The sequence below is a fragment of the Gammaproteobacteria bacterium genome, from assembly GCA_016200485.1.
GTDB lineage: Bacteria > Pseudomonadota > Gammaproteobacteria > Tenderiales > Tenderiaceae > JACQEP01.
Genome location: JACQEP010000016.1, coordinates 1 through 57,671 on the forward strand (window position 1 = coordinate 1; position 57,671 = coordinate 57,671).

Annotated in this window: 51 protein-coding genes (1 of these 51 running past the window's edge); 29 read left to right on the forward strand and 22 right to left on the reverse strand. The window is 54.3% G+C overall.

All coding sequences use genetic code 11. The features are described 5' to 3' along the window. Positions 1-299 precede the first annotated feature (299 nt). Complete coding sequence (locus tag HY272_10085; GenBank protein MBI3773031.1) at positions 300-854, forward strand: DJ-1/PfpI family protein; 555 nt, start codon at positions 300-302, stop codon at positions 852-854. A 27-nt stretch (positions 855-881) separates the two neighbouring features. Here the strand turns inward: HY272_10085 and HY272_10090 are convergent, their stop codons facing one another. Continuing rightward, positions 882-1,247 (reverse strand): hypothetical protein, encoded by a 366-nt coding sequence (locus HY272_10090; GenBank protein ID MBI3773032.1) that lies wholly within the window; start codon positions 1,245-1,247, stop codon positions 882-884. 77 nt (positions 1,248-1,324) lie between these two features. Between HY272_10090 and HY272_10095 the strand changes: the two genes are divergently transcribed. Next, complete coding sequence (locus HY272_10095) at positions 1,325-1,588, forward strand: helix-turn-helix domain-containing protein (GenBank protein MBI3773033.1); 264 nt, start codon at positions 1,325-1,327, stop codon at positions 1,586-1,588. A gap of 13 nt (positions 1,589-1,601) precedes the next feature. Further along, positions 1,602-1,826 carry a hypothetical protein gene (locus tag HY272_10100; protein ID MBI3773034.1) on the forward strand — a complete coding sequence of 75 codons (225 nt, stop codon included), beginning with the start codon at positions 1,602-1,604 and terminating at the stop codon, positions 1,824-1,826. 47 nt (positions 1,827-1,873) lie between these two features. On the opposite strand, the gene HY272_10105 is transcribed toward HY272_10100, so the two are convergent. From HY272_10105 to HY272_10150, 10 genes are all read right to left on the reverse strand, one after another. Then, positions 1,874-3,085, reverse strand: a complete 1,212-nt coding sequence (locus HY272_10105; protein ID MBI3773035.1) for an efflux RND transporter periplasmic adaptor subunit — start codon at positions 3,083-3,085, stop codon at positions 1,874-1,876. A gap of 4 nt (positions 3,086-3,089) precedes the next feature. After that, the gene (locus HY272_10110; protein MBI3773036.1) at positions 3,090-5,453 is read right to left on the reverse strand and encodes an ABC transporter permease; all 2,364 of its coding nucleotides are present in this window, start codon (positions 5,451-5,453) and stop codon (positions 3,090-3,092) included. A gap of 4 nt (positions 5,454-5,457) precedes the next feature. Continuing rightward, positions 5,458-6,195 carry an ABC transporter ATP-binding protein gene (locus tag HY272_10115; protein ID MBI3773037.1) on the reverse strand — a complete coding sequence of 246 codons (738 nt, stop codon included), beginning with the start codon at positions 6,193-6,195 and terminating at the stop codon, positions 5,458-5,460. Positions 6,196-6,509: 314 nt separating this feature from the next. Further along, positions 6,510-8,171, reverse strand: a complete 1,662-nt coding sequence (ubiB, locus tag HY272_10120) for a ubiquinone biosynthesis regulatory protein kinase UbiB (protein ID MBI3773038.1) — start codon at positions 8,169-8,171, stop codon at positions 6,510-6,512. Next, positions 8,168-8,797: an SCP2 sterol-binding domain-containing protein gene (locus HY272_10125; GenBank protein ID MBI3773039.1), complete on the reverse strand. Its 630-nt coding sequence runs from the start codon at positions 8,795-8,797 to the stop codon at positions 8,168-8,170. Before HY272_10125 ends, ubiB begins: the two co-directional genes overlap by 4 nt. Before the next feature lie 13 nt (positions 8,798-8,810). Beyond that, a complete protein-coding gene (gene ubiE / locus HY272_10130; protein MBI3773040.1) occupies positions 8,811-9,563 on the reverse strand; it encodes a bifunctional demethylmenaquinone methyltransferase/2-methoxy-6-polyprenyl-1,4-benzoquinol methylase UbiE in 753 nt (250 codons plus the stop codon). Continuing rightward, positions 9,560-9,946: a DUF971 domain-containing protein gene (locus HY272_10135; protein MBI3773041.1), complete on the reverse strand. Its 387-nt coding sequence runs from the start codon at positions 9,944-9,946 to the stop codon at positions 9,560-9,562. The genes ubiE and HY272_10135 overlap by 4 nt, the downstream gene beginning before the upstream one ends. Before the next feature lie 14 nt (positions 9,947-9,960). Then, positions 9,961-11,292, reverse strand: coding sequence for an ATP-dependent protease ATPase subunit HslU (hslU, locus tag HY272_10140; GenBank protein MBI3773042.1), 1,332 nt, complete (start codon positions 11,290-11,292; stop codon positions 9,961-9,963). Positions 11,293-11,315: 23 nt separating this feature from the next. Beyond that, positions 11,316-11,861: an ATP-dependent protease subunit HslV gene (gene hslV, locus HY272_10145; protein MBI3773043.1), complete on the reverse strand. Its 546-nt coding sequence runs from the start codon at positions 11,859-11,861 to the stop codon at positions 11,316-11,318. Positions 11,862-11,901: 40 nt separating this feature from the next. After that, positions 11,902-13,593, reverse strand: a complete 1,692-nt coding sequence (locus HY272_10150; protein MBI3773044.1) for a diguanylate cyclase — start codon at positions 13,591-13,593, stop codon at positions 11,902-11,904. Between the two features lie 170 nt (positions 13,594-13,763). On the opposite strand from HY272_10150, the gene HY272_10155 reads away from it, so the two are divergent. Next, the gene (locus tag HY272_10155; GenBank protein ID MBI3773045.1) at positions 13,764-14,834 is read left to right on the forward strand and encodes a hypothetical protein; all 1,071 of its coding nucleotides are present in this window, start codon (positions 13,764-13,766) and stop codon (positions 14,832-14,834) included. 158 nt (positions 14,835-14,992) lie between these two features. Then, positions 14,993-16,210: a sulfate adenylyltransferase gene (sat, locus tag HY272_10160; GenBank protein ID MBI3773046.1), complete on the forward strand. Its 1,218-nt coding sequence runs from the start codon at positions 14,993-14,995 to the stop codon at positions 16,208-16,210. Between the two features lie 99 nt (positions 16,211-16,309). On the opposite strand, the gene HY272_10165 is transcribed toward sat, so the two are convergent. Then, entirely contained in the window at positions 16,310-17,710 is a 1,401-nt protein-coding gene (locus HY272_10165) for a DegQ family serine endoprotease (GenBank protein ID MBI3773047.1), read from the reverse strand. Between the two features lie 764 nt (positions 17,711-18,474). Between HY272_10165 and HY272_10170 the strand changes: the two genes are divergently transcribed. The 4 genes from HY272_10170 (at position 18,475) to HY272_10185 (ending at position 24,251) form a co-directional block, all read left to right on the forward strand. Next, the gene (locus HY272_10170) at positions 18,475-22,740 is read left to right on the forward strand and encodes a hypothetical protein (protein MBI3773048.1); all 4,266 of its coding nucleotides are present in this window, start codon (positions 18,475-18,477) and stop codon (positions 22,738-22,740) included. Positions 22,741-22,798: 58 nt separating this feature from the next. Further along, positions 22,799-23,488 (forward strand): NrdJb, encoded by a 690-nt coding sequence (locus HY272_10175; GenBank protein ID MBI3773049.1) that lies wholly within the window; start codon positions 22,799-22,801, stop codon positions 23,486-23,488. A 297-nt stretch (positions 23,489-23,785) separates the two neighbouring features. After that, positions 23,786-23,980, forward strand: coding sequence for a hypothetical protein (locus HY272_10180; GenBank protein ID MBI3773050.1), 195 nt, complete (start codon positions 23,786-23,788; stop codon positions 23,978-23,980). Between the two features lie 55 nt (positions 23,981-24,035). Next, a complete protein-coding gene (locus HY272_10185) occupies positions 24,036-24,251 on the forward strand; it encodes a hypothetical protein (GenBank protein ID MBI3773051.1) in 216 nt (71 codons plus the stop codon). Between the two features lie 151 nt (positions 24,252-24,402). On the opposite strand, the gene HY272_10190 is transcribed toward HY272_10185, so the two are convergent. Then, positions 24,403-24,759: a zinc metallopeptidase gene (locus HY272_10190; protein ID MBI3773052.1), complete on the reverse strand. Its 357-nt coding sequence runs from the start codon at positions 24,757-24,759 to the stop codon at positions 24,403-24,405. Between the two features lie 162 nt (positions 24,760-24,921). Here HY272_10190 and HY272_10195 point away from each other — a divergent pair, with 162 nt between their 5' ends. The 4 genes from HY272_10195 (at position 24,922) to HY272_10210 (ending at position 27,189) form a co-directional block, all read left to right on the forward strand. Next, on the forward strand, positions 24,922-25,473 hold the full coding sequence (locus tag HY272_10195) for a pyridoxamine 5'-phosphate oxidase family protein (protein ID MBI3773053.1): 552 nt from the start codon (positions 24,922-24,924) through the stop codon (positions 25,471-25,473). Positions 25,474-25,546: 73 nt separating this feature from the next. Further along, positions 25,547-26,047 carry a GNAT family N-acetyltransferase gene (locus HY272_10200; GenBank protein MBI3773054.1) on the forward strand — a complete coding sequence of 167 codons (501 nt, stop codon included), beginning with the start codon at positions 25,547-25,549 and terminating at the stop codon, positions 26,045-26,047. Positions 26,048-26,079: 32 nt separating this feature from the next. After that, on the forward strand, positions 26,080-26,544 hold the full coding sequence (locus tag HY272_10205; protein ID MBI3773055.1) for a GNAT family N-acetyltransferase: 465 nt from the start codon (positions 26,080-26,082) through the stop codon (positions 26,542-26,544). Between the two features lie 96 nt (positions 26,545-26,640). Beyond that, positions 26,641-27,189 carry a dihydrofolate reductase gene (locus HY272_10210; GenBank protein MBI3773056.1) on the forward strand — a complete coding sequence of 183 codons (549 nt, stop codon included), beginning with the start codon at positions 26,641-26,643 and terminating at the stop codon, positions 27,187-27,189. A gap of 200 nt (positions 27,190-27,389) precedes the next feature. Here the strand turns inward: HY272_10210 and HY272_10215 are convergent, their stop codons facing one another. From HY272_10215 to HY272_10245, 7 genes are all read right to left on the reverse strand, one after another. Continuing rightward, positions 27,390-28,700 (reverse strand): glycosyltransferase family 2 protein, encoded by a 1,311-nt coding sequence (locus HY272_10215; GenBank protein MBI3773057.1) that lies wholly within the window; start codon positions 28,698-28,700, stop codon positions 27,390-27,392. Then, complete coding sequence (locus tag HY272_10220) at positions 28,687-30,099, reverse strand: hypothetical protein (protein MBI3773058.1); 1,413 nt, start codon at positions 30,097-30,099, stop codon at positions 28,687-28,689. Before HY272_10220 ends, HY272_10215 begins: the two co-directional genes overlap by 14 nt. Continuing rightward, positions 30,099-31,103: an HlyD family efflux transporter periplasmic adaptor subunit gene (locus HY272_10225; GenBank protein MBI3773059.1), complete on the reverse strand. Its 1,005-nt coding sequence runs from the start codon at positions 31,101-31,103 to the stop codon at positions 30,099-30,101. The genes HY272_10220 and HY272_10225 overlap by 1 nt, the downstream gene beginning before the upstream one ends. 14 nt (positions 31,104-31,117) lie before the next feature. After that, positions 31,118-33,130, reverse strand: coding sequence for a hypothetical protein (locus tag HY272_10230; GenBank protein ID MBI3773060.1), 2,013 nt, complete (start codon positions 33,128-33,130; stop codon positions 31,118-31,120). 270 nt (positions 33,131-33,400) lie between these two features. Further along, complete coding sequence (locus HY272_10235; protein ID MBI3773061.1) at positions 33,401-34,090, reverse strand: zinc metallopeptidase; 690 nt, start codon at positions 34,088-34,090, stop codon at positions 33,401-33,403. Between the two features lie 100 nt (positions 34,091-34,190). Continuing rightward, positions 34,191-34,703: a hypothetical protein gene (locus HY272_10240; GenBank protein MBI3773062.1), complete on the reverse strand. Its 513-nt coding sequence runs from the start codon at positions 34,701-34,703 to the stop codon at positions 34,191-34,193. Positions 34,704-34,770: 67 nt separating this feature from the next. Then, positions 34,771-36,051 carry a BamA/TamA family outer membrane protein gene (locus tag HY272_10245; GenBank protein MBI3773063.1) on the reverse strand — a complete coding sequence of 427 codons (1,281 nt, stop codon included), beginning with the start codon at positions 36,049-36,051 and terminating at the stop codon, positions 34,771-34,773. A gap of 336 nt (positions 36,052-36,387) precedes the next feature. Here HY272_10245 and HY272_10250 point away from each other — a divergent pair, with 336 nt between their 5' ends. From HY272_10250 to HY272_10310, 13 genes are all read left to right on the forward strand, one after another. Continuing rightward, on the forward strand, positions 36,388-37,257 hold the full coding sequence (locus HY272_10250; protein ID MBI3773064.1) for a phosphoribulokinase: 870 nt from the start codon (positions 36,388-36,390) through the stop codon (positions 37,255-37,257). Positions 37,258-37,436: 179 nt separating this feature from the next. Further along, the gene (locus HY272_10255; protein ID MBI3773065.1) at positions 37,437-37,970 is read left to right on the forward strand and encodes a hypothetical protein; all 534 of its coding nucleotides are present in this window, start codon (positions 37,437-37,439) and stop codon (positions 37,968-37,970) included. A gap of 3 nt (positions 37,971-37,973) precedes the next feature. Continuing rightward, on the forward strand, positions 37,974-39,419 hold the full coding sequence (locus HY272_10260; protein MBI3773066.1) for a hypothetical protein: 1,446 nt from the start codon (positions 37,974-37,976) through the stop codon (positions 39,417-39,419). Continuing rightward, positions 39,419-42,256, forward strand: coding sequence for a tetratricopeptide repeat protein (locus HY272_10265; GenBank protein ID MBI3773067.1), 2,838 nt, complete (start codon positions 39,419-39,421; stop codon positions 42,254-42,256). Before HY272_10260 ends, HY272_10265 begins: the two co-directional genes overlap by 1 nt. After that, entirely contained in the window at positions 42,228-42,884 is a 657-nt protein-coding gene (locus tag HY272_10270) for a tetratricopeptide repeat protein (protein MBI3773068.1), read from the forward strand. The genes HY272_10265 and HY272_10270 overlap by 29 nt, the downstream gene beginning before the upstream one ends. Before the next feature lie 11 nt (positions 42,885-42,895). Beyond that, entirely contained in the window at positions 42,896-43,168 is a 273-nt protein-coding gene (locus HY272_10275) for a hypothetical protein (protein ID MBI3773069.1), read from the forward strand. 90 nt (positions 43,169-43,258) lie between these two features. Continuing rightward, positions 43,259-43,912, forward strand: coding sequence for a MotA/TolQ/ExbB proton channel family protein (locus HY272_10280; GenBank protein ID MBI3773070.1), 654 nt, complete (start codon positions 43,259-43,261; stop codon positions 43,910-43,912). Continuing rightward, positions 43,909-44,403 carry a biopolymer transporter ExbD gene (locus HY272_10285; protein MBI3773071.1) on the forward strand — a complete coding sequence of 165 codons (495 nt, stop codon included), beginning with the start codon at positions 43,909-43,911 and terminating at the stop codon, positions 44,401-44,403. The genes HY272_10280 and HY272_10285 overlap by 4 nt, the downstream gene beginning before the upstream one ends. Next, the gene (locus tag HY272_10290) at positions 44,400-44,900 is read left to right on the forward strand and encodes a biopolymer transporter ExbD (GenBank protein ID MBI3773072.1); all 501 of its coding nucleotides are present in this window, start codon (positions 44,400-44,402) and stop codon (positions 44,898-44,900) included. Before HY272_10285 ends, HY272_10290 begins: the two co-directional genes overlap by 4 nt. After that, a complete protein-coding gene (locus HY272_10295) occupies positions 44,900-45,928 on the forward strand; it encodes an AgmX/PglI C-terminal domain-containing protein (protein MBI3773073.1) in 1,029 nt (342 codons plus the stop codon). Before HY272_10290 ends, HY272_10295 begins: the two co-directional genes overlap by 1 nt. Before the next feature lie 59 nt (positions 45,929-45,987). Next, on the forward strand, positions 45,988-46,734 hold the full coding sequence (locus HY272_10300; protein ID MBI3773074.1) for a sulfite exporter TauE/SafE family protein: 747 nt from the start codon (positions 45,988-45,990) through the stop codon (positions 46,732-46,734). A 359-nt stretch (positions 46,735-47,093) separates the two neighbouring features. Next, on the forward strand, positions 47,094-48,230 hold the full coding sequence (locus HY272_10305) for a nitrate- and nitrite sensing domain-containing protein (protein ID MBI3773075.1): 1,137 nt from the start codon (positions 47,094-47,096) through the stop codon (positions 48,228-48,230). Continuing rightward, complete coding sequence (locus tag HY272_10310) at positions 48,145-49,140, forward strand: methyl-accepting chemotaxis protein (protein MBI3773076.1); 996 nt, start codon at positions 48,145-48,147, stop codon at positions 49,138-49,140. Before HY272_10305 ends, HY272_10310 begins: the two co-directional genes overlap by 86 nt. Before the next feature lie 74 nt (positions 49,141-49,214). Here the strand turns inward: HY272_10310 and HY272_10315 are convergent, their stop codons facing one another. After that, positions 49,215-53,069, reverse strand: a complete 3,855-nt coding sequence (locus HY272_10315) for a DUF3683 domain-containing protein (GenBank protein MBI3773077.1) — start codon at positions 53,067-53,069, stop codon at positions 49,215-49,217. Between the two features lie 162 nt (positions 53,070-53,231). Between HY272_10315 and HY272_10320 the strand changes: the two genes are divergently transcribed. Continuing rightward, a complete protein-coding gene (locus HY272_10320; protein ID MBI3773078.1) occupies positions 53,232-54,329 on the forward strand; it encodes a cyclic nucleotide-binding domain-containing protein in 1,098 nt (365 codons plus the stop codon). Between the two features lie 112 nt (positions 54,330-54,441). Here the strand turns inward: HY272_10320 and HY272_10325 are convergent, their stop codons facing one another. Beyond that, positions 54,442-54,870: a DedA family protein gene (locus HY272_10325; protein MBI3773079.1), complete on the reverse strand. Its 429-nt coding sequence runs from the start codon at positions 54,868-54,870 to the stop codon at positions 54,442-54,444. 231 nt (positions 54,871-55,101) lie between these two features. Here HY272_10325 and hemJ point away from each other — a divergent pair, with 231 nt between their 5' ends. Both hemJ and HY272_10335 read left to right on the forward strand, forming a co-directional pair. Next, entirely contained in the window at positions 55,102-55,524 is a 423-nt protein-coding gene (gene hemJ, locus HY272_10330) for a protoporphyrinogen oxidase HemJ (GenBank protein ID MBI3773080.1), read from the forward strand. Positions 55,525-55,857: 333 nt separating this feature from the next. Next, positions 55,858-57,671, forward strand: partial view of a primosomal protein N' gene (locus HY272_10335; protein ID MBI3773081.1) — the 5' portion only. 394 nt of this gene lie beyond the right edge of the window; the window shows 1,814 of its 2,208 coding nt (coding positions 1-1,814); it begins with the start codon at positions 55,858-55,860; the stop codon falls past the right edge of the window.

Sequence of the window (57,671 nt, forward strand, 5' to 3'; positions counted from 1 at the left end):
ATATTAATTACGTGACTGATTCGTCAGTCACTGTAGTCATCTCTTCCTACCCTCCTTCTTACAGGGCGCCTTTATGACGCCCTTTTTTTTGCCTATTAGCGCCATTTGTTTGACGATAAAGTCATATTATTGACGTTTTCGACAATGACTTGACGCAATTTAGATTTAATCTAACCTTGTTCAGGGGCATACCTCCCGCTTCGCCCTACGTTGGGTGGCAGACGCCCAAACGACAAATTGCGCGTATGATGATCCGAAACCAACCCGCAGACCAACATCCCTAGCAGAAGGAGAACAACATGCCATCCGTGCTCATTCCCCTGGCCCAGGGCTGCGAAGAACTCGAGGCCGTCACCATCATCGACTTATTGCGCCGCGCCCAATTTACTGTGGTCAGCGCAGGACTAGAGGAAGGTTCCGTGAAAGGAAGCCGGGGAACCGTGCTCGTGCCTGACATGACGCTGGATAAGGCGCTGAAACAGCAGTACGACATGGTTGCCCTGCCCGGGGGACAACCCGGCAGCGACAACCTGGAACGTGACCCAAGAATCCAAACCCTGCTCCGTGACATGGCTAAGGCCAGCAAATATACGGCGGCCATCTGCGCCGCCCCCAAAGTTTTGGCCAGTGCCGGCCTGCTTGAAGGCAAGAAGGCCACCAGCTTTCCTGGCGTACTCGACAAGATAAAAGTGCATGGCATGACCTTCATTGACGCGCCAGTGATCATCGACGGCAAGGTCGTCACCTCCCGCGGCCCGGGTACGGCGATGGATTTTGCGTTAACGTTGATAGAGCTATTGGGCGGAAAGGCATTGCGGGATCATGTGGAAGGACCGTTGCAACGGCCTAAATAAGTTCAAGGGGCGATTCATGAATCGCCCCTACTTGTTTCGTGGCTTAACCTTGGCCAGAGCCTCGAGAGAATCCAGCAGTTCCAGCACGGGTCGCTGACATTGCTTTGGCAGAGCTTGCCAGCGCTTGGCCAAATTCCTGGCAGTGGGTGTCAGACTATCGTAGTCACCAGATTCTTCTCTGACACCCACCTCGCCGCGGAGCAATTGCCCTGCATCCCATCCGAACAGCGCGGCCACATCCGCCAAGCGGCGGCTGGGAACCCCGCGGCTACGCCAATGATTATAGGTCTGGGTACTAATTTCCAGCCGCTGACAAAAGTCGCTCTTGCTCCACCCTCTAGGCTCAAGCGCTTGCTCAATTTTCAGAATCAGCGGGTCAACTTTCATAAACATAAAGTTTACTCCGCTGCAGCCAACCGGCAACAAACAATTTGTTTGACTGTAACAAACTATTCGTTTATTCTATTTGAATGGATGCATTGACTAGAGCGATTGCAATCATCGGGGGACAGAACATCGTGGCACAAAGACTCGGCCTCAAATCAGCCATGGCGGTATCACAGTGGAAAAAGCGCGGCGTACCCGCTGAACACATCCTAAAACTTTGCAACATGACAGACTGGTCAATTACCCCGCATGAACTCGCGCCCGCCCTATACCCGCATCCCTCTGACGGCATACCAGAGCACCGGCGCAACAAGATGAATACCGAATCAATGACAACCTTCGACTAACATGCAGCGCTCCATGGAACATCACCTCACGGACACTCTGACGGAAAGTCGTTACAAGGACGTCCTGATCCAGGCCAAGTCCTTGCTCGCGCTCACCGAACAATTGGTTCAAAATCCATATCTACTGAAAACCCAGGGTGAAACAATACTTGCCCTTTCTCTCGTTATCCATGATCTCCAGTGCCTCGTTACCACCATCGACAATGCACTTGAAGCGACACCCTGTAACCCGGAATAAACCTGCGCCACTAAACCTTGACCAATCCACGACTAACATAGCGGTGATCAATGCGACCGCGCCACCACACGCACACCATCACGCACTTGATCGTCGGGATGGACGATAACGCGATCACCTTCATTAACACCGGAGAGAATTTGCGCGCTCAAGCCATTGCGTTGACCGACTTGTACCACGCGTTTCACTGCTTTGTCTTGCTGCACCTGGAACAGCGCCCAGCCGTCGCCCTCGCGGAATAACGCACTGGCCGGTACTTGTAAGACATTATTGTCTTGCCACAAGACAAAGCTGGCTTCGACGCGGTAACCGTCGCCCAGTGGCTGCCACTGCGTGGCGGGTGAGGTGAAGCTGACGATGACCCACACCCGTTGCTCCTCCACGCCCAGCGCCGATACCTTGGTGAAACCGGCTGGCTCTACCAAACGCACTGAACCTTCCAGTGCGCCGTCGCCACCCCAGCGCTCAAACTCCACTTTGGTTCCAGGACCGAGGCGCACGGCATCCGCCGACAGCACATCGACCTCGACTTCCAACGCGCTGGGGTCGCCGATTTCCATCAGTGCCTGCCCCGCCGCCACTACGCCCTCGCTCTTGCGTGGAATCTTGAGTACGCGTCCTGCCACGGGGGCACGAATGATGATTGGCTCCCTGGCATTAGTCGCAGCCGGTTCGGCAGCGTAACGCAAAGCAGTTTTCGCGGCTTCCATTTCGTAACGTGCGGTATCGACGGCGAATTGGGCGGAACGTAATTGCGACGCACTGCGCTCGGCTTCCGCCACTGCACGGTCTTCAGCATCTGCGGTGAGATGCCCCTGTGCTCGCAGGGCTTGTATCCGCGCCAATTCCTTTTGCGCCAGATCAGCAATCACACTCGCGGCGTGGGCGTTCTGCTCGGCGGCACTGACCGTGGCGCGGGCGGCGGCAACCATGGCTTCAGCCTCAGAACGGCGGCGTGGGTCCAAGACCTCGGCACGCTGCGGTTCGAGGCGCACCAAGCTAGCGCCCTGCTGTACCGTGCTGCCCACGTCGAGATCAATACGCCGCGCATAAGCGGCCACCGGTGACGCAATCACGTAACGATCGACCACGCGAGTTCTGCCCTCCTGCTCGATGGTGACACGCAACGGCCCGCGTATCGCAACACCCACATCGACAGCGACAGGCTGGGGGCGAAAACCGTAGAACAGTCCGATGCCGATCAGCACTGCGATCACCGCCAGCAATATATGTCTACGCCATAGCACCCTATTGTTCATAGCCTCACTCCGCAGTTTTGAGTACAGCGATAAGATCCAGTTGATCCAGCCGCCGCCGCACAATCAATCCTGACAATGCGGCAGAGATCAGCACCACCGTCACGGCAAAGGCATACGTCGCCGGAGCCAGCACGACAGGCACCCGAAACAGATCATTTTGCATATTGTGGGCGATGAAATAACACATCCAATTGCCTAACCATAGACCGAGCGGGATGGCGATGATCGTCAAGATACCCAACTCACCGAGGAGTATGTAAGAAATCTCGGCGCGGGTTAAACCCAGCACGCGCAGACTGGCCAGTTCGCGACTGCGCTCGGTAAGGGCGATGCGGGCACTATTATAGACCACGCCGAAGGCGATGATGACAGCGAAGAAGGTGGCAACATAGGTGAAGAAGAGCATCGTTTCTTCCATCACACGATTGAAGTTACGGATCTCTTGCATCCGTTCGGCAACGCCAGCCACGCGCGGCATGCCTTTGAGTTGAGTGAACAGTTGCTGCAGGCGCGCGCTGTCCACGCTGAGATAGGCGCCCGAGATCGTCGGCCCTTCACGCATGAAACGATTCAAGGCGGCGAGATCCATGTACGCGGAAACACCCATGTACTCTTTCACCAACCCCACGACGGTAGTTTCGCGTATTGGTCGATTACCTTCCAGAACCTCGACTACCAGGCGGTCGCCGGGATGAACATCCAACAGCTTGCCGAGATAATCGGTGAGCATAATGCCGTCCGCGGGCAAGGCGACGGGATGTAATTCCGCATCGAGCAGGCGCTGGATATCGCCGTCCGGCTCTACGCCACGAACCCCAGTGCGATAACTGCGGTGACCGTGACGCAGGCGTACCGGTACTGCACGAAACACCTCGACATGTTGCACACCCGTCAGGCTCGCCAAATCGAAGCGGGCGCGATACGCCGTCGGGTCGGTAAAGGTGACGGAGAGATCCTCGCGTTGCGACATGCCATATTGGACACGTACCATGTAACCCACCGTGTCCCGCTGAAACAGACCAGTAAGAATAACGCCGCAGGCCAACGCAATGCCCAACGTCGTCAACAGCGATTTCAGCGGCCGACGCTGAATGTGACGAATGATCATGCGCGCCGGCTGCGATAACCAACGTTTAAGCCCCATTTTTTCGACCCAGGTCTCGCGGTAGCGCGGCGGCGGCTCCGGCCGCATCGCCTGCGCCGGTCGTAATCTGGCGGCGTGCCAGACAGCAAACACGGTGCCTGCGGCGGCGGCCAGCAAACTCGCTACAGTGGCCTCAATCACTGTTGCGGGCGGCAAACTGAATTTCAAATACGGGAAGTGATAAAACTCCATATAGAGCGCGGAAAGTTTCTGCCCCAGCCACACACCCAATGCAATACCGGTAACGATACCGGCGCCGACAATCACCGACACCAGATTGAGATAATGCCCCAACACTGCGTAGTTGCTGTAGCCAAAGGCCTTAAGCGTGGCGATCTGTTCACGCTGCATCGCCACCATGCGACCGATAACGACGTTGAGCAGAAACGCGGCGATCCCCATGAACATGCCGGGAAATAAACTGGCCAGCGTACCGAGCTGCTGAAACTCTTCGGACAGAAAACGGTGCGAGCGTTGATCTTTACGTGCATAGGCACCCAGTCCGCCATAAGATTTGAGTCGCTCGTCGATGTGATCGATCACGGATTGTTCATCGGCACCGGGACGCAGACTCAACGCCATATCGTTGAAGGCGGATTCCAGGTCATAGGCCTGCCCCAGGGCACGACGCCCCATCCACATCACGCCGTAACGCTTGTAATCAGGAAACACCGAGCCTGGACGCAGTTGCTGCACAAATTCCGGTGACAGAGCGGTGCCGACCAAGGTCAACGTCTGACGGCGGCCGTTGATGATGGCGTCAAAATGATCCCCGAGTTTCAGCTTGTGTGCCTGTGCGAACGGCGAACTCACCACCACTTCATTGCTGGTATTCGGTGCCGGCAAACGCCCCTCGCGCAGATAGAGCGCGTTTAATCCCTGTTGACCGCTGTCGGGCAGCGATACCATCAGCGCGGTCACCGACTCGTTAAACTCCGGCATCTCCAGGCGTACCTGGGCCACGACGCGCGTCTCGACTTGATCCACACCCGAAATATCGAGCATGCGCTGACGCAACACTTCCGGCGCGCGTTTCAAGGAGACGAATACCTCAGCGAAACGATATTCACGGTAATAGCTGTCGCGTGACCCGCGCAATGCATCGAGCGTGGTAAGAAACATGATGTAAGTGCCGACACCGCTCATCACCACCAGGGCAATCGCCAGGGCTTGGCCCCGCATCTGCCACAAGTCGCGCCATAATTTGCGATTCAATGCGCGCATCGTCTCACCAACGCAACTCGGCCGCTGCTTTCTTTTGCGTGTTGTGTTCGATGCGCGACACCTGGCCATCGCTTAAATACACCACCCGGTCGGCCATAGCGGCGATCACGGCGTTGTGAGTGATGATCGCCGTAGTAGTGCCGAGCTCGCGATTGACCCGCGCGATCACGTCCAACACCAACACACCAGTCTGCGCATCCAGGGCGCCGGTGGGCTCATCGCACAATAATACCTGCGGTTGTTTCGCTACGGCGCGCGCAATGGCGACGCGTTGTTGCTCACCGCCCGACATCTGCACCGGAAAATGGTCCATGCGTTGAGACAATCCGACGAGGGCCAGCGCCCCTTCCGGCGTCATTGGGTTATCCGCAATCTCGGTAACCAGTGCGACATTTTCGCGCGCGGTAAGACTGGGGATGAGGTTGTAAAATTGAAACACGAAGCCGACGTGCTCGCGGCGATAACGCGTCAGCGCTGCATCGTCGTAAACGCTGAGGTCATGGTCGCCATAACGCACCGTGCCGCTGCTGGGCGTATCCAGACCGCCGAGGATATTGAGCAGCGTCGACTTGCCGCTGCCGGAGGGTCCCAACAACACCACGAATTCACCGGGATACAACGCCAAATCCACACCACGCAGGGCTTTCACCAGCACTTCGCCCATCTGGTAATCTTTGGTGAGTCCGCGCGCATCAAAAACGGGGCGTGTTGGCGGTGCAGCCTGCTGTTCCTCATTCATCATTGCATCCGTTCGATATTATTTATCTATCGATATAGAGATAATTCACTGAACGCGTTGACTATTTTTCAGTTTTTTTCGCGTTTATTTAATTATAGACGGGCAAGAGAGGTTGTGACGAGAAACTCAGTCATAATAGCTACCACCAACCTAGGAATGGATAACATTCATTTTAGAAAGGTGGAGGACGAGATAATTGCAGTCAGAGGTACGCTAAGGAGCCTCTGATTAATTTATTGAAGCAGGTCGGCGGCGTTGCAAATAAACATATCGAACCGCCTTCTGACAAGTTTAGCGCCGCTTCTGCGGATTTATTATCAATCCCTATCCTCAGGAGGCCAGTAGGACATCAGAATCATCACTGCAAGCCCCCCTAACAACCAGGTAAGCAACGGTGCATCACCCAGCATCTTGGGCGCAAAACCATCGAGCCCCAGCACTACCGCTGCGGCGACAATCAAACCGGCGGCAATGATGGCGGCAAAGTTGCGTTGATGTGCCTGTTTAAGTTCACGTCGCAATTTGATTAGCTCTTCTGAATTCCATTTTAGTTCCAGCTTGCCCTGTTCGGCACGTTGGGCGATCTCGAAAATCAGCCCTGGCAATTGCGGCAACTGTTCGGCCCACTGCGGCAGACTCGTCTTGAGATTGCGCCACAAGGCACGGACGCCTACTTGCTCGCTCATCCATAGCTCAAGGAACGGCTTAGCGGTCTTCCACAAATCGAGATCGGGATAAAGTTGGCGGCCGAGACCTTCGACATTAAGCAAGGTTTTTTGCAGCAAGACCAGCTGCGGTTGCACTTCCATATTGAACCGGCGTGCAGTCTGGAACAGACGCAACAGGAGAAAGCCGAACGAAATATCTTTTAATGGTCGCTCGAAGATCGGCTCACAGACGGTGCGGATCGCCGATTCAAATTCATCGACGCGCGTCCCGGCAGGCACCCAACCGGACTCGACATGCAGCTCCGCCACGCGGCGATAATCGCGATTAAAAAATGCGAGAAAGTTTTCCGCCAGATAACGCTGGTCACGCGGGTTTAAAGTGCCCACAATCCCAAAATCCACCGCCAGATACTTCCCCTCGGGTGAAGCGAATATATTGCCCGGATGCATGTCGGCATGGAAAAAATTATGGCGGAACACCTGGGTGAAAAATATCTCCACGCCACGCTCGGCCAGGTGCTTGAGGTCGACACCGCGCCGCTTCAGTTCTTCCACATTGCCAATTGGAATTCCTTCGATGCGCTCCATCACCATGACATTGCGGCGACAATGAGGCCAATAGACATCCGGAATGTAGAGCATGGGCGAATCCTGAAAATTACGCCGCAATTGTGAGGCATTGGCGGTTTCGCGCATCAGATCGAGTTCGTCGAGAATAGTCTTTTCGTACTCGGCAACGACGGCATGCGGCCGCAAACGGCGCGCATCTTTCCAGTACCGCGTCGCCAGATCGGCGATGATATACAGCAATCCGACATCACGCTGAATGATCTTCTTGATCCCGGGACGCACCACCTTGACCACGACCCGCTTGCCATCGAGCAAGGTTGCCGTATGCACCTGGGCAATCGAGGCCGAGGCCAATGGCTGCTCATCAAACGCTGAAAAAACATCGGTTAACGGCTTGCGATAGGCCTTCTCTATAATCTCACGTGCCAGACTGCCTGCAAACGGCGAAACACGGTCCTGAAGACGCGCCAATTCGTCAGCAATATCATCGGGCAACAAATCGCGACGCGTGGATAAGATCTGGCCGAACTTAACAAACAGCGGCCCGAGATCTTCCAATGCTCGCCGAATGCGCACTGCACGCGAGTCTTCGGGGCGACGGAACCAGTGCGGCGGCCAGACGTAAAGCAGAAAACGAAACGGGCGAAATAAATGGGTGGCAAAGACAATCTCATCAAGCCCGTGCTTGACTAGCACCCAGTTGATATACAGCAATCGTAAAAACTGACCGGGACGGATCATACCCCCATCTTCCCACTATGCTGAGCGACAAATTCGCGCAGCCGTTTTACCCGCTGCTCAAGACGATCACTGTCCAGACGCAGGGCATCGACCTGCTCAAGAAACTCTTTCATTTCCAAGGGCGCGACCAAATCACGGCTTTCGTGCTGGAAATATTCAGCGACATCGCGTTCAACGGTATCGACCGCCTGCTTATGCCAACGCTGCGCGCCACGAAACAGATTGCCGACCTGATGGGCAATCACATCGCCCGTCAGTTTCGACAATTGCTCTTCCCAATCCAGATCGAGACCATCGAGGATGGATTGCACGCGCCGACCAAGATCAACATCACCTTCAATACTCACGCCATCACCAAACAGTGACGAAGGATGCTTGCTGGTACTCAACCGCAATAGACTCACCGGCCCGCCACGCAAGGTGACATCCGGCACACCTTCAAACACGGACTGTACACGCAAGCCATTGGCCGTCGGCACCAGATAAAATTGAATTTCAAGACCGGAAATGACAACGGCGATGACCTTCCCTTCCAGCATCGTCACTTTGCGCAACGACTCGGCATCCAGCCGCAAACATTGATCAAGGGCCTTTTCAAGCACTGCTGCAGCAAACAGGGGCAACACTTTCAGTTCCTTATTAGAATTTGTAACCACGATGCAGGGCAACGATGCCGCCGCTGAGATTGAAAAATTCGCATTTTTCAAACCCCGCCTTTTCCATCATCGTTTTTAATTCCTGCTGCCCTGGATGCATGCGAATGGATTCGGCGAGATAACGATAACTCGCTTCATCGTCCGCAATAAGCTTCCCCATCAAAGGCAACAGCTTGAATGAATAGGCATCATAGATGGGCGCCAAGCCCGGCGCTACGGGTTTGGAAAATTCCAGCACCAGCAAGCGGCCGCCCGGCTTGAGCACGCGATAAATCGAACGCAGTGCGGCATCCTTGTCGGTTACGTTGCGCAACCCAAAGGCAATGGTCACGCAATCGAAATTATCATCGGCAAACGGCAACGACTCGGCATTGGCCAACGTGTATTCAACATTACCAACCACGCCTTTATTCACCAATCGCGCCCGGCCACGACCTAACATTGCCGCATTGATATCAGAAGCCACCACCAGCCCGCGTGCGCCGACTCGCTCCGCCAACTGCAAGGCCAGATCACCGGTACCAGAAGCCAGATCCAGCGCATGCTGACCAGGACGCAAACCGGTCATTTCGATAGCGAAGCGCTTCCACAAACGATGAACACCCAGCGACATGACGTCGTTCATGACATCATATTTGTCGGCGACGGAGTCGAACACCGCTCGCACCCGCTGTACCTTTTCTTCCAGCGGCACCTGCTCAAAACCGAAGTGCGTCGTTTTATGCTGCTCGCTCATATCCGTTCCTTGTCATGCGGTTGATGAAACGCGGAATGATCATGCCCTGCCTCACGCAGCCGATTCAGATATTCCTGCCACAACTCCTGCTGATGTTTACCCAGGTTATACAGCGTATCCCAGGAGTAGAGCCCGGAGTTGTGGCCATCATCAAAATAAATTTTGACCGCGTAATTACCCACCGGCTCTATTGCAATGATATTGACGGCTTCCTTGCCGACCTGCAACACCTCTTGCCCAGCACCATGACCACGCACCTCGGCCGAAGGCGAAAAAACACGCAGATATTCGCAAGGCAATTTATAGATATTGCCATCATCAAAAACGACTTCCAGCACATGCGATTTCTGGTGCAGACAAATATCGGTAGGACGTGGCGCCATTATCGTTTCCTGAGCTAGAGAATGTAGCGACTCAAATCGTCATCGCTTGCCAATTCGCTGAGATATTTATCCACATACGCGGCATCGATAACAAGCGTGGTTCCCGAACGATCGGGCGCCTCAAACGAAATCGTTTCCAGCAGCCGTTCCAACACTGTATGCAAACGACGTGCGCCGATGTTTTCGGTGCGCTCGTTGACCTGCCAAGCCACTTCCGCCAAGCGGGCAATGCCGTCGGCGGCAAACTCAATCTTGACACCTTCCGTGGCCAACAAGGCAGCATATTGCTCGGTCAGTGATGCGTCGGGTTCGGTAAGGATTCGGACAAAATCGTCAACGGTCAATGCTTCCAGCTCCACACGAATCGGCAACCGGCCTTGCAACTCCGGCACCAGATCGGAAGGCTTGGACAAATGAAACGCCCCCGAGGCGATAAACAGGATGTGATCCGTACGGACGATGCCATGCTTGGTAGTCACGGTGCAGCCTTCCACCAGCGGCAACAAATCACGCTGCACACCCTCACGCGACACATCTGCGCCGCTGAACTCACCGCGCTTGGCGATTTTGTCGATCTCGTCGATAAAGACTATGCCGTTCTGCTCGACATTTTGCAGTGCCTTGGCCTTGATTTCTTCTTCGTTCACCAGCTTAGCGGCTTCTTCATCCACCAGTAGTTTATATGCCTCATTTACCGGCAGCTTGCGACGCTGCATGCGGCCGCTACCTAAATTCTGAAACAGGCTTTGCAACTGCGAGCTCATATCTTCCATGCCGGGCGGCGCCATGATCTCCACGCCGGCCACGGGTGTACTCAATTCAATTTCGATGACCTTGCCGTCAAGTTCGCCCTCGCGCAATTTCTTGCGAAACATCTGCCGCGTCGACGATGAACGCTCTTCAGGTTCATTGGCGAAACCCACACCACGCGCCGGCGGCAGTAAAATATCGAGGATTCGCTCTTCAGCCGCCTCTTCGGCGCGATATTGCACATCTTTCTTGGCCGACTCGCGCCGCATTTTGATGGACACATCGACCAGATCGCGAATGATCGATTCGACATCACGACCGACATAACCGACTTCGGTAAACTTGGTCGCCTCGACTTTAATAAATGGCGCATTGGCCAATTTAGCCAGGCGACGCGCGATCTCGGTTTTACCGACACCGGTAGGACCGATCATCAGAATATTCTTGGGCGTAATCTCGTTGCGCAAACTGCCTTCCACCTGTGACCGGCGCCAGCGATTACGCAAGGCGATAGCCACCGCGCGCTTGGCTGCGCTTTGGCCTACGATGTGTTTATCCAGTTCCTGAACAATTTCTCTTGGAGTCATTGCCGACATAATTCAAAACCTTTCGTTGCGACCTAACCCTTGGTCGCCAATTCTTCGATAACGATATTGTGGTTGGTATAAACGCAAATATCGGCCGCAATCGCCAGACTACGCTCAACAATCGTGCGCGCGTCCAGTTCGGTATTTTGCATCAGCGCTTGCGCCGCCGCCTGGGCATAAGGGCCGCCGGAACCAATGGCCATGAAGTCATGTTCCGGTTCGATGACGTCGCCATTACCGGTGATGATCAATGAGGCACTGGCATCCGCCACCGCCAGCAATGCCTCCAGACGCCGCAGCATGCGATCCGTGCGCCAATCTTTGGCCAGCTCGACCGCCGAGCGCACCAGATTACCGGAATGTTTTTCCAGCTTACCTTCAAATCGTTCAAACAGCGTGAAGGCGTCGGCCGTGCCTCCGGCGAATCCGGCGATCACGCGATCACCGTAGAGGCGACGCACCTTGCGGGCATTACCCTTCATCACCGTATTGCCCATCGACACCTGACCATCGCCGCCAATCACGACCTTGCCCGCCCGGCGCACCGCCAGGATCGTGGTCCCATGGAATTGCTCCATGCCAAAACTCCTTACCCGGAAACTAAAAAGAGAAAGCGGGTTATTGTACACCAACCCCTTGCTGGATATTCCCCTGTTCGGGACCGACCACCCGATTCCGTCCCCCATGCTTGGCGACATACATGCGCTGATCGGCTTGATCGACCAACACCGACAGACCGATCACCGGCGGCAGTGCGGCAACACCGCAACTAAAGGTCGAGAAAAACGCTTGGTCTTGAGTATGATGCTCGATGGCGGCAAAGCACTGGCGTAATTGATCCATAACCTTAACCGCCGACTCAACCGGCGTATCGGGCATGATAACCGCAATTTCCTCGCCCCCATAACGGCCAACAATATCGACTGACCGTAATCGCTCTTGCAGCAACCGCGCCAGGCTTTTAATCACTCGATCACCCATGGCGTGACCATAGGTATCATTCACATTTTTAAAATGATCGATATCGATCATGGCAAAACTAAGGGGATGTCCGTGGCGTATACTTCGGCCCATTTCACTGCGCAGACGCTCCATCAAGGTACTGTGATTCAACAAGCCAGTAAGACTGTCGCGCACCATCAAGGCACGGATCATGCGGTAGCGCGCGGCACGTATTGACACCACCGTCATCATATCTTCATCGGTAATCGACTTGGTAAGAAAATCATCGCCACCAAGCCGCATCGCCTCCAATTGCAGATCACGATCCGTCTCTGCCGATAAAAACACAATCGGCACGCCCATATAGCCCGGTTGCTGCCGGATCACTTTAGTCAACTCCATGCCACTGCAATCGGGCATGTGCATATCCATCAAGATCAGCTCGGGGGAAAAATCGGTCAGCGCATCCATCACCGCCATCGAATCACTGACCACCCGCGTTTTCATTCCGACCCGCCGCAACAACAACGCATGATATTGCGCCTGCTCAGGGACATCATCAACCACCAACACCCGGAACGGGTCTTCAATCTTGCGCGGCGACATCAGCGCATCAATGGCATCCACCACCGCTTCTATCCGCAATGGCTTGGTGAAATACGCCTGACCTCCCGCACGTACCGCAGACAAACGCGTCTTGAACTCGGCACTCGATGAGATAAAAATCACCGGCGGCAGATCGGGCATTATTTTCTGCAAATCCAACACCAATGTAATACCTGCCACTTCACCTTCCGGCAACATAACATTGGCAATGATGAGCGCGGGCAGTTGCTCCTGCACCGCTGCGCGCAGGGCTTGCGTCGAAGCAAAGCCTTTTACCGTGTAGCCAAAGTGTTCGATTTGGAGGATCAGAGGTTCGCGCAACTCGTCATCATCATCGAGAAGATAGAGCAGACGATTCGGTGTCTTACCTGTCAATTCTTTTAGAGTTACAGGCTTACTCTCAGCGGCCGCCGAATCGGACTGCATCGACTGCGCCCGCGCAATCTCTTGCGCCACGGCAGCCAGTTGTTGCCGCAACAAATTGATATCGGCATGCGTCGGGGGCATATTTGTCAGGACGTGCGCCTTGAGTGCCTGCTCCAACTCCCGCGCCACCTGACTCAGGTTGGGAAGGCCATAGGTCGCCCCGGAGCCGGTAAAATTGTGCGCCAAGCGGTGGGCCGTCGCTAAATCCGTTGTTTTCTCGCTGTTCAACCAGCGCTGGAGCATGTCTTGCAGTTCGGCCAGACGCTTCGGCAACTGCTCGACAAAATTGCGCCGCAACAGCGCCAGCTGGGCCTGAAATTCACCTTCCGTTGGCAAGGGAAATCCTCTCTAAAAACGATAAATTACGATACTAGACCTGGTTTGGATATCGACCTAAGGCCAGATCGCCATTACCCCTCAAGAATCTCTGATTTATGCCGTTTATATATTTAAGGGTTTATCGTGGCCACGGCAGGCGATTTCAACTTTGAAATACGGTGTCGGCCATGAAAATTGTCAGCAGCAGTATTCAACTCCATAACCAGCATCAGACCCAGGAAACCGAGATCGAGCGCGAACATTTGCGCGCCTGGATTGATCGCCCTGGCAACACCCCGAACCAACCAGCGCCCACAGCCACACGCATAACCAGCGCCAACGATCAGGTTACCTTGTCCGCCCAGGCACAGTCCATCCAGCCGGTAAAACAGCAAAGTGAACTCGACACCGAAGATGCGCATCACGACCCCGTTGCCGATACCAAATTGCAAGCCCTGATTACCTTTGTCGAGCATGTCACCGGCAAACGTATCAAATTATTCGACCCTAGCGAATTACAGGACCCCAAAGACGCGCCTACACCTGAAATTCAAGACCCAAAACATGCACAGCCGCCGCGTCAGGGTTGGGGCGTGGAATATGATTATTATCATGCGCACACCGAAGAAGAGCAGATGCGGTTTCAAGCTGACGGCATAGTCAAAACCGCCGACGGCAAGGAAATCGGCATCGCACTCGAACTTAATCTCAGCCGTCGTTTTGTTGAAGAACAAAACATCAATCTCCGCGCCGGTGATGCCACGCGCAAACTAAAGGACCCACTGGTACTGAATTTCAATGGCAACGCTGCTGAACTGACCGAACACACATTTCGCTTCGATCTTGATACCGACGGCCGCGACGAACAAGTCGCCATCCTGACCCCCAACAGCGGTTATCTGGCGCTGGATAAAAATGGCGACGGCGCCATCAACAATGGCAGCGAACTCTTTGGCGCCCAATCCGGCAATGGCTTTGCCGACCTGGCCACCTATGACGAAGACGGCAACCACTGGATTGATGAAAACGACAGCATTTATCAGCACCTGCGCATCTGGAACCGTGATGCCTCAGGCAAAGACAGCCTGATCGCCCTCGGCCAACGCGGCGTGGGGGCTGTTTATCTGGGCAATATCCGCAGTCCCTTCAACCTCACCACCGCCAATAACACCCTGCTCGGCCAAGTCGCCAGCTCCGGGATGTTTCTCTATGAACACGGCGGCGCAGGCAGCGTGCAACAACTAAATCTGGTCGTGTAAACGTTAAAAACGTAAATCGCGCGGGGCACGGCGTGCCGTGCCCCTACATTGGCGACCCCAGTTAAGATTCCCGATTAAAGGCAATTTTCAGCCTCAGCCCCAACCGGGGTATAATACGTGCCTGTAAATCAAGACTGTTCACTTAGGAGTCCCTTTTCATGTCGAAATTAGTCAAACCCCACGGTGGCGGGGACCTGAAACCTTTGTTGCTCACTGGCCAGGCCCTGGCCAACGAGAAAAAGCGCGCCGCAACCTTGCCCCAGATCCACATCAGCTCGCGCGAAGTGGGCGACCTGATCATGCTCGGCATCGGCGGCTTCACGCCGCTGAACGGCTTCATGACCCGCGCCGACTGGGAAGGCGTTTGCGACGGCATGAAAATGGCCAATGGCCTGTTCTGGCCGATCCCGATCACGCTTTCTACCGGCAAAACCACTGCCGACGGCATCAAGACCGGCAGCGATGTTGCACTAGTGGACAGCGAAACCGGCGAAATCATAGCCACCATGACGGTGACCGAAAAATACAGCATCGACAAGGCACACGAATGCGCAATGGTGTTCAAAACCACTGACAACGAACATCCCGGCGTGCAAATGGTGATGAATCAGGGCGAGGTGAATCTTGCGGGTCCGGTGAAGGTATTATCACAAGGGCGGTTCCCCATCGACTTCGCCGATGTCTACATGACGCCCGCCGAAACACGCAAACTGTTTGAAGAAAAAGGCTGGAACAGCGTTGTTGCCTTCCAGACTCGTAACCCGCTGCATCGGTCACACGAATATCTGGTCAAAATCGCCATCGAGATCTGCGACGGCGTGATGATTCACTCGCTGCTCGGCAAATTGAAGGCGGGGGATATCCCCTCCGACGTGCGCGTCAAGGCGATCAATGCCCTGGTCGAAAATTATTTCGTCAAAGATACCGTCGTCCAATCCGGATATCCGCTCGACATGCGTTATGCCGGTCCGCGCGAAGCGTTGTTGCATGCATTATTCCGGCAGAACTACGGCTGCTCGCATCTGATCGTCGGCCGCGACCACGCCGGTGTCGGCGAATACTATGGCCCGTTCGATGCGCAACACATTTTCGACGAAATTCCGGCCGATGCGCTGGAAACCAAACCGCTGAAAATCGACTGGACCTTCCATTGCTACAAGTGCGGCGGCATGGCATCAAGCCGCACCTGCCCGCACAAACCGGAAGATCGTTTGTTACTCTCCGGCACCAAGCTGCGTAAAGCGTTATCCGAAGACCAACCGGTACCGGCCGAATTTTCACGGCCCGAAGTATTGGCGATCCTGCGCGAGTACTATGCCGGTCTCGAGGCGCATGAGCGGGTTGAAGTAAAGCTCACAGGCCACTCAGCCAAATAAAAACGAAATTAAATCACCCCGCCGCAAGCGGACGGGGTACGCCAGGTGGGGCTTGCGGCACAGGGGCGATTCATGAATCGCCCCTGCCGTAAATAGCCCCTATTGAATCAACACAAACAACGCCTGATCACCGCGCCGAACATTGAGCAGGATTGCCTCGGCAGAAAGCTTCAGCGCCCGCTCCATTTCTTCGCGGCTGGTCACCCGCTGGCGATTCACTGTCACAATCAAATCATTTTGCCGCAACCCCGCTTGCCATGCGGGGCTGCCAGTCGCAACCTCAAGCAACAGCAAACCTCCGACCTGACTATTCAACTGCGAGGTTTCGGTAAGACTGCCAAACACCGCACCCTCAAAACGCCGGTTTAATCCGCGGCCTTCAAACCGCTCCTGTTTTGGCGCCTCAATTTTGGCCCGGATGCTACGCTTTTGACCCTCGCGCATGACCTGCAATTGAATTTCCGCGCCGGCACGTACCAGTCCGAGCGCATTACGAAAATCCGCCGAATCTTTGAGCGGCCGATCATTGAAGGCCACCACAACGTCGCCGACTTTCAACCCCGCCTTGTCAGCGGCAGAACTTTCTTCCACCCGTGAAATCACTACTCCCTGGCAACACGCAATGTTAAACGCTTTAGCCAACTCTGGTGTCAGGGTCTGCGCCCCTATTCCCAGTCGGCCACGGCGAATCTCGCCGAATTCGATCAACTGATTCATCAATTCGCGCGCCATGTTGATCGGGATCGCAAAACCAATGCCGACGTTACCGCCACCCGGCGCGACGATAGCGGTATTGACCCCCACCAGCTCGCCACGCAGATTGACCAAGGCACCGCCGGAGTTACCCGGATTGATCGAGGCATCAGTCTGGATAAAATCTTCGTAGCCTTCGATGCCGAGACCGCTACGCCCCAACGCCGAGACAATACCGGAGGTCACCGTCTGTCCCAGACCAAAGGGATTACCGATGGCGACCACGAAATCGCCGACGCGCAGGGTGTCGGAATTGGAAAGTGGCAGGGCACTGAGTTTTTCCGCCGGGATCTGGATCACTGCGACATCGGCTTCGGGATCGGCGCCGATCAGGGTGGCGGCAAACTCGCGGCCATCCGCCAGGGTCACCGTGATCTGCTGCGCCTTGTCGATGACATGATTATTGGTCAGCACATAACCATTGGCGGCATCGACGATCACGCCCGACCCCAGACTCTGGTTGCGGCGTGTTTGTGGCCGCTGGTCCGGCACTCCAAAAAAACGGCGGAAGACGGGATCGCGCAGCAGCGGATTATCCGGGATGCTTACCTCGCTGGAAGTGGCAATATTGACGACGGCGGGCCGAATTTTTTCAATCATCGGCGCCAACGTGGGTAAGGGCTGCCCCTGGGCATCTTGTAATGGCACGACTGCAGTCGCCGTTCCCGCCACCAACATCGCTGCCACCCATCCGCACCGCAATAGCTGTCTCACGTCCTGAATCCTCACTTTAATTTTGAACCTCATCATAATCGATGCCAGTTAGTCTGAAAATCAGGCAGTTGGTTCCCATAGGAACAAACCGCGCCGAAAGCCGTCAAAGAATAGTCATCCACAGCTCAATCCCTGAATCAGGTCTCGCAAGCCACTGAACTCAGGTTATTTTTGTTAGCTGACCAACACTATATGTAGTGTTCATACATTTTTATCCACAGGCTATCCAGAGCTTTTGCAATCCCCTTATGTCTTGTGTATTATATGTAACTTATTGAATCTCTGATATTAATTATTTTTACAAAAGTCGTTGACAATGCCGGCCCGAAAACCTAGATTTATAAGCAACCACAATATATTGTGGTCCCTGGATTTTCACGGGGGATCTGTAGTAAACCGAACCCAGGGACCTTTTGGAAGCACACATCATTAACATGGACAGAGGGAGTAGTCGTCGCATGAAGAGCGCCCAGCTGAAAGCAGTTTCCGCTGTACCCACCGAAATTACCTATCAAGCCGCATCCTTTGATATATGGGATAAAAAATACCGCCTCAAGGCCAAAAATGGTGACGTCATCGATGCCGATATCGACGGCACCTATCAGCGCGTCGCCCACGCCCTGGCCGAGGTAGAAAACACCCAGGAGCTACGCGATTACTGGCATGAGCGTTTCCTGTGGGCGTTGCGCCGTGGCGCGATCCCGGCGGGCCGCATCGTTTCCAATGCCGGCGCACTGGAACATAAACCCGCGACCTCGACCATCAACTGCACCGTTTCCGGCACCGTCACCGATTCGATGGATGACATCCTGCAAAAGGTCCATGAAGCCGGTCTGACACTGAAGGCAGGTTGCGTCGCGCCCGGTACGCTGGTTTACACCGAGCATGGCTTGGTACCGGCGGAACAGGCCGTGACGGAGAAGCACAACCAGATTCTGGCCTATGATCGCGATCTCAAGCGTTTCGAGATGCGCCGCATTGAACGGCATCTGACAACACACGTAGCGCACGATGAAAATATCGAAATCGTCAGCAACGGCGTATCGCTCAAGACCTCAATCAAACATCCGGTACTGGTACATCGCGATGGCAAACTGGTTTACGTGCGCGCCGATGGGGTTCGCGCCGACGATGCCCTGGTCCACCACACCTTTGATTGGACCGCCGATCATGACCATGCCTTGAGCGCATGGTTCGCCGGCGCCCATCTCGGCGATGGCAGCGCTTATGCCAGAACGATGAACTACAAATCCTCCCGCCAACAATGGGCCGAAAAGGCCAAGGCCTTCGGCAAACGGCTGACATTCAAGATCCGCGCCGCCGAGCGTGAAGTGGTGGAGCGTTACGCGGAATTTTTCCATGCCTTCTGCGGCAGCCAGGCCCAAACTGTCGCCGCTACAACCGCTAATAATACGCCGGTATGGGACTTTACCGTGTCCAGCTTCGAGGCCAGCCGCGCCGCCGAACTGATCGACCATCAGACCGGCAAGAAATCCTCGTCACTGCGGGTGCCGCGCTGGATCGCATCTCACCCTGAAAAATATTTCCTGCCCTTCCTTGCCGGCCTGATCGACACCGACGGCACCGTAAGCAAGGAACGCGGCTGCGTGACGATCGCCATGCAAAATGCGCGTTTCGCCGAAGAGCTAAAGGCATTATTGGGATTGTTCGGCGTACACGGCGCGATCACCATGCGCAAACCGCGTGCCCACGACTACCAGGGCCATATCATCCGCGACAACGGCGGCGCCATGCTAAAGATCAGCGATTCCGCTTTCCTCACCAAGATCGCAGAATTCATGGCTGACAGCGGCAAGAAATCCCGCATCCGGTGTCATGCCTCACAGGCGGGCCAATACGACCGTTACATCATGCCCGAAACCTTACGCAATGCGTTGCGTGAACTACAAACGACAGTCAATCATCAGGAACGGCAAGCATTAGGCTTTTATCACGGTTATCACGAAGCATCCGTCATCAGTCGCGTATGGCTCGACCGCTGGGAAGCGCGCTTCCCGCAATTAAAAGAATTAATCCTGTTCACCCGCACCTTGCGCCCCGTGGAAGCGATCAACCGCAATCTGGATCTGCCCGAGACGTTCTACGATTTCACCGTTGAACGGCACAACAATTATCTGGCCGGCAACAACGGTCTGATGGTCATCCACAACTGTGGCATCGGCTATGAATTCTCCACCCTGCGCCCGAAAGGCGCCTTCGTCGCCGGCGCCGGCGCTTACACCTCGGGCCCGCTGTCGTTCATGGATATCTACGACAAGATGTGTTTCACCGTGTCCAGCGCTGGCGGCCGCCGTGGCGCGCAAATGGCAACCTTCGATGTCAGCCACCCGGACGTGATGGACTTCATCCGCGCCAAACGTGAAGACGGGCGCCTGCGTCAGTTCAACCTCAGCCTGTTGATCACCCAGGAATTCATGGAGGCGGTGAAGAACGACGCGCAATGGCCACTGAGCTTCCCGTTGACCCAGAAAGAAGTGGGACTCGACGGCATTGACCTGACCGACGGCGAGAAAGTGGTATGGCGCGATTGGCCGACCAAGGAAAAATACGTCACCAACAGTGAAGGCCTGGTCGCCTGCAAGATTTACAAGACGATTCGCGCCCGCCGCCTGTGGGACGTGATCATGTCTTCGACTTATGATTACGCCGAACCCGGCTTCATCCTGATCGACAAGGTCAACGAGATGAACAACAATTGGTTCTGCGAAACCATTCGCGCGACGAATCCTTGCGTAACTGCCGATACCTGGGTACACACCACTCAGGGTCCGCGACAGGTTAGCGATCTCATCGGCCAGCCTTTCGTGGCATTGGTGAATGGGCAATCGCATGCCAGCGGCGCCGAGGGCTTCTTTAAGACCGCCACCAAACCGGTAGTAAAACTGCAAACCCACGAAGGTTACCAACTGCGCCTAACCGCCGATCATCGTGTGCGCCGCGTTATGGAATTTAGCCGTCACACCACTGAAACGGAGTGGTGCGAAGCAGGAAAACTTCAACCCGGCGACTATGTATTACTCAATGATCACCGCGCTGCTACTGCATGGACTGGTGAGTACAGCTATGAACAGGGTTATTTGCTCGGTCTGCTCATGGGTGATAGCACGCTCAAAACCGATAAAGCAGTCTTGTCCGTATGGAAACCGGCAGCTGTGGCCAACGGTGTTAGTGAACAATTGAGTGAGGGCCCACTGGCCGTGATGGCTGAGGCACTGCGTGCTGCACAAACATTGCCGCATCGCAGCGATTTCAACGGCTGGCAAGAAATCAGCGGGCGCAATGAATACCGTCTAAGTCTGGGCGCGCTTACACAACTCGCCGAAGAAGTCGGTATGCGGCCAGGCGACAAGCGCATCACTCCAGCCCTGGAACAAGCCTCCAGCGAATGCTACCGCGGTTTCCTGAAAGGCTTCTTCGATACCGACGGCTCAGTGCAAGGATCGCAAACCAAAGGGGTCAGCGTGCGCCTGGCTCAATCCGATCTGCCGCGACTTGAATCTGCGCAACGCATGTTGCTGCGCCTGGGCATTGCCTCCAAGCTCTATAAGAATCGTCGCACAGGGGGCGGCAGCCTCCTACCCGATGGCAAAGGCGGCTCTGCGGAATATCAGACGCAACCACAGCACGAACTCGTCATCAGCGGCGAAAACCTGCTCCAGTTCCAGCAGCTGGTTGGCTTTGCCGATACCAGCAAAGCCTCGCGCCTGGAGCAATTGCTGGGCAGTTACAAGCGTTTGCTGAATCGCGAACGTTTTGTTGCTCGCGTCGAAAGCACTATCGCTGACGGCGTTGTCGATGTGTATGACGTACAAGTCCCCGGTATCAATACCTTTGATGCGAATGGATTGCATGCCCACAATTGTGGCGAACAGCCATTACCGGCTTACGGCTCCTGTCTGCTTGGCTCGATCAACCTGACCAAGTTCGCGCGCGATCCATTCACCGACAAGGCACGTTTCGATTGGGATGAATTCCGCGAAGTGGTTGCCGTGTTCACCCGCATGCTGGACAACGTTGTTGAAATCAACGGCCTGCCGCTCGAAGGTCAGCGCAATGAAATCATGCGCAAGCGCCGTCATGGCATGGGCTATCTCGGCCTCGGCTCCACCGTCACCATGCTGCGCATGCAATACGGCGATCGCGAATCGGTGCAATTCACCGAGCGCGTCACCCGCGAACTGGCGGTACAAGGCTGGCGCACGGCGCTGGATCTGGCCAAGGAAAAAGGCCCGGCACCGATCATGGACGAAGAGTTCACCGTCGATGCCGACATGCTGCGCAAACAGCCACAGATGAAGCGCGATGGTTATAAGATCGGCGACAAGGTTAAGGGCAAGGTGTTGCACGCCAAATACAGCAATTACATGCAACGCATCGCCGAAGCCGATCCGGATCTGGTCAACGAACTGGAAAAAGTGGGCGCCCGCTTTACCCATCACAGTTCGATTGCACCGACCGGCACCATCTCGCTGTCACTGGCCAACAACGCCAGCAACGGCATTGAGCCTTCATTCGCGCATCAATATTCGCGCAACGTGATTCGTGAAGGTAAAAAATCCAAGGAAAAGGTCGACGTCTACTCCTATGAATTGTTAGCCTACCGCGAACTGGTCAACACCAAAGCCTCGCCTTACAGCGAAGAAGCGGACGCGAAGCTGCCAGACTATTTCATCACTGCCGACGACATCAAACCCAAGGCTCACGTTGATATTCAGGCCGCGGCGCAGAAATGGATCGATTCCTCGATCTCCAAAACCGCCAACGTGCCGACCGACTTCGCCTATGACGATTTCAAAGACATTTACCTCTACGCCTACGAACAAGGCTTGAAAGGCTGCACCACCTTCCGCTTCAATCCCGAGGCGTTCCAGGGCGTGCTGGTGAAAGATAAAGATCTGGAAAATACTCTTTATCGCTTCACGCTTGATGACGGCGCGACCATTGAGGTCAAGGGCAATGAAGAGATCGAATACGACGGCGAAATCCACTCCGCCGCCAATCTCTACGACGCCCTCAAGGAAGGCTATTACGGCAAATTCTAAATGTAGGGTGGGTTAGCGCGTCAACGCGTAACCCGCCGAAACTTGCGGAGCAACAAACATGGCTACCAAAATCACCAAAAAGATCACCGGCTACAACGTGGTCAAAAATGAACCCAAGGCCGAAGCGCCGAAGGTAGAAGCGCCTGTCGATAACGTGATCCATATGCACGAGAAAGTCGAGCGTCCGGACATGCTGATCGGCTCGACCTACAAGATCAAGACGCCGCTGTCGGAACACTCGCTCTACGTCACGATCAACGACATCATCCTCAATCCGGGCACCGAACACGAACTGCGCCGCCCCTTCGAAATCTTCATCAACTCGAAAAACATGGATCACTTCCAGTGGATTGTGGCGCTGACGCGCATCATCTCCGCCGTCTTCCGCAAGGGCGGCGATGTCACCTTCCTCGTCGACGAAATGCGCTCCGTCTTCGATCCGCGCGGCGGTTATTTCAAACGTGGTGGCAAATTCATGCCCTCGCTGGTCGCCGAAATCGGTGACGCCATCGAATCGCATCTGCGCATGATCGGCCTGATCAAGACCGAAGAGCTCGACATTCATCAAAAGAAACTGATCGATGAGAAACGGCAGCAGTATGACAGCTCATTGAAACAAGCTGAAACCAGCAGCCCCAGCGACTTTCCCGATGGCGCCACCCTCTGCGGCAAATGCCAGACCAAAGCCATGATCAAAATGGACGGCTGCATGACCTGCCTCAACTGCGGCGACTCCAAATGCGGCTAACCCCCGTCACATCCACAGACGAACCCGTCGCCGGCGCATGGTACCTCAGCCCCGCCGGCAAGTTCATTCGCGTCTGGGCATTGGTGCATGGCAATTTTGGCACTCGTGTTGTGCTTAGCCCGTTGGGTGGCAAGCGTAGGATTGTGGATTTGGCGCAATGGGATACGTTGAGTTTGGAACGGTATCCGTTGGTTAGGCGGAGGGTGGGGTGATTTAGATACGCCACACAAATTTAATGTGAACCATTTCGTCTTTGCATTGCCCAATTTAAGTTTGGCGAAGAAGGAGAAAAAAGCCATGAGTGACAAGCACGAAGGGGGAATCACTATCGAACCAAACGGGAAGCCTCACAAAGCAAGGTACCGAATCAAAAAAGGAATGATCACCTTATCCTATGGATGCAACATCAAGACCACTCAACTTGGACTATTACCGCCAGAAACGCTTGCGCACACCCTTCTCGCGGAAATGTTAACCAAAAGCGCATCGTAGCAACACCCCGCCATCACTTGCATTACAAGCTCTTCGCGATACATAGGGAGAAATCATGTCCGCAACAATTTGGTATCGAAAACCTGATAACTCCGTGGGTAGCGAGCTACACGCTAGCCCGGAAAACGCTACACAATCCTTAAGCAAGGCCTTAGAGAATGACAAAAATAGAGGTTATAAAATCTTTGAGAATTTCGTAGAGGGTACGACACATTACATCACCAAAGATATGAATGATCGTTTTATTATTGAGCGCTGGATCAGTGATTAGCCGTAGGTCGGGTTAGGCGCGCCTTTTGCGCCGTAACCCGACTATAGCGCATATCGAACATCGCAAACGTCGGGTTACGCTGCGCTAACCCGACCTACACTAAATGAATTTTTTTGCGTTCATTCGCGTTTATTTGCGGACTATCTTTCAATCACCGCCCACGCCACAAATACATCCAGCGCCAGACATTGAGCAGGCTCGATAACGATGCCGCCAAATAGGTGAGCGCCGCCGCACTCAACACCTGTCGCGCTGCATTTTGATCTTTATCATCGACATATTGCCCGGCGCGCAATAACGGCAAAGCACGATTGAAGCTGGCATCCAGCTCCACCGGCAACGTCACCAGATGCACCAACACCGACAACGCCATACTCATCAATCCCAACACAAACATCAGCCCGCGTAGGGCGCAATAGCGTAGCGCATTGCGCCGAATGTGACCTAGCCGCTCATCCTCTCCACCCCAGTTCTTTTCCATCCGGCGCATAACGCGGCTACACCTCATGCGCCCTACATGTTAAATATTTTCGCATTGATTTGCGTTTTTCATGGATTACCCTACCTAAATAGCCATCGCCAAAATTGCAAAACGGTCGGAAATCGCCTACCTTGATTACTTGTTGTGCGGCGGAAGAACATTCGACAACTCTCCTATGGATGCAACAACATGGCGCAACGATATTCAGAAATATCAGATAAGCTGAAACAGTTTATCGAGAATCAAAAAATATTTTTTGTGGGCACCGCAACTGCGGACAGCAGGGTAAATATTTCCCCAAAAGGGATGGATTCCTTAAGAGTTCTTGGCAAGAACCGCGTCGCATGGCTAAACGTAACGGGCAGTGGCAATGAAACGGCTGCTCATACCCAGGAAAACCCTCGATTGACCATCATGTTTGCCGCTTTCGAAGGCGACCCTATGATCTTGCGTCTTTATGGAAATGCTAAGGTAATCCATAAGCATGATCCAGAATGGAATGAGCTATTTTCTTTCTTCAATCCAATTCCTGGTGCACGGCAGATTTTCGACCTTGCGGTTGACCTTGTTCAAACCTCTTGCGGCATGGCTGTACCGTTTTTTGATTACGCTGGAGAAAGGGAACAGCTAAGAAACTGGGCGATTAAAAAAGGTGAAGAAGGTCTAAAGATGTATTGGCAAGAAAAGAATCAAGTAAGCCTTGATGGCAAACCAACGAATATTATGGGAAAAGATGCCTAAAACACATCCAATGGGCGCCAAAAAGCAGCCCCCATCGTTCCTCGACACGCAGCAAGCGCACCACTCCTGAGCAATGATTACCTTAAGAGACTATGCGATAACTGACGCAGATCGACTTGTCGATCTTGCCAATAATGAAAACGTTTCCAGATATCTGATCTATACGTTCCCCTATCCATACACAAAACAGGAGGCGACATGGTGGATAGAAACAGGATCAAAGGCAAATAACTCGGTAACAAAGGTTATTGAGTATCGAGGCGACTTTGTCGGCACCATAGGAATCACGCCACAAACTGGCTGGAAAAGCCACTCGGCGGAGATTGGTTACTGGCTAGGCGAGGAGTATTGGGGCAAGGGTATCGCCACCGAGGCGATACGCATCATGAGCGATCTCGCTTTTTCAGACATGAATTACAAAAAGCTATTCGCCCCCGTTCTTGGCCCAAACAAAACTTCAATGCGGACGCTTGAAAAGAATGGTTATGTGCTGGAAGGCGTTTTTAAAGACGAGGCCTTTAAGAGCGGGCAATATTTTGATGTATCTTACTATGCCAAGTATTTCTCAAAATGAGATACTTGAGGCGAACATTCAAAAGACTTCAAATGAAGATTGCCTATCTTGCCGACCATCAAAATGTAATACCTACCCTTTCAGATTGGTTCTTTCGGGAGTGGGCGTATTTACATCCTGATCGAACAGAAGATGATGTCACTAAATTGATATCCAAAAGAACCAACAAAGATAGAATTCCACTGGCTTTGGTGGCGTTTGAGGGAGATGAATTAGTAGGCACCGTCTGTCTCAAGATCAACGATATGGATACCAAACCAGAATTGACTCCATGGCTTGCGGGACTTTATGTGAAAGAATCATGGAGAAGCAAGGGTGTTGGTTCTACACTAGTAAAAGCCATTGAGGAGAAGGCGCTTGATCTTGGCGTAAATCACCTTTTTCTCTACACGCCAGCATCTGAACATTTTTATGCACGGCTAGGATGGTGTGTAATGGGTCGAGAAAATTACCATAATATTCCAGTCACAGTCATGGAAAAGACAATTGTTCTCTAGCAACGGCATTATGGGAGGGGCTCTCAAATACACCGCGCTCCGTGATCGCCAGCCCACTGTGCGCAACCCGACCTATGACAGCTCAAAGGAATTCTCATGGCCACGAAATGTTCGGTATTTATCGCAACCAGTTTGGATGGCTTTATCGCCAGAAAGAATGGTGATCTCGATTGGTTGCCGGGCAGTGATGGCGAAATGGGAAGCGAAGATTACGGCTTTAACGAGTTCTTCACGTCCGTTGATACTCTTGTCATGGGGTACACTACATATAATTTAGCGCTGACATTCAACGAATGGCCGTATCACGGCAAGCACGTTGTCGTGCTGAGCAGCAACTTCCCAAAAACACCAAAAAAGTTGGCAGCGAGCGTAGAAGGCTCTTCGATGCCGCCCAAAGAACTGATTCAACGATTGGCTACATCGGGCGCCGCACATATTTATGTTGACGGTGGAAAAACAATCCAGGGTTTCCTGCGGGCCGATTTGATTCAGGGAATGACGATCACTAGAATCCCTGTCCTAATCGGCGAGGGACTCCCGCTTTTTGGACCCTTACCCCATGACATCAAACTCCAACATCTCTACACAAAAGATTTTGAGAGCGGGTTTGTGCAAAGTAAATACAAAATTGTAAATCCTGCATAATCAGTCATAAACGTCGGGTTACGCTATGCTGACCCAACCTGCATAGCGCTGTTTTTGCGTTCATTCGCGTTTATTTGCGGACTATTTTTTTCAATCACCGCTACAAATTAAACCGATCACAAATGCTGGATTGGGTAGAGGAACCCGACCGACACAAACCGAATATTTCCGTTTTCATTTGCGTCTATATTTAGAACACGCTACAGACGCTCTTTCCTGGCAATCCGCGAGACCTTCCATGGATTCCATCGGTCCCAATACGATACTTTGTGCAACCCTTCCATCAGATAGGCGTAGGTTCGTACCGTGCGAAGATAGATGCCATAGTAAAACGGCATCAGCGGAATGTAGAGATAAAGCGCATACTCACGCCGTCCAAACTTGTGATGCAGCAACAGTGTGGCGGTAATAAACTGAATATAGTTGGCACTCATATACAGAAACAGATTGATCAGAAAGATATATCCCAACCACTCGGCACTGAAAAACAACATCTGCACCAGATAAATCCACCACTTGAAATCGAGAAGTAAATTGAAAAAAATATTTTCTGCGCTTGACAAGAAATTACTGAGGCGGAAATTTTTCGACGGGCGAAGAATATCAATGTGTTTACGGGTGCGAAAACGCACTAGCGATCGATCCCAGCGGTAACGCTGTTTCGCCAGCGTTCGCACCCGATCTGGAACATGGGTGTAACAGACGGCATACGGCTGATGAGCGACTTTGAAGCCCATTTTGCGCACCTTGAGGGTAAGATCGCCGTCTAGGCCGGGACCGACATCCCAACCATAAATCCGCTCCAGGACATCGCGCCGGAACGCGCCATGCGCACCGGCAATGATACGAAGCAGTCCAAGCGTTGAGGCAATCGTGCGTCCGACACTGATCGATTTCAGGTATTCGATTGCCTGTAACCGGGTAATGATATTGGCATCAATATTGGCGACTCGCACATCGCCGCCGACAGCTCCAACAGCGGGATCCATGATAAAGGGCAACAGGATTGTCTCAATGGCATCATCGTCCAGATATGAATCGGCATCGAGATGGATGATGTATTCTCCACGGGAATAACGCAGGGCGGTGTTGGCGGCCGAGGCTTTACCACCGCGGACTTCATTACGGATGAAGCGTGTAATCCTGCCTTCGGACTCCAGGCGACGGCAAATGTCGGCGGTATCATCATCCGAGCCATCATCGACGATGATTAGTTCGTAGTGTTTGTAACTTTGGCTTCGCAGCGACTCGGCAAGCGCGGGAATGTGCTTGCCCTCATTCTTGCCAGGCACGATTACCGATACCAGCGGTTGCTCGGTGAACAACACCCGCCGCGCCTGTTCGCGCCGCTCCCGTGAAAAATAATGCCGCGGCATATGCACGAGAAAAATAATGATATCGGATAACACATAGCGCACGACATCGATCATGAAAAACGGCCAGAAGTAGGCCAGCACCTGCCAGGTGGTCAGGCTTTGCACGAACTCGATCAGACCATCAAGCAACCACATCATGACTCAGAAACTGCTCAAGCGCAGTTTGAGGATCGCTCACATCGGCAAGCGCATAAACCTGAAAGCGCAACCGCGGCTTGATCGATAGATTGTTTTCGAACAAAGCAATGATTCCCTGCTCGAGCCGACCGACGGCCAGCCTGGCCTGATCCATGTCGGTTTCTGTCATCACTACCAGAAATACGGTCTCGTTGCGCGCAGTGATAACATCGGAGCGGCGTAATATGGATTTAAATATCGCGCTCAACTCCATGAAAACATCGCGTGCACGTTTACCGAGCTTGATATACAGCGCATCAAGACCACTGAATTCGAACAACACCAATGTGCTGCTGGATTTTTTGTAACGGCGGATGCGTTCCACCTCAATCCGGCAAAAATCCATGAAGCTGACGAATGATGCCAGCTTCAGCTCGCTGTCGAAGATATTGGCGAACAGGCTCTCCATCCCGTAACGGGCGGCATTCTCGCCGAGCGATGAGACGGAGTAGCTCTGGATGATGCGTATCAGTTGATTCTCCGGCGCCACACTCCGGCCACAGTTGTAGCACATGGACATGACGCGCGGGTCCTGAAACGCATGAGTGCATTGGTTACAGTGATAAACCAATGAGGGTTTGTCATAGTCCACCCCAATATGCCGGAGTAATTGCTCACACTTCGGACAGACCATGGTTTCGCCACGCTTGAACTCGGAAAGCTCACCGGTATAAGCACACTTGAAGTGGTGTACCAGTTCATCGAGCTTCAGATCGGTGGCGCCGCAATGAGGACAGGCCTCGGTGAAATTGAGGAAAGCACAGTCACAGTGGCTGCAAAAATGGGCGCGGGCAAAGAATTCGCCATGCAACAGGCGCTGGTCTTGAAGATATTCCAGTGTCTGCAGCACACCGGCATCGTTGTGATCAAACAATGGCTCGATCAGCGGATAAACATAGCCGGCAGAGGCCGAGGCCGTCGCCACCGGCACAAAGGGCGTCCCGCGACTGGCGATCATGCGCAACACCTTGAAAGCGATATTGACATCGGCACTGCCACCATCATGGCCGCTGCCATCGATCCAGCTCAGGACCGGCTCAAATTGCGATACCAGTTCTCCAGCCGCCTTCTGGTCGAAGCTGTCGCGCGGCAGATAAACATCGGCAAAGCGATGCACCTTGCCCCCATAGACCAACCCCTTGTGCAAACCGACAATCGGCAACAGATAAAGCGCAGGATGATGACTTTGACGCACAGCGCGTATGATCGCTTCAGCTTGTTGCGGCTGATCGGTATCGATTACCAGAAAGGCATACTGCCAGGGATCGGTCTTCATCAGCTCTGCCAGGGTCACCGACATTAAAAAGGCGGGGCCCACTTGCCCGGCATCGAATGCCACAAACCAAGGTTGTCTCATTATCGGGTACCTCTCACACGCACCGCCATCCGGTCATAACGCGCCCATACTGCTGTGTCGGCCTGATTCACAGGCGTAATGCGTGCAATGATTTTGCCTGCGGGTTCGCCATAACCCATACCGGAATTCTCCGGCAGACGGCTGGCGGCCGAACGCACGGACTCCACCCGCCCCTCACTCTCCGTGCCGTCCGAGAAATAGACCTTCAATACCTTGCCGGCCGTCACCAAGTCGAGCCTGTCCTGATCGAAATAAACGTCGATGAATACCGGGGCGTGATCACTCACCACATCAACGACAGCATCACCCCTGCCCACCACTTCATAACGATTGCGCAAGACAGCGCGCACTCGGCCCGCCAGCGGAGCTACCAACACTTCGGGCTGACAAGCCCCGGCTGCGATTACCCCATCGCGATTCCGCTGCGGCAGCGTACGTCCGCCTGACTGACGGTGCAACAGCCCCAACTCGCCGCGAACACGCGCGATCTTTAGCTTGAGGATTTCGGCCTGTTTCTGATTCTGTTCATAGCGCCTCAGATATTCCCCATCGACTTCAAGCGCACGCCGTACACCCTCGTCCACCGGCTGCGGCGCCACCAATTTCAGCTCGCCCAATAATGCATCAAGCTCGATCTGCTTACGCTGCGCTTCAAAATGCAGCTGCTCGCCGCGGCTGTCCATCACCGGCGAGGCAACATCACTGCAACCCCGAGTTGGCTCGATAACGGCCAGCCGGGTACCGGCAGCCACATGCTGCCCCGACTGGACACCGAGTTCGGCAATGCGCCCACCAACGCTGGCACGGATCATAATACGCGGGCTATCGACATAGCCGCGTCCGCTAAATTGCCATATCCACATCACTCCGAGATAACCGATATACAGCACCAGCGAGCTGATGAACAACAGATAGAGCCAGGAGGTGACGCGCGATCCCGGCGTGCGTTTCGGCGCACCTTCCGGCAGCCCTGTCATATAACTTGTTCGGTTGCGCAGTCTCATGCCACATGCCTTCGCTAGCGGATAAAATCAGTCAATTGGTGCAGCGCAAATCGCCTGACCCCCAATTGTGCACTCAATTGTTCCATGGTGTTCTCCAACGCCCACTCGTCACTGAAATCCTTGACGCTTAGGGCAACCACCGCCTTGTCGCGACCTATCTTCGCCAGTATCACCTCAAGACGTCGTTGCTGCTGTGGTAATGATCGATTTTCATACGACATGATGTAAATATGATCGACCAGGCTTGCGACGTTGGCATAGAATTCCGGTGGCCAGGTCTGCGGCACCGAGACGCTGAGCGGATTATTCCCAATCACTTCCCGTACTGCCTTGAGCATCGCCAGATAATGGTCGAGATAGGTCTGACGATCCGCGTTATAACCCGGCAACACATGAGGTTCGATGTCGAGGTGAATCGCACTACCTTCCGCCGTCAGTTCAAGCGCTTGCCGCACCACCTCTGCCCGCCGCTCGGGGAATATCCACTCATTGCTGCCTGCCAGCAGACTCTCCACTGCAATGCCTTTTTCCTGCGCCGCGCTCACGAACGCCTTGCGCTTTGCCGCATCGATCTTCCTGCCCGCCACCAGCACCACTCGTTCGATGCTCTTGACATGAAGCATTTCCAACAGCACACGATTATCGGTACGGTTAAAAAACTCAGACCAAAGATAAGCGGCTCGCTCACCGACACGGGCACGGTAATGCTCATCGGGCAACGGCACCTCCGCGATATATTCCGGACGATAGTCGATCCCGGCAGCAGCAAGCAGATCGGAGACACGGAAATAGAGCTCCTGTTTGCTTCGTACCAGCTCTATACTTTCATCAAGCAGCGCACGCACTCGCAGCACGCCTTCGGCAACCTCGATCCGGTCCCCCAGAGCATGCTGCATCATCACACGCCTTACACGCTCACTGGCACCAAGATAACGATAGTGTTGGCGCACGGCGCGCTGCTGTTGTTCACGCACACGCTCATAGGCATCGCGAGTCCGCGCCAGGCGCTGCCAGGACTCCAATTTGCCCTGCTGCTGCAACTCACGCAGTTCAAAAGATAGCCTGCGATCGCTTTGTTCCCGATCCAGCGGCACAGTGAAACGCAGACCCAGCGAGGCATAGTTATCGCCGTTGCCGGAAAACGTATCAAGTTCCTTGCGCACATACAGCTGCAAACGATCCTGATAGCGTGCACCCTCTCGTGTCCGGGCGATTTCATTGTGTAATTGTGGCGCTTCATCGTTTCCGGCGCGCCGCTCCATCTCCGCCAGCACTGTCGCCATCTGCACCCCAATCAGGGGCAGATGGATCGCCTGCCCGCCCCCAACGACACGCAAATGCTCCAGCTCCATACGCAACATCACCTGTTCCGACTCGGCGGCAAAAGCATCTTCCAGATTACTCCATCCCCTGAAATAGGCACGCCGCTCGATACGGCCAGCCACATCCATCAACGACTGCTTAAGCTCCAGCAAACCGATTTTCATGCCGGTAAACGCCTCGACAGACAACCGATCGCGACGACATTGATTTTGTTCCTCAGCCTGCTCACGCTGTTTCTGCAACTCCAGCATGCGTCGTTTGTTGTCCAGCGCACGCGCTTGATCGCGATATTCCAAATAACCATTACGCAACACATCCCAGTCCAGCTCGAGATAGGCGCTGGACTCGCCGGCATCGTCAAGAAGGGTGCGATTGGCATAACCGCCGCGCAAACTCAAAGCCGTGCGTTTCTCCAGCTGGCGGGAATCAAAACTTAATTGCTCATCGCGTATTTCTGCCAGCGTTTGCCGGCCTGGTTCACAAGGCCGGGATAACATGTGGTGTCCGGCCTCAAGGGACTGCGGTACCTGCGCCAGCTGTTGCAGCCGCTGCGTGATGGTCTCTAACTGACTCCAGACCTGATCCGCTTCGGTGGCATCCATGGGCGCAGCGGCAATCGCCTCAGCGGATTCAGCATATGGTGGCGCTGGCAACATGAGCAGCCAGGCTAGCAACACCATTACACTACGCCTATCCGTTTGCATGATCTCGAAATTCCAATACCCAAAAGTGACGAAGAATTCACCACAGATTTAATCAGCGGTTCCTTAGATTCTATCGGCAGACAGGACGGAAACTTGCTTGAGCAAAGGGCATGAATCTATCACTGCATCACAATAAAAACCACATATTAAGCTATAAAAATTAGCTCAAAATTTAATAACTAAAATGTACCACATGTAAGTTGGTATCTTGCATTTACAGCTCGCGCCTTTCAACCGCCCTCATTTCACAGCGCCCCCTCAAATACTTTTTCAACCACGTCCCCGCCACAACGACATCCACCGCCAGACATTGAGCAGACTCGCCAGCGATGCCGCGAGATAGGTAAGCGCCGCGGCGCGCAGCACTTGCTGTGCCGCGACTTGATCTTGTTCATCGAGATATTGCCCGGCTTGCAATAATGGCAAGGCGCGATTGAAGCTGGCATCGAGCTCCACGGGCAACGTCACCAGATGCACCAATACTGACAAGGCCATGCCCGCCAAACCCAGCACGAACATGACCATCGCTGCACGTGGTGAACGGGCCAATAATGTGATCACCGGCATCAACACTATCATTCCCGAGCCAAAGCGCTCCGCTTGTTGCGCAGCGCTGACCAACTGTGAACGCCAACGCAAAGGTGCATAATCCAGCGCATCCTGAATCGCATGCCCGACCTCATGGGCCGCCACTGCGATTGCAGTCAATGATTTACCGTTGAAATGTTCTGCTGACAAACGAACGATTTTAGCAGTCGGATCATAATGATCGCCCTGCTCGGCGATTTCGACACGCACTGCATTTAATTCAAACTTATCCAATAAGTGCCGCGCCAGTTCGGCACCGGTGCCGGGATAATCAGTCCGTGGTGCTGAGTGGCGTTGCATCACTCGCCGCGCCCACCACTGTGGCGCGAACAGAGCACCCAACAAGATAATTACGAGCAGGGCGAGATACATGGATGCATGTCACCGATTTGCAGGGGCGATTCATGAATCGCCCCTGCCTGAAAATTTCGTGTGTATTTGCGTTTATTCGCGGACGAATATATTTTCAAGATTACAAATCAGCGATCCGGGCCCGCTTCGCTTCGCCTGTGGGCTTCAACATCTTGGCGATATTCTTGGCCTCAAACAGACCCACGCTCTCGGGAACAAAAGCCACGCCGCGAAATTCTCCGTCCACGGGGCGCGTCAGGATGAAATAAGATTTACCGGCCGCAAACTCAAAACTGCGGCTGCGCTCCTGGGAAGCCACTTCCCAGCGCCCCCGCATTTGAGTGAGGTTGCGTACGGTGATTCTGACGCCACGAGGTTTGATATAGACCAGCGCATAATCGCCCTTGCCTAACTCCAGCAGTTTTTCCTTATCCACTTCAATCGTGACTGGTTTGTCGGCGTAGCCTTGCACATGCTCGGTGGGTGGCCGCAGAAAATAAACCTTTGCAAACTCCGATTTCAAATCGGGTTGCAACAGGGGATGGCTGGCATTGATATGGGTGCTGCTGCAACCCGCCAATACAAATACTGCCGCCATGGCAGCGCCAAACCATTTGCAGATCGTCTTGCTCACCGCCGTATCCTCCCACCGTTTTAAACGAGTCTACGCCAAGGCGTGACACGCATCCACCCCGGCCGTTCTAAAAGGTGCTTCTGGTGCCCACATAAAATTTATGACTGGCCTGCCCCAAGGCCTTAGCGTAATCGGCACGGATTTGCAGATCGACAAACCACTTAACCCGGTACCGTAACCCAACCCCCAGCGCTGATTCCAGATTCTGCACATCGAAGACCCGGTTGTCCGGATACGTATTGCCAACATCATAAAACAAGACGCTGCGTAACGGCGCATAGCCAAACATGGGACGCAGATACTCAACATTGGCCGAAAAGAACGATTTTCCGGTAAAAACTCCCTTTTCATAAGCCCGCAGATCACGACTGCCACCCAAAGAGTAGGGGTCCCCCCCTCCTGGCAGACTACCGCCCGCGCCGCCAAACCGCATTTGCAAATCGATATTCTGGTGCTTGATATCACCGATGGGGAAATAGTGACGGTAATAAATTTGATTGCTGCTAAAAGTCTTGTCGGAACCTAACCATGTCGGCCCAACTGAAAACTGGTACCCATAATCCATACCGCTGCGGCTATAAAGATAGTCATGCACCCGCAAATAACTAACGCTTAACCCAATCGCTTCCGATTTGCTATCGACAAAGACGGTGGGATCACCTGAGATAAAATCGTAATGATTTATCGACCAAGACCAACTGACGCCGGCAAGCCAGCCGGTGGAAGGCCCAGAACCCAGCCAATGGTTGAGCCCGATGCCAAACGAATCCAACGCGGCCCAGGATTCAGCAATTTTGACGCCATTTTCACTTTTGCTCGCCGGCGCACGCAAATACGTCAGGTTCAGGTTCAAACCATAATCCAAACCCGCCCAGCGCGGGTATTGATATTCCAGCGTTAACTCTGTTGGACTCTTTTGGTTAGCGCAGCAGCCTTTCTGAATTTCATAGGTTGCCCTGAGCCGCTGATTGAGACCAGCGATATTATCCCACCGGATTTGCGCGCCATAACTCACCTCGCCATCCGCATTGCGATCCAACTTGGGGATGGGCAGGATATACAGTTTTTCGGTGACAGTAATTTTCAGTGCCTGCCCATCCGCCTCCGGCAACAAGGTCGCCTCAACTTCCTTGAAGAGCCCCAAGTCCATGATCGCCTGCCGTGAGGCTTCGATTTTTCCGGGATCAACCACATCCCCTTCTTTGATCAGCATTTCCTGGCGCAAAATTCGGGGGGAGGTCACTTCATTACCGACAAAACGGATCTCGGTGATGATCTGCTGCGACTCCGGGCCCATTGCGGACTCGGCCTCTTGAGCCATTGCAGTCCGACTCAAAAGACCCAACATCAGCGTCAACAATCCAATAGCAAGCTTTATCAGAGATAAATTTTTATAAAACAATGGGTTAATCAACAACCATTCCTCGGCAACTGCCCGCACTATATTTATTAATTATAAATTCCATATTTCTTAATTTAGCTTGGAAATTACCAGAAAAATTCTCCCTTAAGACAGGTGATCGCAAAAACGATGGCCTGTAGTATAATTGCCCCTTTCTGACGGGCTTGGGGATAATACACGCTGGCCAAGAGAGCCGCGCCCCACTCCGGCATGATACCGCTAACCTGTATCAGAAACTAACGGATTTGAATCACATAGTTGTCATTTTTAAGGAGAGGACTCATGTCCAGGAAACACCCCATCATCGCCGTCACTGGCTCATCAGGCGCCGGCACTTCGACGGTCAAGACCTCCATGGAACACATTTTCCGTCGCGAGGGGATCAAAGCTGCCGTCATTGAAGGTGACAGCTTCCACCGTTATGACCGCCAGTCCATGAAAAAGGCCGTTGCCGAGGCCCTGACCCATGGCACCACCCTTAGCCATTTCGGCGCTGATGGCAATATCTTCGACAAACTGGAAGAGCTATTCCGCACCTATGGCGAGACCGGCACTGGTAAGCTGCGCAAGTATCTGCACAACGAAGAAGAGGCCGCCCCTTACAAACAAGAACCCGGCACCTTCACCCCGTGGGAAGACGTCCCGGCCGGTTCCGACCTGCTGTTCTATGAAGGTCTGCACGGCGGCGTCGTGACCGACGATGTCGATGTGGCGCAATGGGTGGACTTGCTGATCGGCGTCGTGCCGATCGTCAACCTGGAGTGGATCCAGAAGATCCATCGCGACAACAAGGAGCGCGGCTATTCTGCCGAAGCCGTGGTGGAAACCATCCTCCGCCGGATGCCGGATTACGTCAAATTCATCACTCCGCAGTTCTCGCGCACTGACGTCAATTTCCAGCGCGTACCGATTGTTGACACCTCTAACCCATTCATCGCCCGTGATATTCCGACCCCGGACGAGAGCTTTGTGGTCATCCGCTTCCGTTATCCAAAGAAGCATGACGTCGCTTATTACCTGCAAATGCTGCACGGCTCCTGGATGTCACGCCCCAACACCTTGGTGGTCCCGGCCGCCAAGATGGGGATGGCGATGGAAATCATCCTGACGCCGATCGTCCATGACATGATGGAAAAAAAGCGCACTGCCTAAACCAGCGGCAAACAAAGGGCCCCGTGGGGCCCTTTGTTTTAGCGCTGCCCGCTTTACCCGGCAGCCGAATCACGGCACAATGAATATACCGATAAAACAGTATGTTAGTCTGGACGTTGAACTGAACCCGCTGCGGCCATGTCAGATATTTATCAACTCATGAAACAGACCCGTATCCAGTGCGCCTGACACCCACACTTCGTTGCCTGCTTTCCATTACGCTGCTCATCACCGCAAGTGGCGCCTTGGCCGAGCACGACAATGCGGAATCCGGCAACTATGAATCCCTGGCGACATCGGCCTTAAATTTACGCCGCGATCTGCTTGCAATCGAAGAAACGCTGCAAGAGCAGGCTTACCCGGATCGCATCGATATCTATCTCGACATGGACAACCTGCCCTATCTCTCCCTGCGCAGTATCAACATCATGCTCGATGACAAAATCATCGCCCAGGGAGAACTCAATGATCAACAACGCGCCGCCTTCAATATGGGCGGGATGCAAAAACTCTACTCCGGCCCACTACCGCCGGGACGCCATGAACTAAAAGCCCTGTTTCGCGGCAACATTGGCCAATCCAATCAACACTCGAAAACATTAGCCTTTGAAAAAAAACCGGGCGTTGACGTCATCAAAATCACCATCGCCGACCTGTTGCAACTGCGCCGCCCTGAATTTGTGTTTCGTCACGATCATATCGACACGCCTTAACCTATGCTGCAACATACAACAGTCTGTCTCGCGCTTTGCCTGGCCATCCTGCCGGGACTGGGGCTATCAAAAGAAATCGACTTGCGCCGGGCGGACAACGTTGAGCTCGGCAATGCTATCTACACCTTGGTCAATGGCAATCCGCTCCAGGCCGCAGCACTCCTGGAACTTGCTGATAACCGCAATCGGCTTGGCGACGACAAGGATCTGGCGCGCATGTATCTTGCCGACATCTGCGCCGAGCAAGGCCTGCGCACCAAGGCAATGCAGTTGTACCGCGAACTCGGCGAGCGTGGCGCTCACATCGAAATCAAAGATCTTGCATGGCTAAAACTGGCAAAACTGGCGCTGGAAGACCAGCAATTCGCCGTCGCCAAGCAAGCGATCTATGATGCCGGAAAAACACTCACCAACGAACAGGAAACCGAACGCACCCTAATTAATGCCCATATCCTGATGGCGGAAAAACATCCGGAACAGGCAGTGGTATTGGTATCGGAAAACCTGGTCTCGGAAACCCAATGGTCACTTTATCAACGTTACAACCTGGGTGTGTTGTTGCTAAAACACTTCAAGAACAAACATGGGGCCGTGTTATTGCACAAACTCGGCGAAATGGATGTACGTAATAATCCCGAGCGCGCCGCCCTGCGCGATCAGGCCAACCTCAGCCTGGGTTTTACCTTAATTCAACTTGGCAACCCGGTTCGGGCTCGCGAATACCTGAAGAAGGTTCAACTCAATGGCGCCCTGTCAGAACAGGCATTGCTCGGCATGGGGTGGACATACTCCAGCAGCGGCGACTACGAACGTGCACTGGTCTATTGGCAAGAGCTACAGCAGCGTCCTCTCACCAACGCCTTTTACTACGAATCGCTGCTGGCGATTCCTTACGCACTCAGCCAGGCCGAGGCATACAAACAGGCAGCGGAGCGTTATGAATCCGCCATTGACCAATTAAGAAGTGAAATCGTCAAGCTTACTGAGGCGCAAAAGGCCATTCGCGATCATCGCCTGTCCGCCATACTTAACGCGCAGCCGGCACATGAAACGGATTGGCTAGGCGGCTGGCAAAAGGGGGTAACACCTGAAAATCATTTCCTGCCACTATTAATGCAGAACATCAAATTTCAGGGGGCATTGCGCGAACAGCGCTCGCTGCTACTACTACAGACCCAACTGGCGGGTCTTAAGGATACAATCACCCAATTCGAACAACATCCTCAGGCAAGCCACGTTCGTGCCGAGATTTCCCGCTCACACCTGAATCATCAGACATTAGCCACGTCCATTACCATCGCACTCAATGCTCAGCAAAGCAAGGTCGACAGCCTGGCGGTCGAGATATTGGACAGCTACAAAACACAACTGGCCAATTATACGCGCCAAGCCCAATTTGGCCTGGCGCAAGTGATTGAACACGCAACTGAAAAAACAGGGCATCCCTGATGGTCTGGCGACGACTGACAATCCCTGCAATGATCGCGGCACTCACGGCTTGTGGCGGACAACCCACCACGACCGAACCGACGTTGGACAGTCTCAAGAACACATCCATTCGCATTGAAAAATCGTCTTCAGTCAAGGCCGATGTAGCCAAGGCCATGGACACCTATGAAGACCTTGCCACCAACAGTGACGACACGCAGCTGAATGCCAAGGCCATGCATCGCCTGGCAGAACTGGAAATGCAGCAGATTGAACGCCAGCTGGAACAAACCGATTCTGGTCAGGTGGATGCCAAAAGTTACGACAAAGCCATTTCCTGGTACCAGAAGCTGCTCGCCAATTACCCCAATTATGCCGAACGTGAAAATGTACTTTATCAGCTGGCCCGTGCCTACGAACACAGCGGCCGTACCGACAAGGCGCTACGTGCCCTTAAAATACTGACCCGCGACTACCCAAAATCGGAACGCGCGCCAGAGGCAAGTTTCCGCCGGGCGGAAATATTATTCAATCAACAGCAATTTCGTGACGCAGAACTGGCTTACGCCAGTGTAATTACCATCAACCGCAACTCCCAGTTCTATGAGCAATCGCTTTTCAAATACGGCTGGTCCATCTACAAGCAGGATCGCTGCAATGACTCACTGGACCCGTTTTTTGCACTGCTTGATTTGAAACTTAATCGCAATGACATGCCATCTGAAATTGAGTCACTTGACTTCCTCGGCCGAGCCGACAAGGAACTGGTCAATGAGACTTTTCGCGTCATCAATCTTTGCATGGCACAACAGCGCGGCGCCATCACCTTAACTGAATATCTACACAACAAACCACCGCGCATCTATGAATTTTTACTCTATTCATCGCTGGCGGAATACTATTTAAAGCAAGAGCTTCCCGTTGAATCCGCCAAGACATACAGCGCCTTTACTGATCGTGCCCCATGGCATCCTTATGCCGTCGCATTCCAGGATAGCGCGATCAAGGTTTACCACGACAAGGCGCTAACAGACTTGATCATCCCCGCCAAACGAGAATTTGTACGCCGCTATAATGCATTGTTCGACTATTGGGATACGCATATTCATAATAATTATTTTGAGCATCTGGTCCGCGCCGACGAGAAAGCCAAAACCTTAATCCGCAGCCAACTGCGCACCCACATGGCCGACCTGGCGGAATATCACCATGCCAAGGCGCAAAAATCCAAGATCGTGCTCGACTATCAGGAAGCCGTCTCCTGGTATCGCGCTTATTTGAAAAACTTCCCCGATGGTGAAAACGCGCCGCGCATCAACTTCCTGCTTGCCGAGGCATTATTCGAGGACAAACTGTACGCCGACGCAGCGCGCGAGTACGAACGCACCGCTTATGAATACCCGGAACACCCGCAGGCCGCAGAAGCGGGGTATGCGGCGCTGGTCTCGTATAGCGAACAGGAAAAGCTGCTCAAAGACGAGGAGAAGAGCACCTGGCATCATGGCGCCTTACAGAGCGCACTGACTTTTGCCCGCACCTTCCAGCACGACGCGCGCACACCCAAGGTACTGGTCAAGGCCGCCAATGAACTGTATCAGGCACGGCGCTATGATGAGGCCGTTATCGCCGCACAAACAGTGCTTGACCGCTATCCAAAAGCCAGTGACGAAACAAAGCGCACGGCACTTACTGTGCTTGCCCATACTCAATTTGAAGAAGATCATTATGAAGTAGCCGAACTTTTCTATACCGAACTCAGGGCGCTACTCAAACCCGGCGACGAAATGCTCAAGGAAGTTGATGAGCGCCTTGCGGCTTGTATTTACAAACAGGCAGAACACTTCCGCGCCCAGGGCGCACTCACCAGCGCCATTACCGAATTCAAGCGCCTGATTGAAACCGCACCCAATTCGTCTGTACGGCCCATGGCCGAATTCGATATCGCCACCACCTATATCATTCTCGATGACTGGGAGAAGGCCGCAGACACTCTTGAAGCATTCAAGAAAAAATATCCCGACCACCAATTACGTGGCGCCGCTGATGAAAAGCTTGCAGTCGCTTATGTTCGCCTGGCAAAACATGCCGAGGCTGCAAAGGCTTTGGTCGGTCTTGCCAAAAAGGATGAAAACCCGCAAACCCGCCGCGAGGCCATCTGGCAGGCCGCCGAACTCTACGAGAAGAGCAACGACTTGCTTCAGGCATCGGTCACTTATGTTCAGTACGCGGATCAATTTCCATCGCCACTTGAACCTGCCATTGAAGCGCTTTATCGGGCTGGCAAACTTTATATCAAGCAAGGCAAGGATTATTACTATCTGGTGCAACTTGAAAAAATTTACGTCGCCGATCACGACGGTGGTAACGAGCGCACCAATCGCACCCGCTTCCTTGCCGCACAAGCTGCATTTGAACTGGCGGAGCCTCACTTCAAGCGTTATGAAGATGTGCGCCTGGTTGAACCGCTACGCAAGAATATGGAATTGAAACGGCAACTGATGAAACAGGCATTGGAGGCGTATACCAAGGCCTCTGAAATCGGCGTCGCCGACTACACCACCGCCGCTACCTTCCGCATCGCGGACATGTATGCCGATTTCAGTCACAAACTGATGGAATCCGACAAGCCAAAGAACTTAAATGACGAGGAAATGGAGCAATACAATCTCATGCTTGAAGAACAGGCGTTTCCGTTTGAGGAAAAAGCCATAGGCCTGCATCAAACCAACGCCGACCGCATTGCGGGCGGCCTGTATAATGACTGGACCCGCAAGAGCCTGGCAGCACTCGCCAAGCTCGTGCCGGCACGTTATGGCAAGATGGAACGATATGAACCTGCGATCAATGTCATCCGTTAAACGCTTAGCAGGACTGCTGCTCACCGCCGTCCTGCTAAGCGGCTGTGGCGGCGCGACCGATCCCGTACGTCCGCGCACCGATGCGCCACCACCACCCGCCCCAATCACTGGCGCCAAGGGCGGGGCGGCGGCAACGGCCGCCGCGTTGGTCGATCCCGCCGCCCAGGCGGATTATGATCGCGCCCTCAAGGCAATGCAGGACCAAAAATTCGGGGACGCCGAGACCATTTTTTTTGAACTGGTCAAAAACCATCCCGATTATGCCGGCCCCTATGCCAATATCGGCATCCTCTTTAAGCGCAAGGGCAAGAACAACGAAGCCGAACAGGCCTTCAAGAAGTCGTTGGAGCTTAACAAAGAAAATGCCGATGTTTATAATCATCTGGCCATTTTGTACCGGGATCAGGGCAAATTCGATCTGGCACGCCAAACCTATGAGGCCGGACTCCAGATCGCCCCTGCGCATCCGCATTTGAATCTCAACCTGGGGATCTTGCTCGACTTGTATCTTAACCAACCAGAAAAGGCGCTTGGCTATTTTCAGACGGCACAGAAACTCAACCCTGACGACAAGCAGATTAAGATATGGCTCGCCGACATTCAAAAACGTCTCATCGCCAAGCACTAATTGCAGCATTAGTGTTCACCGGTATTGGGCTTAAGCCACTGCCCCTCTATGCCGAAGAGATCCAAACCCTCAACGTCGAGGGTATGACCATTTACGGCCAGCGCGAGCTGCCGAAGGTGATGTACATTGTGCCCTGGAAAAAAATGGACACTGCGGACATTGATAAACCCACGACCGGTAGTTTGGTGGCCGATGTACTCGACCCTCTGAACCCGGAGTTATTTCAGCGCCAGGTACGCTATCATGACCTGATGCAAAATATGCTTGCCTCGCCCGCGCGTTAACTTTTTTCCTAAATTCAGACATACCACTCTAAACCCATTACACTTGCGATCGATATAATCTCAGCACCCTGTGTTGTTAAGGAGAATCTAATGGAAGCACTGAATGGTCTGGTCCGCTTTTTCCAAAATGGCGGCTTTTTCATGTATTTGATCCTGCTGGTCACCTCGGTCGGTCTGGCGATTGCGGTGGAGCGTTTCCTCTACCTCAGCCGCGCCAGCGCCAGCAGCCGCAAGGTTTGGGATGACGTCGTGCCGCTAGTCCAGCGTGGCAACATTGACCAGGCGATGAAGCTGGCCAGCGAATCCAAGGCGGCCATGGGGAACATGCTGGCCTACGGTCTGGCGCGGGTCAAAAACCGGGCCGAGCACCGCGACGAAATCGAAACCGCGATGGAAGAAGGCCTGATGGAAGTCATCCCCAACCTCGAAAAGCGCACTCACTACCTGGCCACGCTGGCCAATGTCGCGATGCTGCTCGGACTGCTCGGCACTGTCTCCGGCCTGATCGATGCCTTCGGCGCCGTCGCCCACGCCGAACCCTCGCAAAAGGCCGAACTGCTCTCCGCCGCGATTGCCGTCGGTATGAACGCGACCGCGTTTGGCCTGGGCGCAGCCATCCCGATGATGCTGATCTACTCTTTCCTGCAAAGCAAGACCACCGCGCTGGTGGATAGTCTGGAAATGGCCGCAGTCAAATTCCTCAACATGCTCGACACCGCCAACAAGAGTGGAAAAGGCGCATGAGAAGCCGGCTTCGCCGCCGGGGGCATGAAACCCCCGACCTTGAGGTAACGTCATTCATCAACCTCATGGTGGTCCTGGTGACATTCTTCCTGGGATCGGCGACTTATTTCCAGAACGCCGTGCTGGAACTCAATATCCCGCCTGCGGTTACCGGTGCGGCGAATCCGAGCGAGGCGCTGCAACTGGAAGTTACCATTCGTCCAGATTCGCTGGATGTCGGCGATCACAAGGGTGGGCTGATCCAACGCATTAAAAACAAAAACGGCACCTATGATTTCAAAGGCCTCAACGAAACACTGAAACAAGTCAAAGTGCGTTTCCCCGACAAAAAAGACGCCGTCATTTTGTCCGAACCCAACACCCCGTATCAGGTCCTCGTGAAAACCATGGATGCCACGCGTACCTTTGCCGTGGTCTCCGCCGGCTCGGTGCGCTTCGGTGAACTGTTCCCCGACATCTCGCTGGGCGACGCGCCAGGGACTCAACCATGAAAATGTCGCGTCGCGCCAAGCGCATGCAGCGTCATCACCGGCGCAAGGGACATGCCACCATCAACCTGGTACCGATGATCGACTTGCTGACGGTATTAGTATTCTTCCTGCTGGTGAATGCTGGCGATGTGCAAAATATGCCCACCACCAAGAGCCTGAAATTACCCGAATCCACCGCCCAAGGCGCGGCCAAGGAAACGGTTGTCGTTATGGTCACTGCCCAGGACATCGTCGTCGAGGGGCGCAAGATCGTCACCACCGACGAGGCCATCAATCTACAGAACAGTTTCATTCCGGCCCTGGTGGAAGAATTGCGCTATCAGGCGCAACGCACCAAGGCGCTGAATAGCAAAACCGCCGTCCCCGACGAGATCACCATCATGGGTGACAAGGCCATCCCCTATGTACTCTTGAAAAAGATCATGGTGAGCTGCACCCAGGCGCAATACAACAAAATCTCGCTGGCAGTCTCCCCGCAAACGGTAAAGGCGGAATAATGAGCGCGACGTTAGCGATGACTGCCCCCACCATGCCTTGGACCAGCAACGCTGCGGATGAGCGCCGTTTTCGCATCATCAGCACGGTGTGTATCATTCTCGCCCTGCTGCTGGGTGTGGCCCTGAATTTGCTCCGTGTCCCACCGCCCCCCGTGCGCGAAGCTGCAATCGTGCCGCCGCATCTGGCGCAGATCATCATGGAGCGCAAACAAATCGAAATCCCCAAGGTTGAGCTACCACCGGCGCCGGAACTGCCCAAACTTGAGGAGAAAAAGCCGGAGCCTGAAGTCCCCGCGAAAGAGGTTAAAAAAGAGGAACCAAAACCGGAGGCCAAACCTGAGCCGCAGCAGGCACCGCCTGTTCCAGCCGTTGCCGAACAACCGCAGGCTAGAGTCGAAGCCGCGCGTAAAAAAGCAGCCGCCAGCGGCGTCCTGGCCATGAGTGACATGCTGGCCGATTTGCGTGACTCTGCACCGGCAACAACCGCGAGCACTAACAAACCGGCGCAGGAACTGATCACCAGTGGCCAAAAAGAAAGCGCCAAGGCCACCTCTATTCTGGTGGGCAAAGCCAGCAAAGGCAGCGGCGGCATCGATACGTCCAAATTTGGCCGCAGTACCGGCAGCGGCGCCGATCTCGGCGGCCGTCAGGTTGCCAGCATCAGCAGCGAAATTGCCAATCAGGAGGCCAGCGGCAGCAGTGTAGCCAGCGCAAACAAAGCCAAGGGCGAACGCAGCAGCGGCCGTTCGGAAGATGAGATTGCCCGCATCATGCAAGCCAACTACAACGCAATTTATGCCATTTATCAACGCGCACTGCGTAGCAACCCGGCATTGCAGGGCAAAATCGTATTCAAGATCGTGATCGACCCCAGCGGCGCCGTCACTGAATGCAGTATTGTTTCTTCTGAATTGGGCGACGCCGACCTGGAGCGCAAACTGACACTCAAGATCAAGAGCATCAATTTTGGCGCCAAGGATGTTTCAGCCACATCGGTCAACTATCCGATGGAACTCTTGCCGAACTAATTAATGCGTATTGGTCATTGTCTACGCAAATACGCAAACTGGCCGAAAGCTAGGCGCAAATGGATATTGACGCTATTCTCCTCGCCGGACTGATTTTCGCCGCTGCATTACTGTATGCCGCAGTCGGTCATGGCGGCGCCTCCGGCTATCTTGCCGCGATGGCCTTGTTTGGTATCGCGCCCGCCACCATGAAACCCACCGCCCTGGCGCTGAATGTCCTGGTGGCCAGCATCGGCACATATCGTTTCGCACGCGCCGGACATTTCGACCGACGCCTATTTTTGCCGCTGGTATTGTGTTCCGCGCCCGCCGCCTTCATTGGCGGCTATTGGCAACTGCCCGCCGTTTTTTACGCCCCGTTATTGGGTGTTGTTCTCGCCTACACCGCCCTCTGGATGTGGCGTGGCGCACCCACCTCCCACCAGGAACGAATTCACACACCACCCACACTGCCCTTATTAATCAGCGGCGCCGGTATCGGCCTGCTCTCCGGCTTGACCGGTGTCGGTGGCGGCATTTTTCTCAGTCCGCTCATGATCATGCTGGCCTGGGCTCCCACGCGCACTGTGTCGGCGATTGCCGCGCCGTTTATTTTGGTTAACTCAATCGCAGGCTTGATCGGTTTGAGTAGCGCCGGAATTAGTTGGCCACAGTCATTGCCGTTATGGGCATTGCTGGCGTTGGTGGGCGGGTTGATTGGGGCTGAGTATGGCAGTCGCTACCTCAGCACACCCTACATCCGCCGCGCATTGGCATTAGTGCTGGTCGTGGCCGCATTGAAAATGATCGCGCGCAGTTTTTCCTGAACACATTCTCAAAAAAAGGCAGTACGCCAGCTTCTTCCTACCCCTTCTTACGGCTTTATTTATTTTTTACCGTCTACACAGTGTGCTTGGTAACCCTTGCCATTCATCATGAGTTTTGCCACCCCCTTTTTTAGACAATAAAGCCCTATTAAATATATAGATATGAACAACATCCCGTCCGGCCAAGGATGCGCCATCCAAGACATGAAAATAGGTTATTTAACATTCCCGCCTGAGCTCGGCTCAACTATTCACCCCACTGGCCGTTATGTTTTCGTGGCCCAGTCACCGCCACAGGACTGGCCGAGTGGATCAGTCCCATATCGAATATTCTCTGACATCAAAGACAAGGGGGTCTCATGAACTCGTTCCTCGCTCCCGCTGCGGCCATCATGAATCGCATGCGTTATTCCCAAAAGTTTGCACTCATTACGCTAATCGTCTTCGTGCCGATGATGATACTCGCCACCATGCTGCTGCAACGTATCCACGATGAAATTAATGTCACCCGGCAAGAACAGCTCGGGCTGCAATACCTGAAACAAAGCCGGCAACTGTTGCAACACATCGCCCAACACCGGGCGATGACGGGGGCCTACCTCAATGGCGATCAAAGTTTCCAAAGCAAGATTATGGACAAGCGCGGGACTGTTGATGCTGCGTTCACCAAGCTGAAAGAGATGGAGAGCAGCGAGAACACTCGTCTCGAGCTCAACAGCGAGCTAAGCGCCCTGCAAAGTAAATGGGAAACCATTAAGAACAGCTCCATGAGCATGTCCCCACCCGAGAGCCTCAAGACACACACCGCCCTGCTGGCGGATGTGCTCGACTACAACGCACGCATTGCCGATAACAGCCAGATGAGTCTGGACGGTCATGCAGATGCATTTTACCTCGGTGACATTCTGACCAACAAATTGCCGCTGGCCCTCGAATCCCTGGGTCAGGGACGTGGCCTGGGGGTATCGATCGCGGCCAAGGGCGAAATTACACCCGAGCAAAAAACCAAGATCTCGGTACTGCTTGATCGCGTCAATATTGCCATCCAATCAGTCAAATTCGAAGCCAAGTTGGCCACCAAACATGACGTGGGATTACAGGCCAAGCTCGACAAGGGGTTTGAAGAGGGTGCCGCAGCAATCGCCATGCTCACGAATTTCTACACCACCGCGTTTATAGACGCCACGGCCATCCAGGTAAAACCAAACGAGGTCTTCGATACAGCCACCTTTGCCATTGATAAAAGCTTTGAGAACTATGATTCGGCCCTACCGGAACTGGGGGCGCTCTATAACGCCCGCATTGCCAGTGGCACCAAGGCCATGTGGTTAGATGGCGGGTTGGCTGTCGCAGTACTTGGACTGGTGGCCTACATGTTCGGCGGCTTGTACTCATCCATTGAAACCAATATTGTCCAGACGGGGCAGGCGGCACAGCGCCTGGCAGGCGGCACAGCGCCTGGCAGGCGGCGATCTCACCACTCGCCTCACCATTAATACTCATGACGAAATGCAGGGCATTGCCACCAGCTTTAATACCATGGCCCAGCAAATGCAACAGGTGCTGGAGAAAATTGTCGGCAGCGCTGCGCAATTGGGATCGGCGTCGGAAGAAGTCGCAACCTCTTCTCAAGACAGCGCTAACAACATTGATCGCCAGCGCCGGGAAACAGAGCTGGTCGCGACCGCCATGAATCAAATGACCGCGACCGTGCATGAAGTGGCCAACAATGCCGCTGGCGCGGCCACCGCTGCCAGCAAGGCGGAGCAAGAGGTTCGTAATGGATTAAGCGTGGTGAATAACACCGTGACCACAATCAGCCACCTGGCCGCTGAGGTGGAAAAATCGGCGGGAGTGATCAAACAACTGGAAAGCGACAGCCAGGCGATCGGTAAAATTTTGGACGTCATCAAATCCATTGCCGAGCAAACCAATCTGCTGGCGCTGAATGCGGCGATAGAAGCGGCACGCGCCGGTGAACAGGGCCGGGGCTTTGCCGTGGTGGCCGACGAGGTACGCACCCTGGCCAGCCGCACCCAGCAATCGACCGTTGAAATCGAGGCCATGATCGCCAAGCTGCAAACGCAATCACGCAGCGCAGCGGCCACCATGCAGGAAGGCAGCAAGACTGCTGAAACCAGCGTCAGTCAGGCGCATCAGACCGAACAAGCGTTACAGAGCATCAGCGCTTCGGTATCCACCATCAATGAAATGAATACCTTGATTGCCAGCGCAGCGGAAGAACAAAGCGCCACCGCCGAGGAAATGAACAAGAATGTTTCGAATATTCGCGACCTGGCGGAACAGACCGCCAGCGGCTCGGAACAAACCAAGAGCGCAAGCCAGGAATTAAGCCGCCTCGGCGCTGAACTGCAAAATCTGGTGGGGCGGTTTAAGATTTCGTAGAGTAGGGTGCGCCATGCGCACGCGCGCTTTTTAGCAGCAAAGCAATGGTGCGCATGGCGCACCCTACGTTGTATTTACAACAACACCCGCTCAATCCCACCCTGCTTCGCCTGCTCGATAAAACGGCTCTGCCAACCGGCACCGAGTTGCTTATTGGCCAGCTCGACCACAATATAGGCAACCTCGGCATTAGTATCGTCGCCATAACGAGCCAAGCCTTGCTGGCAGGCGGGGCATGATGTCAGCAACTTCACCTGTCCTGTTTCCGCACGCGGCTGCCCCGTTAGGGCGGTGATGCCTTTTTGCAACTCTTCCTGCTTGCGGAAGCGCACCTGGGTGGCGATGTCCGGACGCGATACCGCAAATGTGCCTGCCTCGCCGCAACAGCGCGGCGAGAGTTGCACATCCTGATTCAACAAAGTCGACGCGACCTTGATTGGATTGTGCGTCTTCATCGGTGTGTGGCAAGGATCGTGATACAGATATTTCACACCATCGACATTCTCCAAACTGACACCCCGCTCCATCAAAAACTCATGGATATCGAGCAAGCGGCAACCCGGGAAGATTTTTTCGAACTCATATTTCAGCAACTGATCCATGCAGGTGCCGCAAGACACAATGACGGTCTTGATGTCGAGATAATTGAGCGTGTTGGCAATACGATGGAACAATACGCGATTATCGGTCGTGATCTGACGCCCCTTGGCTGCATCACCACTTGAGGTTTGCGGATAACCGCAACAAAGATAGCCTGGCGGCAACACTGTCTGCACGCCAGTGTTATAAAGCATCGACAATGTGGCGAGACCGATCTCGCTAAACAACCGCTCCGAGCCGCAACCCGGAAAATAAAACACGGCTTCGGTTTCTTCAGTAACCCTGGTCGGATCGCGCAAGATCGACACTGTCTTGGCGTCCTCCGCGCCCAGCATGGCGCGCATGGTCTGTGACGGCAACCCAGCCGGCATCGGCTTCTTCATGAAGTTGATGATCTGCGCCTTGACCGGCATCTTACCGGTAGTCGCCGCAGGCAGTTCCTTTTCGCCAAACCAGCGTTTTTGCTTGAATATGCGATGTGCCAAACGTTGCGCGCCGTAACCCCACTCGATCATCAGCTTACGCATAATCTTGATCGTTGCCGGATCGGTGATATTCAAAAACGCCATTGCCGCCCGCGTGCTGATATTGGTGCGCTTCTGGCCGCGATTCTGGAGTATGGTCCGCATGCGGATTGTCACATCACCGAAATCGATATTGACCGGACACGGATTCAAACACTTGTGACACACCGTACAATGGTCGGCAACATCGTTCATCTCATCGAAATGACGAATCGAAATCCCGCGCCGTGTCTGTTCCTCGTACAGAAACGCTTCAATAATCAGGCCCGAGGCCAAAATCTTGTTGCGCGGCGAATACAACAGATTGGCGCGTGGCACATGGGTACTGCATTCCGGCTTACACTTGCCGCAACGCAGACAATGCTTAATGTCGTCATTGAGCGCGCCGAGTTCGCTTTCTTCGAGAATCAGCGCCTCTTGCTGCACTAAACGCAAAGAAGGTGTATAGGCGTTATTCAATCCTGAGCCCGGCATCAACTTGCCGCGATTGAAATTGCCCTTGGGATCGATCTTCTGCTTGTAATCGGCGAAACGCTGAACATCGGCCGCACCCAAATACTGAAACTTGGTGATGCCGATGCCGTGCTCACCGGAAATAACACCCTCCAACGCAGTCGCCAGATGCATCACCCGCCCAACGATCTGGTCCGCTTCCTGCAACATCTGATAGTCATTGGAGTTGACCGGAATATTGGTGTGCACGTTGCCATCGCCAGCATGCATATGCATGGCAACGAATAAGCGGCTGGTACGTATCTCTTTATGAATCTCATCCAGACGCTTACGCACTGGCTCCAGATCCTGGCCATGGAAAATATCTTTCAGTGGTCGTTCTGCCTCGTGGCGATAGGAAATGCGTAAATCACGGCGCAACAGGAGATTAAACAGCGTATCACCGGGCTGTAGCGCAGCACGCGCCTCGGCATCCAATAATTCATCATGGGCTACCGCCGGCTGATCGAGACATTCCATCAATGTCGTCCAGCGACGCTCCAGCTTGCTGACATACTCAAGCGCGGCACGACGCTTGGCTTCGAAAATCGCCGCTGCTTCACTGCTATGCTCATAGCCCGGCGCGCGCCGTGACTCCGGCAAATCGCCTTGCAGATACTCACGCACCGCCGCCAGCATGCGCAGCTTGTTGCGCGTTGAATATTCGATATTGATGCGCTCGATGCCGTCGTTGTAGTCACCCAGACGCTCCAGCGGAATCACCACGTCTTCATTCACTTTGAAGGCGTTGGTGTGGGCGGCAATGGCGGCGGTACGTGAACGATCCTCCCAGAACCGGCGCCGCGCCTCGGGGCTGACCGCCACAAAACCTTCAGCGTTGCGGGCATTGGCCATGCGCACCACGGTGGAAGATGCTTCGGCGACGGCGTTTTCATCGTCGCCCGCGACATCGATCAACAACACCATCTTCGGCCGCTCGCGGCGTGGCGCCTTGGTGTTATAGTTCACGGCCTTGACGTAACGCTCATCGAGATGTTCCAGCCCCGACAACATGACATTGGGATTGGCATCGAGATAGTTCTTGGTTTCGAGGATCGCCGGTACGGCAAGGCTGACGTTATTGCCGAAAAATTCCAGACACACCGTGCGCGTGAATTTGGGTTCACGATGTAAAATAAACACGCCCGAGGTAATCAGGCCATCACAGCCTTCTTTCTGAATTCCTGGCAAGCCGCCGAGAAACTTATCGGTGACATCCTTTCCCAAGCCACGTTTGCGAAACAGGGTACCAGGCATGCGCAACAGCTCCGGCTCGCTGCGTCGTGTCTTGCCATCGGCTTTGTAACGCGTCACACGAAACGTGACTTCCGCCTGATCGTGGATCTTGCCAAGGTTGTGATTGAGACGTTCAACTTCAAGCCAGTCGGCGTCCGGCGTCACCATCCGCCACGACACCAGGTTATCCAGCGCCGTGCCCCACAACACCGCCTTCTTGCCACCGGCATTCATGGCGATGTTACCGCCGATGGTGGAGGCATCCTGTGAGGTCGGGTCGACCGCAAAGACCAGTTTATTGGCATGAGCCAGATCGCTGACCCGGCGCGTGACCACGCCCGCCTCGGCGCGCACGGTGGCGACCTTGTCCGCAACACCCTCCAGCGCGCGATATTCAACCTGCCCCAGCGCTTCCAACTTCTCGGTATTGATCACGGCAGTATCGCCATACAGGGGCACCGCCCCGCCGGTATAACCGGTACCGCCGCCCCGCGGGATGATAGTCAGGCCCAGCTCAATACAGGCCGCGACCAGGGGCGCGATCTCGGCCTCAGTGTCCGGCATCAACACCACCAGCGGGTATTCCACGCGCCAGTCGGTGGCGTCCGTCACATGCGACACCCGCGACAGGCCATCGAAACGGATATTGTCCTTGCGGGTGACTTTGGCGAGGCGTCTGAACACCTTTTTGCGCAACGCCCCCTGCCGCGGCAACCAGGCCTCGAACTCGGCCACCGCCACCCGCGCCTTGGTCACCAGCTGCAAGGCCCGGTCATTACCCGACGCCCGGATCAGAATCTGGTCCAAACGATGGTGCAAGGCATGCGTCAAAGACCCCCAGCGGCTAGGATTTTCCAGCAGGTCATCCTGGATAAAGGGATTGCGCTGAATGACCCACATATCCCCCAGCACTTCGAACAACATCCGCGCCGAGCGACCCGTGCGGCGAGCGCCTCGCAGCTCATTGAGGACGCCCCACATGGAATCGCCGAGGTAGCGTATGACTATCTCACGATCGGAGAAAGACGTGTAATTATAGGGGATTTCGCGGAGCCTGATCCCGCTGTCTAATGTCATGATTTAGTTGGCCGATAACAATATCGGGCGACTGCCCGCACAGGCCGCAAGTGTATCATGTCCATGGGATAGGATTAACTTGCCGCTGCTGCGGGAAGAAGGCCAGGGTGGCGGTGTCGTAACAATCCATGCATGTTGAAACAAAAGGGAAACTCGACTGTCATGAATGACGCAACGAGCGGAGTGAATCTCTCGAGCTTTGTCCGGCTCGAACCGATCGCCTCCCTCCAGCCCGACCAGATCTCTGAACTGGCCGCCCAGGCCATGGAACAAGCCGCGACCAAAGGCCGCCCCCTGTTCAAGACTGGCGACAGCGACAACTCGCTCTGGTACTTGATGGAGGGCGAAGTTGAGTTGCGCGCACCCGATGGCACTACTACCCGCATCGCCAGCAAAACACCGCAAAGCCGCCATCCGCTGGATAATCAGCAACCGCATCGTTGCACTGTGACCGCGTTAACACCGGTGATCTTCATCCGCATCGACCGCGAGCTGGTCGACACCATGCTCGCCTGGGCGCAGAGCGCATCATCCGACACCGAAGAAGTGATCATGAGCGGCGATGAAATCATCACCATCGACAAAGGCGCGCTCAAGAGCAAGATGCAGCACTCACCCAACTTCCGTAAATTGCCTGCCGCCAACATCGATCTGCTGCTGGAAAAAATGGAACCGATGCGCGTCCACGCCGGTGAAGTCATCATCCGCCAGGGTGACGAGGGCGATTATTTTTACGTGATTGAACAAGGCGAGGCGCTGGTCACACGCATTGCCGATGCCGACGAACAAAATAATGATGACTCGATCGAAATGGCGCACCTGAGCGAGGGCTCAAGCTTTGGCGAGGCGGCATTGATTTCGGACAAGCCCCGCAATGCCACGGTCTCCATGCAAACCGACGGCGTATTGCTGCGGCTGAATAAGCAAGAATTCCTGACCCTGATGCAGGAACCGATGCAGAACTGGATTACACTGGAAGATGCCGGAAAGAAAATTGCACAAGGCGCACAATGGATCGATGTCCGCGCCCGCAACGAATTCCAGCACCACCACATGCCTGGCGCGATCAACATCCCACTCAACGACACACACCGCCTCGCGCAGACACTTGCCCACGACAAACAGTACATTTGCTATTGCCAGACCGGCCGCCGCAGCTCCGCCGCGGCGTTTATTCTGAGCCAGTACGGCTTTGAGGTGAGCGTGATTAAAGGTGGCTTGCCGAATGTTGAGTCGATGGCGAGTCCTGGCGCGGCGTAGATTCTCCGGATTACGCCGCTCCGCGACTAACCAGACCACATAGTGCTCATTGTTTAATAATCGGCTGAAACTATAAATGAGCGATTCATGAATCGTCCCTGCGATTGATTTTTTACACCCACAACAACAAAAACGCATAGCGACACCCTCTGCCGATCGCCGTAAACAGTAGCGCCAGCCAAGGGTTGATGCGTAACCAGCCCGCCACCAAACACAGCGGATCGCCAATCACCGGCAGCCACGACAAAAGTAAAAGTGGACTCCCCCAGCGCTGTAGTTGTTTGAGCATCACCTGTTGCCGGGGATGACTCAAACTTCGGCCGGGAAAACGCACAGCCAGCCAGCGACCGATGCCCCACGAGGTCATGCCGCCGATGACATTACCGACCGTCGCCACCACAAACAGCGTGCTGATGGCATGCGTCTTCTCCAGCGCCAAGGCCAGCAACACCACTTCCGAGCCGCCGGGAAACAGCGTGGATGAGACAAAGGCACTGGCGAACAGCCCCCATAAACCCCACTCCTGCACCCACTCGTCCATCGTCTCCATCATCCTAAAAAAAGCAAACGGCTAAGGCCGCAAAGAACGCGAAGGAAAATCGCCCAACAGGCGCATCTGCGCTCAAGGGTACCGCCTCAACACAACAGCGTTGAATATTTGCGTCCTTAGCGTCCTTCGCGGTTCTATCGTTCTTCTTCAGCTTGCACAAGGTAGCATCCCCCGCCGGGATATGCTAAACAGTCGGATCGAAATTGATTAGGAATCAACACTATGCTTTGGGTTAAAGCCTTTCACATCATTTTCATGGTCACCTGGTTCGCCGGACTGTTCTATTTACCACGCTTGTTTGTCTATCACGCGATGAGTGATGACCCGCCGAGCCTGGAGCGGTTTAAGATTATGGAGCGCAAGCTCTTCTACGGCATTATGACTCCCGGCGCGGTGCTAACGACAGTGTTTGGCTTGTGGCTGGTGATGGGCTATGACCTGGGCCTTAACAGCGGCGGCTGGTTCCATGCCAAAATGGCCCTGGTGCTATTGTTAATTGGTTATCACGTTTGGTGCGGCAAGCTGGTGAAGGATTTCAAGCATGACCGCAACCGCCGCAGCCACGTTTTTTTCCGCTGGTTCAATGAATTCCCAGTACTGATTTTGATCGCGGCAGTAATCCTGGTCGTGGTTCGACCCTTTTAGGCGCAACGTTTTGTACACACCCGGCGCCGGCAGGTCAAGCGCCGGGGATAAAATATTTCCCCGCCCTGAGACCGTCTCGGCAAACATTAATAACTAATTGAAACTTATAAAGATATATTTTAAGATCACGACGTGATCAGTTTAATAAATCTGTAACAACGGCGGCCACTTGGCATGCCTGATTGTAAATCATGCACAGAGTTATCCACAGGATTAGTGCATAACATGGCAAATCAAAACAATCATAAGCAGTTAGCGTTACTCACTTAAGAAATTGCGTTAACAAGACCATTCAAAATACTCGGTTTTGGCGAGGGTGCTAAAATGCCCGCCATGGCCAACCCCCCTACCATTTTGCGCGTCGCAATACCCTCACCACTGTATCGCTGTTTCGATTATCTGCCGCCGCGCGATGGCAGTAACCCCAATCTGCAACCGGGCATGCGACTGCGACTGCCCTTCGGCCGCAGCCAGACGGTGGGGATTTTGCTCGAGGTCGTCGACCATTCATCGATTGATCGCCAGCGCCTGCGCCCGGCCGAAGCGGTGCTGGATCAAACGCCGCTCCTTCCGCCGGACTTATTACATTTTTTGCGCTGGGCGGCGGACTATTATCACCACCCGCTGGGCGAGGTCATCGCCACAGCACTGCCAACGCGGCTGCGGCAAGGTGAGGCAGCGATTCCGGGCCAACGTTCACGCTGGCATTTGAGCGACATCGGTGCCGAACAGGACACCACTGCCTTGGCGCGCCGCGCAGTTCGACAGGCCGCATTGTTGCAGCGCTTGCGGGCCAACGACAATTGTCTTGCCGATGACGAACTGGACGACAGCGTCGATCGCAAAACGCTAAACCAACTCTGCACCAAAGGCTGGGCGCGCATCGAGCAGATTCCCGATCTGAAACACAATCATAACCCCAGTGACACACCGCCATCACTAAACCCAGCACAAGCCGCCGCCGTTGATACTGTGTGTGCACAGCTCGATAAATTCACGCCATTCTTACTTGATGGTGTGACGGGCAGCGGTAAGACGGAAGTGTATTTGCAAATCATCGCTCAAGTGCTGGCCTCAGGCCGACAGGCGTTAGTACTAGTGCCTGAAATCACACTGACCCCGCAATTGTTAATGCGCTTCGAGCAGCGTTTCTCGGCGCCGCTGGCGGTGCTGCATTCCGGCTTAAGCGAACATGAACGGCAAAATGCCTGGCTTTACGCCGCTGCTGGCGATGCGGCGATTGTGATCGGCACCCGCTCCGCCGTGTTCACGCCGCTGGCGAAGCCGGGGGTAATCATTGTCGATGAAGAACACGACGCGTCGTTCAAACAACAATCCGGATTCCGCTATTCGGCCCGCGATCTAGCGCTGGTACGCGCGCAGCAATTGAATATTCCCATCGTGCTCGGTTCGGCAACACCGTCGTTTGAAAGTCTGCTCAATGTAAAACAGGGGCGTTTTCAACGCTTACATTTGCCGGATCGCGCCGGTAGCGCACAGGCACCGCGCGTGGAATTGCTCGATCTGCGACGACAGGTGATGCAGGAACAACTTTCCGAACCTTTGTTGCAACGTATGCGACGGCATTTGGATGCGGGCGGCCAGGTGTTGCTCTTCCTCAATCGTCGCGGCTTTGCACCAACATTGATTTGCCACGAATGCGGCTGGACTGCGGAGTGTCGCCGCTGCGATGCGCACATGACGCTGCATCAGCAACAACGACACCTGCGTTGCCATCATTGCGGCAGCCAACGGCCATTGCCGCAACAATGCCCGAGCTGCGGCAGCGCCGATTTACGCGCCATCGGCAGCGGCACCGAACGCATCGAACAAACGTTGCAACAACACTTCCCGGACATTGGCATTTGCCGCATCGACCGCGACAGCACCCGGCGCAAGGGCAGCCTCGAACAAATCCTCAGTGACATTCACGATGGTCGTAGCCGGATTTTGATTGGCACCCAGATGCTGGCCAAGGGCCATCACTTTCCTGATGTCACTCTGGTCGGCGTTCTCGATGGTGATCAAGGCCTGTTCGGCATCGACTTTCGTGCCGGGGAACGGATGGCGCAATTGATCGTACAGGTCGGCGGTCGCGCCGGTCGCGCCGAACGTCCGGGTGAAGTGGTGATCCAGACTCATCATCC

Bases quoted from the DNA above. Each gene is read 5' to 3' on its own strand.
- HY272_10325 (MBI3773079.1), bottom strand. From the start codon at position 54,870: ATGGACGAGTGGGTGCAGGAGTGGGGTTTATGGGGGCTGTTCGCCAGT.
- HY272_10265 (MBI3773067.1), top strand. From the start codon at position 39,419: ATGGTCTGGCGACGACTGACAATCCCTGCAATGATCGCGGCACTCACG.
- sat (MBI3773046.1), top strand. From the start codon at position 14,993: ATGTCGAAATTAGTCAAACCCCACGGTGGCGGGGACCTGAAACCTTTG.
- ubiB (MBI3773038.1), bottom strand. From the start codon at position 8,171: ATGATCCGTCCCGGTCAGTTTTTACGATTGCTGTATATCAACTGGGTG.
- HY272_10135 (MBI3773041.1), bottom strand. From the start codon at position 9,946: ATGGCGCCACGTCCTACCGATATTTGTCTGCACCAGAAATCGCATGTG.
- HY272_10110 (MBI3773036.1), bottom strand. From the start codon at position 5,453: ATGCGCGCATTGAATCGCAAATTATGGCGCGACTTGTGGCAGATGCGG.
- HY272_10295 (MBI3773073.1), top strand. From the start codon at position 44,900: ATGAGCGCGACGTTAGCGATGACTGCCCCCACCATGCCTTGGACCAGC.
- hslV (MBI3773043.1), bottom strand. From the start codon at position 11,861: ATGGAGCAATTCCATGGGACCACGATCCTGGCGGTGCGCCGGGCGGGC.
- ubiE (MBI3773040.1), bottom strand. From the start codon at position 9,563: ATGAGCGAGCAGCATAAAACGACGCACTTCGGTTTTGAGCAGGTGCCG.
- HY272_10155 (MBI3773045.1), top strand. From the start codon at position 13,764: ATGAAAATTGTCAGCAGCAGTATTCAACTCCATAACCAGCATCAGACC.
- HY272_10200 (MBI3773054.1), top strand. From the start codon at position 25,547: ATGATTACCTTAAGAGACTATGCGATAACTGACGCAGATCGACTTGTC.
- HY272_10245 (MBI3773063.1), bottom strand. From the start codon at position 36,051: ATGTTGGGTCTTTTGAGTCGGACTGCAATGGCTCAAGAGGCCGAGTCC.
- HY272_10090 (MBI3773032.1), bottom strand. From the start codon at position 1,247: ATGTTTATGAAAGTTGACCCGCTGATTCTGAAAATTGAGCAAGCGCTT.
- HY272_10270 (MBI3773068.1), top strand. From the start codon at position 42,228: ATGAACCTGCGATCAATGTCATCCGTTAAACGCTTAGCAGGACTGCTG.
- HY272_10230 (MBI3773060.1), bottom strand. From the start codon at position 33,130: ATGCAAACGGATAGGCGTAGTGTAATGGTGTTGCTAGCCTGGCTGCTC.
- HY272_10285 (MBI3773071.1), top strand. From the start codon at position 43,909: ATGAGAAGCCGGCTTCGCCGCCGGGGGCATGAAACCCCCGACCTTGAG.
- HY272_10100 (MBI3773034.1), top strand. From the start codon at position 1,602: ATGGAACATCACCTCACGGACACTCTGACGGAAAGTCGTTACAAGGAC.
- HY272_10235 (MBI3773061.1), bottom strand. From the start codon at position 34,090: ATGTATCTCGCCCTGCTCGTAATTATCTTGTTGGGTGCTCTGTTCGCG.
- hemJ (MBI3773080.1), top strand. From the start codon at position 55,102: ATGCTTTGGGTTAAAGCCTTTCACATCATTTTCATGGTCACCTGGTTC.
- HY272_10320 (MBI3773078.1), top strand. From the start codon at position 53,232: ATGAATGACGCAACGAGCGGAGTGAATCTCTCGAGCTTTGTCCGGCTC.
- HY272_10250 (MBI3773064.1), top strand. From the start codon at position 36,388: ATGTCCAGGAAACACCCCATCATCGCCGTCACTGGCTCATCAGGCGCC.
- HY272_10175 (MBI3773049.1), top strand. From the start codon at position 22,799: ATGGCTACCAAAATCACCAAAAAGATCACCGGCTACAACGTGGTCAAA.
- HY272_10085 (MBI3773031.1), top strand. From the start codon at position 300: ATGCCATCCGTGCTCATTCCCCTGGCCCAGGGCTGCGAAGAACTCGAG.
- HY272_10300 (MBI3773074.1), top strand. From the start codon at position 45,988: ATGGATATTGACGCTATTCTCCTCGCCGGACTGATTTTCGCCGCTGCA.
- HY272_10195 (MBI3773053.1), top strand. From the start codon at position 24,922: ATGGCGCAACGATATTCAGAAATATCAGATAAGCTGAAACAGTTTATC.
- HY272_10115 (MBI3773037.1), bottom strand. From the start codon at position 6,195: ATGATGAATGAGGAACAGCAGGCTGCACCGCCAACACGCCCCGTTTTT.
- HY272_10220 (MBI3773058.1), bottom strand. From the start codon at position 30,099: ATGAGACAACCTTGGTTTGTGGCATTCGATGCCGGGCAAGTGGGCCCC.
- HY272_10260 (MBI3773066.1), top strand. From the start codon at position 37,974: ATGCTGCAACATACAACAGTCTGTCTCGCGCTTTGCCTGGCCATCCTG.
- HY272_10305 (MBI3773075.1), top strand. From the start codon at position 47,094: ATGAACTCGTTCCTCGCTCCCGCTGCGGCCATCATGAATCGCATGCGT.
- HY272_10170 (MBI3773048.1), top strand. From the start codon at position 18,475: ATGGATGACATCCTGCAAAAGGTCCATGAAGCCGGTCTGACACTGAAG.
- HY272_10315 (MBI3773077.1), bottom strand. From the start codon at position 53,069: ATGACATTAGACAGCGGGATCAGGCTCCGCGAAATCCCCTATAATTAC.
- HY272_10190 (MBI3773052.1), bottom strand. From the start codon at position 24,759: ATGAGGTGTAGCCGCGTTATGCGCCGGATGGAAAAGAACTGGGGTGGA.
- HY272_10290 (MBI3773072.1), top strand. From the start codon at position 44,400: ATGAAAATGTCGCGTCGCGCCAAGCGCATGCAGCGTCATCACCGGCGC.
- HY272_10205 (MBI3773055.1), top strand. From the start codon at position 26,080: ATGAAGATTGCCTATCTTGCCGACCATCAAAATGTAATACCTACCCTT.
- HY272_10215 (MBI3773057.1), bottom strand. From the start codon at position 28,700: ATGTGGTTGCTTGATGGTCTGATCGAGTTCGTGCAAAGCCTGACCACC.
- HY272_10180 (MBI3773050.1), top strand. From the start codon at position 23,786: ATGAGTGACAAGCACGAAGGGGGAATCACTATCGAACCAAACGGGAAG.
- HY272_10210 (MBI3773056.1), top strand. From the start codon at position 26,641: ATGGCCACGAAATGTTCGGTATTTATCGCAACCAGTTTGGATGGCTTT.
- HY272_10185 (MBI3773051.1), top strand. From the start codon at position 24,036: ATGTCCGCAACAATTTGGTATCGAAAACCTGATAACTCCGTGGGTAGC.
- HY272_10280 (MBI3773070.1), top strand. From the start codon at position 43,259: ATGGAAGCACTGAATGGTCTGGTCCGCTTTTTCCAAAATGGCGGCTTT.
- HY272_10165 (MBI3773047.1), bottom strand. From the start codon at position 17,710: ATGAGGTTCAAAATTAAAGTGAGGATTCAGGACGTGAGACAGCTATTG.
- HY272_10095 (MBI3773033.1), top strand. From the start codon at position 1,325: ATGGATGCATTGACTAGAGCGATTGCAATCATCGGGGGACAGAACATC.
- hslU (MBI3773042.1), bottom strand. From the start codon at position 11,292: ATGTCGGCAATGACTCCAAGAGAAATTGTTCAGGAACTGGATAAACAC.
- HY272_10225 (MBI3773059.1), bottom strand. From the start codon at position 31,103: ATGAGACTGCGCAACCGAACAAGTTATATGACAGGGCTGCCGGAAGGT.
- HY272_10105 (MBI3773035.1), bottom strand. From the start codon at position 3,085: ATGAACAATAGGGTGCTATGGCGTAGACATATATTGCTGGCGGTGATC.